This window comes from Cryobacterium sp. Y62 (assembly GCF_002929785.1).
In the GTDB taxonomy this organism is placed as follows: domain Bacteria; phylum Actinomycetota; class Actinomycetes; order Actinomycetales; family Microbacteriaceae; genus Cryobacterium.
In genome coordinates, this window is sequence record NZ_PJJK01000117.1 from 114,694 (window position 1) to 170,659 (window position 55,966).

At 63.9% G+C, this 55,966-nt stretch carries 60 protein-coding genes, 1 tRNA gene and 2 pseudogenes (2 of these 63 running past the window's edge); 18 read left to right on the plus strand and 45 right to left on the minus strand.

The genetic code is table 11. From position 1 onward, the window contains the following. The 8 genes from CXY71_RS16330 to rplJ form a co-directional block, all read right to left on the minus strand. Positions 1-596, minus strand: partial view of an ABC transporter permease subunit gene (locus tag CXY71_RS16330; RefSeq protein WP_104137741.1) — the 5' portion only. It extends 766 nt beyond the left edge of the window; the window shows 596 of its 1,362 coding nt (coding positions 1-596); it begins with the start codon at positions 594-596; its stop codon lies beyond the left edge, outside the window. A 23-nt stretch (positions 597-619) separates the two neighbouring features. Continuing rightward, positions 620-1,630, minus strand: coding sequence for an ABC transporter substrate-binding protein (locus tag CXY71_RS16335; protein ID WP_233204681.1), 1,011 nt, complete (start codon positions 1,628-1,630; stop codon positions 620-622). Beyond that, entirely contained in the window at positions 1,609-1,938 is a 330-nt protein-coding gene (locus CXY71_RS22165) for a hypothetical protein (protein ID WP_233204682.1), read from the minus strand. The genes CXY71_RS16335 and CXY71_RS22165 overlap by 22 nt, the downstream gene beginning before the upstream one ends. A 166-nt stretch (positions 1,939-2,104) precedes the next feature. Then, positions 2,105-2,986: a carbohydrate ABC transporter permease gene (locus tag CXY71_RS16340; RefSeq protein ID WP_233198176.1), complete on the minus strand. Its 882-nt coding sequence runs from the start codon at positions 2,984-2,986 to the stop codon at positions 2,105-2,107. Continuing rightward, on the minus strand, positions 2,983-4,344 hold the full coding sequence (locus CXY71_RS16345) for an ABC transporter permease subunit (protein WP_233204683.1): 1,362 nt from the start codon (positions 4,342-4,344) through the stop codon (positions 2,983-2,985). Before CXY71_RS16345 ends, CXY71_RS16340 begins: the two co-directional genes overlap by 4 nt. Positions 4,345-4,379: 35 nt before the next feature. Continuing rightward, positions 4,380-5,687, minus strand: coding sequence for an ABC transporter substrate-binding protein (locus CXY71_RS16350; protein WP_104137747.1), 1,308 nt, complete (start codon positions 5,685-5,687; stop codon positions 4,380-4,382). Positions 5,688-5,967: 280 nt separating this feature from the next. Further along, positions 5,968-6,351 (minus strand): 50S ribosomal protein L7/L12, encoded by a 384-nt coding sequence (gene rplL, locus CXY71_RS16355; RefSeq protein WP_092340409.1) that lies wholly within the window; start codon positions 6,349-6,351, stop codon positions 5,968-5,970. 54 nt (positions 6,352-6,405) lie between these two features. Then, positions 6,406-6,921: a 50S ribosomal protein L10 gene (rplJ, locus tag CXY71_RS16360; protein WP_104137750.1), complete on the minus strand. Its 516-nt coding sequence runs from the start codon at positions 6,919-6,921 to the stop codon at positions 6,406-6,408. A gap of 381 nt (positions 6,922-7,302) precedes the next feature. Here rplJ and CXY71_RS16365 point away from each other — a divergent pair, with 381 nt between their 5' ends. Both CXY71_RS16365 and CXY71_RS16370 read left to right on the plus strand, forming a co-directional pair. Continuing rightward, the gene (locus CXY71_RS16365; protein ID WP_104137934.1) at positions 7,303-8,940 is read left to right on the plus strand and encodes an MFS transporter; all 1,638 of its coding nucleotides are present in this window, start codon (positions 7,303-7,305) and stop codon (positions 8,938-8,940) included. Next, entirely contained in the window at positions 8,937-9,377 is a 441-nt protein-coding gene (locus CXY71_RS16370) for a MarR family winged helix-turn-helix transcriptional regulator (RefSeq protein WP_104137752.1), read from the plus strand. The genes CXY71_RS16365 and CXY71_RS16370 overlap by 4 nt, the downstream gene beginning before the upstream one ends. A 155-nt stretch (positions 9,378-9,532) precedes the next feature. Here the strand turns inward: CXY71_RS16370 and CXY71_RS16375 are convergent, their stop codons facing one another. Both CXY71_RS16375 and CXY71_RS16380 read right to left on the minus strand, forming a co-directional pair. Then, entirely contained in the window at positions 9,533-11,050 is a 1,518-nt protein-coding gene (locus CXY71_RS16375; protein WP_199184345.1) for a HAMP domain-containing sensor histidine kinase, read from the minus strand. A 23-nt stretch (positions 11,051-11,073) separates the two neighbouring features. After that, a complete protein-coding gene (locus CXY71_RS16380; protein WP_104137758.1) occupies positions 11,074-11,820 on the minus strand; it encodes a response regulator transcription factor in 747 nt (248 codons plus the stop codon). A gap of 198 nt (positions 11,821-12,018) precedes the next feature. Between CXY71_RS16380 and CXY71_RS16385 the strand changes: the two genes are divergently transcribed. Continuing rightward, a complete protein-coding gene (locus CXY71_RS16385) occupies positions 12,019-12,894 on the plus strand; it encodes a hypothetical protein (RefSeq protein WP_104137761.1) in 876 nt (291 codons plus the stop codon). A 13-nt stretch (positions 12,895-12,907) separates the two neighbouring features. Here CXY71_RS16385 and CXY71_RS16390 read toward each other — a convergent pair whose 3' ends face one another. Then, positions 12,908-14,023, minus strand: coding sequence for a hypothetical protein (locus CXY71_RS16390; protein WP_104137764.1), 1,116 nt, complete (start codon positions 14,021-14,023; stop codon positions 12,908-12,910). Positions 14,024-14,239: 216 nt separating this feature from the next. Between CXY71_RS16390 and CXY71_RS16395 the strand changes: the two genes are divergently transcribed. Together CXY71_RS16395 and CXY71_RS16400 are read left to right on the plus strand one after the other, a co-directional pair. Next, entirely contained in the window at positions 14,240-14,830 is a 591-nt protein-coding gene (locus CXY71_RS16395; RefSeq protein WP_104137937.1) for a YqaJ viral recombinase family protein, read from the plus strand. Positions 14,831-15,234: 404 nt separating this feature from the next. Further along, positions 15,235-16,212, plus strand: a complete 978-nt coding sequence (locus CXY71_RS16400; RefSeq protein WP_233198174.1) for an NADP-dependent oxidoreductase — start codon at positions 15,235-15,237, stop codon at positions 16,210-16,212. A 111-nt stretch (positions 16,213-16,323) separates the two neighbouring features. Here the strand turns inward: CXY71_RS16400 and CXY71_RS22170 are convergent. From CXY71_RS22170 to CXY71_RS16425, 5 genes and pseudogenes are all read right to left on the minus strand, one after another. Further along, a pseudogene (locus CXY71_RS22170) lies at positions 16,324-16,815 on the minus strand (signal peptidase I); the annotation flags it as partial. Next, entirely contained in the window at positions 16,812-17,558 is a 747-nt protein-coding gene (locus CXY71_RS16410) for an LPXTG cell wall anchor domain-containing protein (protein ID WP_104137770.1), read from the minus strand. The pseudogene CXY71_RS22170 and the gene CXY71_RS16410, both read right to left, overlap by 4 nt. Beyond that, a complete protein-coding gene (locus CXY71_RS16415) occupies positions 17,555-18,868 on the minus strand; it encodes a fibronectin type III domain-containing protein (RefSeq protein ID WP_146072859.1) in 1,314 nt (437 codons plus the stop codon). The genes CXY71_RS16410 and CXY71_RS16415 overlap by 4 nt, the downstream gene beginning before the upstream one ends. A 3-nt stretch (positions 18,869-18,871) precedes the next feature. After that, positions 18,872-19,405 (minus strand): hypothetical protein, encoded by a 534-nt coding sequence (locus CXY71_RS16420; RefSeq protein ID WP_104137776.1) that lies wholly within the window; start codon positions 19,403-19,405, stop codon positions 18,872-18,874. 91 nt (positions 19,406-19,496) lie between these two features. Further along, positions 19,497-20,114, minus strand: coding sequence for an alternate-type signal peptide domain-containing protein (locus tag CXY71_RS16425; protein WP_146072860.1), 618 nt, complete (start codon positions 20,112-20,114; stop codon positions 19,497-19,499). Between the two features lie 475 nt (positions 20,115-20,589). Between CXY71_RS16425 and CXY71_RS16430 the strand changes: the two genes are divergently transcribed. Next, positions 20,590-22,011 (plus strand): deoxyribodipyrimidine photo-lyase, encoded by a 1,422-nt coding sequence (locus CXY71_RS16430; RefSeq protein WP_104137782.1) that lies wholly within the window; start codon positions 20,590-20,592, stop codon positions 22,009-22,011. Here CXY71_RS16430 and CXY71_RS16435 read toward each other — a convergent pair. The 6 genes from CXY71_RS16435 to aceB form a co-directional block, all read right to left on the minus strand. Then, complete coding sequence (locus CXY71_RS16435) at positions 22,008-22,523, minus strand: signal peptidase I (protein WP_104137786.1); 516 nt, start codon at positions 22,521-22,523, stop codon at positions 22,008-22,010. The genes CXY71_RS16430 and CXY71_RS16435 overlap by 4 nt on opposite strands. An 85-nt stretch (positions 22,524-22,608) precedes the next feature. After that, positions 22,609-23,280 carry a hypothetical protein gene (locus tag CXY71_RS16440; RefSeq protein ID WP_104137789.1) on the minus strand — a complete coding sequence of 224 codons (672 nt, stop codon included), beginning with the start codon at positions 23,278-23,280 and terminating at the stop codon, positions 22,609-22,611. A 190-nt stretch (positions 23,281-23,470) separates the two neighbouring features. Beyond that, positions 23,471-24,124 (minus strand): signal peptidase I, encoded by a 654-nt coding sequence (locus tag CXY71_RS16445; protein WP_104137792.1) that lies wholly within the window; start codon positions 24,122-24,124, stop codon positions 23,471-23,473. 44 nt (positions 24,125-24,168) lie between these two features. Then, the gene (locus CXY71_RS16450; protein ID WP_104137794.1) at positions 24,169-24,729 is read right to left on the minus strand and encodes an alternate-type signal peptide domain-containing protein; all 561 of its coding nucleotides are present in this window, start codon (positions 24,727-24,729) and stop codon (positions 24,169-24,171) included. A gap of 210 nt (positions 24,730-24,939) precedes the next feature. Beyond that, positions 24,940-25,509, minus strand: coding sequence for an alternate-type signal peptide domain-containing protein (locus tag CXY71_RS16455; RefSeq protein ID WP_104137797.1), 570 nt, complete (start codon positions 25,507-25,509; stop codon positions 24,940-24,942). A gap of 251 nt (positions 25,510-25,760) precedes the next feature. After that, a complete protein-coding gene (aceB, locus tag CXY71_RS16460; protein ID WP_104137800.1) occupies positions 25,761-27,449 on the minus strand; it encodes a malate synthase A in 1,689 nt (562 codons plus the stop codon). A gap of 267 nt (positions 27,450-27,716) precedes the next feature. Here aceB and CXY71_RS16465 point away from each other — a divergent pair, with 267 nt between their 5' ends. After that, the gene (locus CXY71_RS16465; protein WP_104137803.1) at positions 27,717-29,198 is read left to right on the plus strand and encodes an XRE family transcriptional regulator; all 1,482 of its coding nucleotides are present in this window, start codon (positions 27,717-27,719) and stop codon (positions 29,196-29,198) included. Between the two features lie 49 nt (positions 29,199-29,247). On the opposite strand, the gene CXY71_RS16470 is transcribed toward CXY71_RS16465, so the two are convergent. After that, positions 29,248-29,829 (minus strand): HAD family hydrolase, encoded by a 582-nt coding sequence (locus CXY71_RS16470; RefSeq protein WP_104137806.1) that lies wholly within the window; start codon positions 29,827-29,829, stop codon positions 29,248-29,250. A gap of 325 nt (positions 29,830-30,154) precedes the next feature. On the opposite strand from CXY71_RS16470, the gene CXY71_RS16475 reads away from it, so the two are divergent. Together CXY71_RS16475 and CXY71_RS16480 are read left to right on the plus strand one after the other, a co-directional pair. After that, the gene (locus CXY71_RS16475; protein WP_104137809.1) at positions 30,155-31,111 is read left to right on the plus strand and encodes an ATP-binding cassette domain-containing protein; all 957 of its coding nucleotides are present in this window, start codon (positions 30,155-30,157) and stop codon (positions 31,109-31,111) included. A gap of 88 nt (positions 31,112-31,199) precedes the next feature. Beyond that, positions 31,200-32,633, plus strand: coding sequence for an aminobutyraldehyde dehydrogenase (locus CXY71_RS16480; RefSeq protein ID WP_104137811.1), 1,434 nt, complete (start codon positions 31,200-31,202; stop codon positions 32,631-32,633). A 190-nt stretch (positions 32,634-32,823) separates the two neighbouring features. Here CXY71_RS16480 and rplA read toward each other — a convergent pair whose 3' ends face one another. The 7 genes from rplA to CXY71_RS16515 all read right to left on the minus strand — a co-directional run bounded on the left by rplA (position 32,824) and on the right by CXY71_RS16515 (position 38,204). Then, positions 32,824-33,513, minus strand: a complete 690-nt coding sequence (rplA, locus tag CXY71_RS16485; protein WP_104137815.1) for a 50S ribosomal protein L1 — start codon at positions 33,511-33,513, stop codon at positions 32,824-32,826. A gap of 122 nt (positions 33,514-33,635) precedes the next feature. Further along, a complete protein-coding gene (gene rplK / locus CXY71_RS16490; RefSeq protein ID WP_104137817.1) occupies positions 33,636-34,067 on the minus strand; it encodes a 50S ribosomal protein L11 in 432 nt (143 codons plus the stop codon). A 119-nt stretch (positions 34,068-34,186) separates the two neighbouring features. After that, entirely contained in the window at positions 34,187-35,140 is a 954-nt protein-coding gene (gene nusG, locus CXY71_RS16495; protein ID WP_104137819.1) for a transcription termination/antitermination protein NusG, read from the minus strand. A gap of 100 nt (positions 35,141-35,240) precedes the next feature. Further along, positions 35,241-35,513: a preprotein translocase subunit SecE gene (gene secE, locus CXY71_RS16500; protein WP_104137822.1), complete on the minus strand. Its 273-nt coding sequence runs from the start codon at positions 35,511-35,513 to the stop codon at positions 35,241-35,243. 42 nt (positions 35,514-35,555) lie between these two features. Beyond that, a tRNA-Trp gene (locus CXY71_RS16505) sits at positions 35,556-35,628 on the minus strand. Positions 35,629-35,910: 282 nt separating this feature from the next. Further along, positions 35,911-37,365, minus strand: a complete 1,455-nt coding sequence (locus tag CXY71_RS16510; RefSeq protein WP_104137824.1) for an NAD(P)/FAD-dependent oxidoreductase — start codon at positions 37,363-37,365, stop codon at positions 35,911-35,913. Continuing rightward, positions 37,362-38,204 (minus strand): UbiA family prenyltransferase, encoded by an 843-nt coding sequence (locus CXY71_RS16515; protein WP_104137827.1) that lies wholly within the window; start codon positions 38,202-38,204, stop codon positions 37,362-37,364. Before CXY71_RS16515 ends, CXY71_RS16510 begins: the two co-directional genes overlap by 4 nt. A 154-nt stretch (positions 38,205-38,358) precedes the next feature. On the opposite strand from CXY71_RS16515, the gene CXY71_RS16520 reads away from it, so the two are divergent. The 3 genes from CXY71_RS16520 to CXY71_RS16530 all read left to right on the plus strand — a co-directional run bounded on the left by CXY71_RS16520 (position 38,359) and on the right by CXY71_RS16530 (position 41,434). Beyond that, complete coding sequence (locus CXY71_RS16520) at positions 38,359-39,561, plus strand: pyridoxal phosphate-dependent aminotransferase (protein ID WP_104137830.1); 1,203 nt, start codon at positions 38,359-38,361, stop codon at positions 39,559-39,561. A gap of 77 nt (positions 39,562-39,638) precedes the next feature. Continuing rightward, positions 39,639-40,583: an ABC transporter ATP-binding protein gene (locus CXY71_RS16525; protein ID WP_104137834.1), complete on the plus strand. Its 945-nt coding sequence runs from the start codon at positions 39,639-39,641 to the stop codon at positions 40,581-40,583. Next, positions 40,580-41,434, plus strand: a complete 855-nt coding sequence (locus CXY71_RS16530) for an ABC transporter permease (RefSeq protein ID WP_104137837.1) — start codon at positions 40,580-40,582, stop codon at positions 41,432-41,434. Before CXY71_RS16525 ends, CXY71_RS16530 begins: the two co-directional genes overlap by 4 nt. A 21-nt stretch (positions 41,435-41,455) precedes the next feature. On the opposite strand, the gene CXY71_RS16535 is transcribed toward CXY71_RS16530, so the two are convergent. Together CXY71_RS16535 and CXY71_RS16540 are read right to left on the minus strand one after the other, a co-directional pair. Continuing rightward, on the minus strand, positions 41,456-42,166 hold the full coding sequence (locus CXY71_RS16535) for a response regulator transcription factor (protein WP_104137840.1): 711 nt from the start codon (positions 42,164-42,166) through the stop codon (positions 41,456-41,458). Next, positions 42,163-43,545 carry an ATP-binding protein gene (locus CXY71_RS16540; RefSeq protein ID WP_233204684.1) on the minus strand — a complete coding sequence of 461 codons (1,383 nt, stop codon included), beginning with the start codon at positions 43,543-43,545 and terminating at the stop codon, positions 42,163-42,165. Before CXY71_RS16540 ends, CXY71_RS16535 begins: the two co-directional genes overlap by 4 nt. Positions 43,546-43,658: 113 nt before the next feature. Here CXY71_RS16540 and CXY71_RS16545 point away from each other — a divergent pair, with 113 nt between their 5' ends. Continuing rightward, on the plus strand, positions 43,659-45,200 hold the full coding sequence (locus CXY71_RS16545; protein WP_104137845.1) for a PspC domain-containing protein: 1,542 nt from the start codon (positions 43,659-43,661) through the stop codon (positions 45,198-45,200). Between the two features lie 9 nt (positions 45,201-45,209). After that, complete coding sequence (locus CXY71_RS16550) at positions 45,210-45,623, plus strand: hypothetical protein (protein ID WP_104137848.1); 414 nt, start codon at positions 45,210-45,212, stop codon at positions 45,621-45,623. A 164-nt stretch (positions 45,624-45,787) separates the two neighbouring features. Here CXY71_RS16550 and CXY71_RS16555 read toward each other — a convergent pair whose 3' ends face one another. Genes CXY71_RS16555 through CXY71_RS16565 form a run of 3 tightly spaced genes read right to left on the minus strand, consistent with a single transcriptional unit; the run spans position 45,788 to position 47,821 of the window. Continuing rightward, positions 45,788-46,951: a UDP-N-acetylmuramate dehydrogenase gene (locus tag CXY71_RS16555; protein WP_104137851.1), complete on the minus strand. Its 1,164-nt coding sequence runs from the start codon at positions 46,949-46,951 to the stop codon at positions 45,788-45,790. A 4-nt stretch (positions 46,952-46,955) separates the two neighbouring features. Further along, a complete protein-coding gene (locus CXY71_RS16560) occupies positions 46,956-47,378 on the minus strand; it encodes a MaoC/PaaZ C-terminal domain-containing protein (RefSeq protein WP_104137853.1) in 423 nt (140 codons plus the stop codon). After that, positions 47,375-47,821 carry a MaoC family dehydratase N-terminal domain-containing protein gene (locus CXY71_RS16565; protein ID WP_104137856.1) on the minus strand — a complete coding sequence of 149 codons (447 nt, stop codon included), beginning with the start codon at positions 47,819-47,821 and terminating at the stop codon, positions 47,375-47,377. Before CXY71_RS16565 ends, CXY71_RS16560 begins: the two co-directional genes overlap by 4 nt. A gap of 207 nt (positions 47,822-48,028) precedes the next feature. Here CXY71_RS16565 and CXY71_RS16570 point away from each other — a divergent pair, with 207 nt between their 5' ends. Further along, positions 48,029-48,478 carry a GNAT family N-acetyltransferase gene (locus CXY71_RS16570; protein ID WP_158253135.1) on the plus strand — a complete coding sequence of 150 codons (450 nt, stop codon included), beginning with the start codon at positions 48,029-48,031 and terminating at the stop codon, positions 48,476-48,478. Positions 48,479-48,495: 17 nt separating this feature from the next. Here the strand turns inward: CXY71_RS16570 and CXY71_RS16575 are convergent. Beyond that, positions 48,496-49,092, minus strand: a pseudogene (locus CXY71_RS16575) (ATP-binding cassette domain-containing protein); the annotation flags it as partial. Between the two features lie 253 nt (positions 49,093-49,345). On the opposite strand from CXY71_RS16575, the gene CXY71_RS16580 reads away from it, so the two are divergent. Beyond that, positions 49,346-49,951, plus strand: a complete 606-nt coding sequence (locus tag CXY71_RS16580; protein WP_104137863.1) for a HEAT repeat domain-containing protein — start codon at positions 49,346-49,348, stop codon at positions 49,949-49,951. Between the two features lie 48 nt (positions 49,952-49,999). Here the strand turns inward: CXY71_RS16580 and CXY71_RS16585 are convergent, their stop codons facing one another. From CXY71_RS16585 to CXY71_RS22180, 8 genes are all read right to left on the minus strand, one after another. Further along, positions 50,000-50,680 carry a carbohydrate kinase family protein gene (locus CXY71_RS16585; protein ID WP_368665901.1) on the minus strand — a complete coding sequence of 227 codons (681 nt, stop codon included), beginning with the start codon at positions 50,678-50,680 and terminating at the stop codon, positions 50,000-50,002. Then, a complete protein-coding gene (locus CXY71_RS22735) occupies positions 50,671-50,871 on the minus strand; it encodes a PfkB family carbohydrate kinase (RefSeq protein ID WP_368665902.1) in 201 nt (66 codons plus the stop codon). The genes CXY71_RS16585 and CXY71_RS22735 overlap by 10 nt, the downstream gene beginning before the upstream one ends. A gap of 244 nt (positions 50,872-51,115) precedes the next feature. Beyond that, positions 51,116-51,979 (minus strand): hypothetical protein, encoded by an 864-nt coding sequence (locus CXY71_RS16590; protein WP_199184335.1) that lies wholly within the window; start codon positions 51,977-51,979, stop codon positions 51,116-51,118. Beyond that, positions 51,894-52,088: a hypothetical protein gene (locus tag CXY71_RS16595; RefSeq protein WP_233198206.1), complete on the minus strand. Its 195-nt coding sequence runs from the start codon at positions 52,086-52,088 to the stop codon at positions 51,894-51,896. Before CXY71_RS16595 ends, CXY71_RS16590 begins: the two co-directional genes overlap by 86 nt. Positions 52,089-52,113: 25 nt before the next feature. Then, on the minus strand, positions 52,114-52,596 hold the full coding sequence (locus tag CXY71_RS16600) for a zeta toxin family protein (RefSeq protein ID WP_104137866.1): 483 nt from the start codon (positions 52,594-52,596) through the stop codon (positions 52,114-52,116). Then, entirely contained in the window at positions 52,562-52,837 is a 276-nt protein-coding gene (locus CXY71_RS22175; protein ID WP_104137869.1) for a hypothetical protein, read from the minus strand. The genes CXY71_RS16600 and CXY71_RS22175 overlap by 35 nt, the downstream gene beginning before the upstream one ends. Positions 52,838-53,010: 173 nt before the next feature. After that, a complete protein-coding gene (locus CXY71_RS22405) occupies positions 53,011-53,133 on the minus strand; it encodes a hypothetical protein (RefSeq protein ID WP_255411370.1) in 123 nt (40 codons plus the stop codon). Positions 53,134-53,184: 51 nt separating this feature from the next. Next, positions 53,185-53,409, minus strand: a complete 225-nt coding sequence (locus CXY71_RS22180; RefSeq protein WP_104137872.1) for a hypothetical protein — start codon at positions 53,407-53,409, stop codon at positions 53,185-53,187. 1,106 nt (positions 53,410-54,515) lie between these two features. Here CXY71_RS22180 and CXY71_RS22185 point away from each other — a divergent pair. Further along, positions 54,516-54,761 carry a hypothetical protein gene (locus tag CXY71_RS22185; protein ID WP_146072861.1) on the plus strand — a complete coding sequence of 82 codons (246 nt, stop codon included), beginning with the start codon at positions 54,516-54,518 and terminating at the stop codon, positions 54,759-54,761. Further along, the gene (locus CXY71_RS16620; RefSeq protein ID WP_104137878.1) at positions 54,751-55,176 is read left to right on the plus strand and encodes a hypothetical protein; all 426 of its coding nucleotides are present in this window, start codon (positions 54,751-54,753) and stop codon (positions 55,174-55,176) included. The genes CXY71_RS22185 and CXY71_RS16620 overlap by 11 nt, the downstream gene beginning before the upstream one ends. A gap of 44 nt (positions 55,177-55,220) precedes the next feature. Here the strand turns inward: CXY71_RS16620 and CXY71_RS16625 are convergent, their stop codons facing one another. Then, on the minus strand, positions 55,221-55,966 hold the 3' portion of the coding sequence (locus CXY71_RS16625; RefSeq protein WP_233204686.1) for a HEPN domain-containing protein. Its footprint extends 427 nt past the window's final position; only the last 746 of its 1,173 coding nucleotides appear in the window; its start codon lies beyond the right edge, outside the window; the stop codon is at positions 55,221-55,223.

Below are 55,966 nucleotides of genomic sequence, written 5' to 3' on the forward strand. Positions count from 1 at the left end.
TCGGAGCCGGATTCGACCGTACTTTCGCTGGCGATGATGCCCCGGTCCTGCACGAGGCCCAGTCCGTCCCGGCCGGCGGCACCGGGGTAGGCGGCGTCCTGACCGAAGGCGCTGTTGACCGTCACCAAGGCCGCGTTGACCACGCCCAGGTTGGGGTTTTCCTGAAACATGCCCCGAAAAATCACCCCGGCGGCCAACATCGAAATTGCCATCGGCATGAAGATGATCAGTTTGAAGGCCGTCGCCCACTTTATTTTCTCCAGCAGAACCGCAAAGATCAGCCCAAGAATGGTGCACGCCGCCGGGGCAACGAGAACCCACAGAACGTTGTTGCGTATGGCCGTGAACGTCGAATCGTTCGTGAACATGGTCACATAGTTGTCCCAGCCGACGAATTCACCACCACCCGCGCTGAAGAACGACCGCACGACGGTGTAGACGATCGGGTAGAGAACGAGCGCTCCCAGAAATACCAGGGCCGGGGCAAGAAAGCCCAGCGCGATCATGAACATCCGGCGGCGCGATGACCCGTGCGAGGGACGACGTTTGTCGCCCCCCGCCGGAGAATTCGCTACCGGAGCAACCAACTGAGTCATCGCTCTACTCCGATCGTGTGGGCTTAGCCGGCGTACGCCGCAGCCGCGGCATCCTCGAGTTTCTGTTGCGTGCCCATAACATCAGACGGGTTCTGCAGGAACTCAATCATGATCTGCCAGAAGCCCTGGCCCGCCGTGCCACCAAACGCGCTTGGCGTGAGGTCGGACATGTCGAAGCGGAACGTCTCGGCACCGGTCAGCGCCTCGGCAATCTGACGGCTGGTGTCGTCCGGGTACAGCGCGGTGTCGACGTTGTTGTTCGGCGACGTGAGTCCACCCTCTGGCACCCAAACCTCGGCCGCCGCTGGCGAGGCAAGGAACTGCATGAGTGCGTCGGTGGCGGCATCGTCGGTGAAGGACACAGCGACGTCGCCACCACCGACCACGGACGGAGCTGAGTCGTTTACGGCGGGGAAGTCGTAGAACAGGGCGTTCTCTCCGACCGTTGACGTGCCGTCATCGGCAATGTTGCCGGCCACGAAGTCACCCTCGTAGACGGTCGCCGCCTTCGGGTCGGCCCCAAACACCTCGGTGACCGACTCGGGGAAGGTGCGCTGCGCCGCACCCGCCTCAACCAGCGCGTCGTCACCCCACAGGGTGGCGAGAACATCGAGGGCCTCGGTGACCGATGGGTCGGTCCACGGAATCTCGTGGTTGGTCAGCTGGTCGTACAGGTCACCGCCGGCCGTGCGCAGATAGACGTTCTCGAACCAGTCGGTGAGCGGCCAGCCCACGTCGGCGCCAATGGAGATTCCGGCATAGCCGGAGTCGGCGACAATCTGCAGCTGCGCGAGGAAATCGTCCCAGCCTTCCGGAACGGCGGCCCCGGCCTGATCGTAGAGATCGGCGTTGTACCACATGGTCGATTTGTTCGAGGCCTTGAACCAGACACCATACTGGGTGCCGTCTGAGCTTCCGAGGTCGACCCAGCTCTGCGAGTAGTTCTCGGCGACGGCCGCGATGACTTCCGCGGAGAGCGGCTGGAGGTTTCCGTTGGCCGCGAGCTGGTTCATCAAGGCCGGCTGGGCGAGCATGGCGACGTTGGGCGGGCTCCCCCCCCCTCGATCTGGGTACCAAGGGTCGTGGCGGCGTTGTCGCCAAAGCTGGAGTAGTTCACGGCCGCACCCGACTCTGCGGTAAAGGCGGCCAGTACGGCTTCAAAGTTGGTCTGCTCGGCGCCCGACCAGGCGGCGGAGACTTCGAGTGTCGTTCCGGCGAATTCGCCGTTGCCGCTGGAGCCGTCTGGAGTCGATTCCCCGGAGGTGCAGCCCGCGAGGGCCAACCCTGCTGCTGCCGCAATGGCGACGGGGACAATCAGTCGTTGATGACGCATGAAACGCATGGTCTTCTCCTCATAGAGCTGTCACGAAAGGGTTTTTCGTGCCCAACCTAGGAGGGACCGCATTGCCCGGCAAGGTCACACGGCGCCGGTGGGTGCCAAATCGTTACTCGGCCGGTGAGTTACGCCCGCGCCCGCCGTTCCTGGCGCTGTTTTTTGTGGAGCAGCATCATTTCTGCGAGCCGGCCAGCAGGGCCTGCACGAAGAAGCGCTGGAAGGCGAAGAACACGATGAGTGGCACGATCATCGACAGGAACGCTCCGGCCGACAGTACATCGATGTTCGACCCGAACTGTCGAAGCTGGCTCTGAATCGCCACGGTCAGTGGCTGCGAGCCCGAGTTGGTGAAGATGAGGGCGACGAGCATGTCGTTCCAGGTCCATAGAAACTGGAATATGGCCAGCGAGGCGATGGCCGGTCCACCGAGCGGCAAGATGACCTGTACAAAGATGCGCCAGTCGCTCGCACCGTCGATGCGGGCCGCTTCGAGCAGTTCGGCGGGAATCTGAGTGAAGAAGTTGCGCAACAGAAAAATTGCGAACGGCAGCCCGAATGCCACGTGGAACAGGATCACTCCAAAGATGGAGCCGAAGATGCCCAGCGTGCCAAACATGCGGGCGAGCGGAATGAGCGCGACCTGCAGCGGAACGGCAAGCAGCACGATGACAACGATGAGCAGCCAGTCCCGGCCCGGAAATTTGAGCCACGCGAACGCGTAGCCGGCCAGCGCGCCGAAGATCACGACAAAGACGGTCGTGGGCACGGCGATCAGGATGGTGTTCCAGAACGAACCGGTGATGGTCGGGTTACTCAGCAGGCTCGCGTAGTTCTCGATGGTGAGCTGCGCCGGCGTCGTGAACACCGTCCACCAGCCGCTTGAAGCGCTATCGCCGACCGTGCGCAGACTCGACAGAAACAAGCCGAGAGTCGGGACGAGCCAGAAGATCGCGACGATCACCAGAACGGCATTGACCAGACCTTTGTCGACGAAACCGAGGATGCTGCGGGCAAGCGTTTTCTTGCCTCGCACGTGCGTCGCGGGGCCGCTCACGATTTTCTCTCCTCGCGGAACTTGCGCACGTTGATGATCATCGAGGGCAGCACGAGGATTAGGAGCAGGATGGCCAGGGCGCTGCCGAGGCCCTGGTTGCTGCCGCCGCCAAAGGACACCGTCCACATTTCGACGGCGATGACGTTGGCCGCCGGTTTCGAGGAGCCAGGCGGGATCACATAGACCAGGTCGAAGATCTTCAGCACGTTGATGATGAGGGTCACGAACACGACGATCAGCACCGGTGAGAGCAGTGGCGCCGTGATGCGGGAGAACACCTTCCACTCGTTGGCGCCGTCCATGCGCGCCGCTTCCTGCAGGGAACGGTCGATGGCGCTGAGCCCGGAGGCGATCATGACCATCGCGAAACCAGCCCAGATCCAGATGTAGGAGAGAATGATCACCGCGGTGATCAGACCGGAGCTCAGCCAGGACACCCCCTGGTAGCCCTCGTCGAAGTTCGAGGCCGGCAGGGCGATACGGTAGGCCTCTTTACCGAGGTCGTCGAGAACGTAGCGGCCGGCAGCATCCGTTTTGGTAGTGGAAGCAATCGTGCCGTCAGCGGCGACCGCGTCAACCTTGATGCCGGGGAGCCCGGATTTTCCGTCGTCGATCTGGCCAACGGTGCCGCCACCGCCGACCACGACGTCGAGCCACACCGTGCCCGTGATCTGGTCGGCACCGGCCGACGCCGCGTCCTCGGCCTGCGCGGCACTGGTGGGCACGTCGTCGGCACGTAGGCCAACGAGCGGAAAGTTCTGTTCGGAACCGGCAGTAACGGCCGTTTCGCCGGCGAGTATGCCGCTGTCGTCGATCAGCCCGGAATCACCCCGCGGGGTCGCTCCGGGGTAAGCGGCGTCGCCGCCGCCGAACGCGCTGTTCACGGCCACGACGGCTGCGTTCACGACGCCGAGGTTCGGGCTCTCCTGGAACATTCCACGAAAGATGACTCCGGCGGCGAGCATGGAAATGGCCATCGGCATGAAGATGATGAGCTTGAACGCCGTCGACCATTTGATCTTCTCGAGCAGCACCGCGAACAGCAGGCCCAGCACGGTGCAGGCAACGGGAGCCACGAGCACCCAGATGACGTTGTTGCGAATGGCCGTGAAGGTCGAGTCGTTGGTGAACATGGTGACGTAGTTGTCCCAGCCGACGAAGGCTCCACCCTCGGCGCTGAAGAACGACCGCACCACCGTGTACAGAATGGGGTACAGAACCAGGCCAGCCAACAGTACAAGCGCGGGCGCCAAAAAGCCGAGGGCGATCAGGAACATGCGTCGACGGCTGGCGCCCATCCGGGGGCGGCGACCCCCGGATGTTGCGTTACGGCGTGCGGTTACTGTCGTAGAGCTCACGGTGCTGGTCCCGGTGCTGATTCGGCGTGCTGGACTTAGTCGACGTACGCGGCGACAGCGGCGTCCTCAAGGGCCTGCTGGGTTCCGGCAACATCGCTCGGGTCCTGTAGGAACTGAATCATGATCTGCCAGAAACCCTGGCCGGGAGTGCCACCGAAGGCGCTCGGGGTGAGGTCGGACATGTCGAAGCGGAAGGTCTCGGCGCCGGTGAGTGCTTCGGCGATCTGACGGCTGGTCTCGTCGGGGTAAAGCGCGGTGTCGACATTGTTGTTCGGCGAGGTGAGGCCACCCTCGGGCACCCAAACCTCGGCCGCTTCGGGCGAGGCGAGAAACTGCATGAGCGCGTCGGTGGCGGCATCATCGGTGAAGGAGACGGCCACGTCACCGCCACCGACGACGGCCGGTGCCGAGCCGTTGACGGACGGGAAGTCGAAGAACAGGGCGTTCTCGCCGACGACGGAGCTGCCGTCATCGGTAATGTTGCCGGCCACGAAGTCACCCTCAAACATGGTGGCGGCCTGTGGGTCGGCGCCGAAGACCTCGGTGACTGATTCCGGGAAGGTGCGCTGGGCTGCGCCGGTCTGCACGAGAGCGTCGTTGCCCCACAGGGTCGCGAGGGCATCGAGTGCAACGGTCACTGAGGGGTCAGTCCACGGAATTTCGTGGTTGGTGAGCTGATCGTACAGATCGCCACCGGCGGTCTGCAGGTAGACGTTCTCGAACCAGTCGGTCAGCGGCCAGCCGACATCTGCCCCGATGGAGATGCCGGCGTAGCCGGAGTCGGCCACGAGCTGCAGCTGCACCAGAAAGTCGTCCCAGTCTTCGGGAACGGATGCCCCGGCCGCGTCGTAGAGATCGGCGTTGTACCACATGGTGGATTTGTTCGAGGCTTTGAACCAGACACCGTATTGGGTGCCGTCGCTCGTGCCGAGGTCGACCCAGCTCTGGGAGTAGTTCTCGGCAACCACAGCGCTGGCCTCGTCGGAGAGCGGCTGCAGGTTGCCGTCGGCGGCGAGCTGGTTCATCAGGGCCGGCTGGGCCAGCATGGCAACGTTGGGCGGGCTGCCGCCCTCGATCTGCGTACCGAGCGTGGTTGCGGCGTTGTCGCCGAAGCTCGTGTAGTTCACCGTGGCACCGGATTGTTCCTCGAACGCAGCGAGCACGGCTTCGAAGTTGGTCTGCTCGGCACCCGACCAGGCTGCGGAGACGTCGAGGGTATCACCGGCGAATTCGCCGGAACCCGCGGCATCCGGTGTGGCTGAGGAGCACCCCGCCAGGGTTAGGGCGAGAATTCCCGCGCCGGCCAGTGGAGTGAGCAGGCTGTGGTGCATGGTGGAGCGCATTGCTGATCCTCTTCATCGAGTTAGGGAAAGCGCTCCCGATTTCGTGTTCGGTCAAGTGGCCGGGGTCAGCACTTCCTCTCTCAATCTAGAGTCGCTTGGCATTCACACCAAATTCGCGACGAAGGCTCAGATTTACCTGGGCCAGCGGATGCCCCTTGGCACGAAAAAAGGGGCGCCGTCTCCTTTTGGAAACGACGCCCTTTGCGCGCTGATCAGCCCGAAGGCCGGTCGGCTGCGCCTCAATCAGAGCCCTGTGGGGCGCTGCGCAGTTGGTGTAAACCTACTTGAGGGTAACGGTTGCGCCGGCCTCTTCGAGGGAAGCCTTGGCCTTCTCGGCAGCGTCCTTGGCAACGCCCTCGAGGACGGCCTTCGGCGCGCCATCGACAACGGCCTTGGCCTCGCCGAGGCCCAGGCTGGTGAGCTCGCGCACAACCTTGATGACCTGGATCTTCTTGTCGCCAACGGCGTCAAGGATGACGTCGAACGCGGTCTGCTCTTCGACCTCTTCAGCAGCAGCGGCGGGGCCAGCGGCTCCGGCAGCGGCGACGGGAGCGGCTGCGGTGACCTCGAAGGTCTCCTCGAACGCCTTGACGAACTCGGAGAGTTCGATGAGGGTCAGGCCCTTGAACTGCTCAAGCAGGTCTTCAGTGGAAAGCTTTGCCATGATGTACTCCTATTAGTTTCTTAAAAATTCGTGAACCGCGGTGTAGGCAGGTGCCTAGTTCGCGGACTCCTGCTTCTCACGCAGCGCGTCGATGGTGCGAACAGCCTTCGACAGCGGTGCCTGGAAGAGATAAGCGGCTCCGAACAGCGATGCCTTGAAGGCGCCGGCCAGCTTGGCCAGCAGCACCTCGCGGGACTCGAGGTCGGCAAGCTTGCCGACCTCCGCTGCGGTGAGCGGGTTACCGTCAAAGTAACCGCCCTTTACCACCAGGAGAGGGTTTGCCTTGGTAAAGGCACGCAGGATCTTCGCGACGGCGACGGGGTCTCCGTGCACGAAGGCGATAGCGGACGGGCCGACAAGTTCCTCGTCGAACGAGGTGATGCCGGCCTTGTTGGCCGCAATCTTGGTGAGCGTGTTCTTTACCACGGCGTACGTGGCGTCCTCACTGATGGACTTGCGCAGGCTCTTGAGCTGCGCAACAGTGAGACCGCGGTACTCGGTGAGCAGAACGGCGGTCGAGCTCTGGAATTTCTCCGTAAGCTCGGCGACCGTTGCTTCCTTGTTCGCCATGGTGCTCCTCATTAATAATCATGTGCCGGGTAGCCCGGGGCGCAGACATGAAAAAAGCTCCAGCGCAGGGCGCCGGAGCTTGGGGAACAATCCAAAAGACTGTAACTGAACTTCGAACACCTGCGCGGGCCGTTCACGTGAATGAACCTTCGTCTGCACTTTTGTCTTTCGACATAGCGCAGCAACCGGCGGTCTGTGGCTAGGGTTCAGCATAGGCGAGCATTCAGTACTGTGCAAATCGCGAGCGGATAATAAATGGTTGACATTGGTCTACTAGTTACGTATAGTTGACTGTTGTTAACTAATCGCAGGAGTTTCATGAGTCGCGCATCTCGCCGCAGCACAGCATCCGTTCGCCACACCCCGAACGCCGACGGGTCAATGAGCCATCGCCAGGTTTTAGAGTCCCTCTCCGGCCTGCTGCTGGGTATGTTCGTGTCGATTCTGGCCGGCACGGTGGTCGCCACCTCGCTGCCCCTGATCATCTCCGACCTTGAGGGCGACCAGTCGGCCTACACCTGGGTGGTCACAGCCACCCTGCTGGCGACCACTGTCTCGACGCCCATCTGGGGTAAGTTTGCCGACCTATTCAATCGCAAGCTGCTCATTCAGCTCGCCCTGGTGGTCTTCGTGCTCGGCTCGGCCCTGGCCGGATTCGCTCAGAACACCGACACGCTCATCGTGTTCCGCATCATGCAGGGGCTCGGCGGCGGAGGTCTTGCCGCCCTCAGCCAGATCATCATGGCCGACATCATCAGCCCCCGCGAGCGCGGCCGCTACGCCGGCCTGTTCGGCGCGGTCATGGCCCTGGGCGCCATTGGCGGGCCGCTGCTCGGCGGCGTCGTAACGGATGCCTTCGGCTGGCGCTGGAACTTCTTCATCGCGCTGCCCGTCGCCGTCATAGCCATCATCCTGCTGCAGGTGACCCTGCACCTGCCCGAACGGGTCAAGCGTGTGGTGAGCATCGACTACCTGGGCATTGTGCTGATCAGTGCCGGCGTGTCACTCCTCTTGATTTGGGTCACCCTGGCCGGCAACTCGTTCGGATGGGCATCGCTGCCGTCATTTGCCATGGTGCTCGGTTCAGCCGTCTTGCTGATCGCAGCCGTGATCGTCGAGTTCAAGGCGAAGGAGCCAATCATCCCGCTCGATCTGTTCAAGAACCGCACTGTCACCCTGGCCGTTATCGCGAGCCTCTCGGTGGGCGTGGCCATGTTCGGCACCTCGGTCTTTCTCAGCCAGTACATGCAACTTGCTCGCGGTGCCACGCCGACCGAGTCTGGCCTGTTGACTATCCCGATGATGGGCGGGCTGCTGATCTCCTCCACCTTCTTCGGCAACCTGATCAGTCGCACCGGCAAGTGGAAGTCCATCATGGTTTCCGGCAGCGTGCTCGTGCTGGCCGGCTCCCTGCTGCTCGGCTCGCTGCGCTACGACACGAGTTTGGTCTTCGTGGGCGTGTTCATGTTCATCCTCGGCGCCGGTGTTGGCATGATCATGCAAAACCTCGTGCTCGTCGTGCAGAACACCGTAGAAATCACCCAACTCGGCGTGGCCACGAGCACTGTCACCTTCTTTCGCAGTCTCGGCGGCACCGTGGGTGTTGCGGTGATGGGTTCCGTGCTCGGCACCGTGGTGGCGCAGTACATCCGTGACGGTACCGGCGCTCTCAGCCCAACTAATCAAGCTGTCGCCGCAGAGACCCTCGGCGATGGCACCATTCCACAGGTGTCGCTGCTGCCGGCGGCCCTGCGCGTTGTCGTCGAGTCGGCCTACGGAATCGGAGTGGGCAACGTGTTCCTGCTCATGGTGCCGCTGGCCGTGATCACCCTCGTGACGATCGCTCTGCTGCCCAACATTCCACTAGGAACCATGACCGGCATTGATCGGGAGCGGAGCGCGGCTGCTGGCCAGGCCACTTCACCGGCGACCGGCCGGATCCTGGTTGACGTGAGTACGGCATCCGTTGCCCTGCCGCCGTCAGAGCCCGAATCGGGTGAAGGTAAAATTCGATCATGACCATCATCACCATGGATGCTGCCGTGGCGGCCGTTGAGGAGCAGATAACGGTGCTGGCGGGGAACATCCGCGCGAGCATGCGCGACACTGCCCTGTTCATCGACCCGACCCTGCAACCGTTCGGGCTCAAGCTCATGCGCACGCTCGAGCGTTGCGGTCCGACCCACGCTGGAGCCTTGGCCGAGAATCTGGTGGTCGACAAGAGCATCATCAGCCGCCAGGCCAGAGCGCTGTTTGACCTCGGCTTGATAGCAACCCAGGCCGATGAAGACGACGGTCGGGTCAAGTATTTTGCGCTTACCCCCTTGGCCGTGCAGAAACTCGCGGAGGTGCGCGCCAACAAGTCGACGCGCCTACTCAACCGGCTGCAAAGTTGGCCCGCCGAGGACCTCACCCGGTTCGCCGAGCTACTCGCCCGCCTGAATACTCCCGACTGACCCGCGTCGAACCTGCCCCCTTGCCTTCTTGCGGGGCTAATTCAGGAGATCTGCCGGCCGCCAGCCTCGACACTCACCAGACTGCGCGGCGAGCGGATGCCCCGCTGCTGGATGTCCTGAATTAGCCCCCCGGCCCACCGCGTCTGACCAACGAGTCAGGCCAGGGGAAGGGCTACGCGGAAGGTTGTGCGGCCGGGGCGGCTGTCGACGGTGACCTCGCCGTGGTGAGCGGCGATGACCGCGGCCACGATGGCCAAACCGAGACCGGTGCTTCCGGTACTCCTCGGTGCGCCTGTGGTGTTGGCGGCGCGAAAGCGCGAGCTGTCGCCGCGGGCAAAACGCTCGAACAGGGTGGCCGTGAGCTCCTCGGGGATGCCTTGACCGTCATCCGTCACCGTTATCACCGCGCGTTCGTCGTGCCCGGCGAGCGCGACCAGAACTGTGGTGCCGGCATCCGTGTGCACCCGGGCGTTGGCGAGCAGATTGGCGATGACCTGGCGCAGGCGCGGTTCGTCGCCGGTCGCCTCGATCGGTTCTTCGGGCAGTTCGAGGTTCCAGACGTGATCGGGGCCGGCAGCGTGGGCGTCGCTGACGGCGTCGACGAGCAGCATTGTGAGATCCACCGGCTGCAGGTCGAGTTCGCGGCCCTCGTCGAGGCGGGCAAGCAGCAGCAGGTCTTCGACCAGCCCGGTCATGCGCACGGACTCCGACTCGATGCGACCGAGCGCGTGCATGGCGTCGGGCGGTAGTTCCTGGCCGCTGCGGCGGGTGAGTTCGGAATAACCGCGAATGGATGCCAGCGGCGTGCGCAGTTCGTGGCTCGCGTCGGCGACGAACTGGCGCACCTTGCGCTCGCTCGCCTGGCGAGCCTCTAGAGCGAGGTCGACGTGGTCGAGCATGCGGTTGAGGGCTGCGCCGACCCGGCCGACCTCGGTGCGTGGATCGGTATCGCCGGACGGAACCCGATCGTCGAGCGAGACTTCACCGCGGTCGAGCGGCAGCTGCGCGACCCGGATGGCTGTCGCCGTGACCCGCTGCAGCGGGCGCAGGGCCAGCCGCACCACCCAGGCGGCGATGATGGCGACGATCACGAGCCCGACGAGCGAAACAAGACCGACTATCAGGGCCAGTTGGGCGGCCGTGGCAGCAACTCCGGAAAGCGGAAGACCGACCAGATAGAGCGTGCCGGTGCGGGACGTTTCAGCTTGCACCCGGTACTCGCCGAGTTCGCCACCAAGGTGCACAGTGACCGGCGTCGACTGATTAACGTGGTCGGCGAGAAGCTGTACCTGCTCCGACGTGAGCGACTCGATTTCACCGCTCGCGTCGTCGGTGTAGCCGGTCGTGATGCTGGTTCCGTCGTAGACGAGGGCGAGCAGTCCAGGCGGCTGGGCCGGGCCGCTGAGAATGCTGTCGGCCGTCGGCGTGCCGAAGTGGGGGTTGCCCGGCAGGTCGCCGAGACTGTCGCCGTCATTGTCACCGATTCCGTCGCCGAGCGCGGTCCTGGAGCGGTCAGCGGCCGAGGCCAGCTGCAGGTCGAGCCGGTCGACCAGGGAGGCGCGCAGAATGACCACGCTGACGATGCCGATTGTAATGCTCACAAGCGCGAGCAGCCCGACGACGGTGAGCACGAGACGTCGCTGCAGGGTCCAAGGCAAGCGGCGGCTGGGCATCCGCTTTGATCGAAGTTTAAGCATCATGCAGTTTTGAGCATGTACCCGGCGCCACGCACCGTGTGGATCATCGGCTCGCGGCCAGCGTCGACCTTCTTGCGCAGATAGGAGATGTAGATCTCGACCACGCTCGACTTGCCGCCGAAGTCGTAACTCCAGACCCGATCGAGAATCTGGGCCTTGCTGAGCACCCGGCGCGGGTTGCGCATGAGAAAGCGCAGCAGTTCGAACTCGGTCGCGGTCAGCTCGATGGCGTCGCCGTTGCGAAACACCTCGTAGCTGTCTTCGTCGAGGGTGAGGTCGCCGACGGTGATGCGGGGATCGGTCGAGTCGGCCACAGCAAGGGTGGAACGTCGAATGAGGCCGCGCAGCCGGGCGACGACCTCCTCGAGGCTGAAGGGTTTGGTGACGTAGTCGTCGCCGCCGGCGGTAAGGCCTGCGATGCGGTCGTCGAGCGAGTCCTTGGCGGTGAGAAAGAGCACCGGTGTCTCGTAGCCATCGGCGCGCACCCGCTGCAGCACCTGCAGGCCGTCGATATCGGGCAGCATGATGTCGAGCACAATGGCGTCGGGGCGGAATTCGCGGGCGATGGTGAGTGCCTGGCGGCCTTCGCCGGCGGTGCGCACCTCCCAGCCCTCGTAGCGCAGCGCCATCGAGAGCAGATCGGTGAGGGTCGGTTCGTCGTCGACGACGAGTACGCGAATGGCACTGCCATCGGCCTTGGTCAGTCGGGGGCCGTGGCCGGTGTGCGTGCTCTCACGTGCGCTCATAGTAGTAAGTATCGCTACTTTTCTATGAGTCGACTATGCGTTACCCCAGCCCGCACTGTGAGCAAACTTGCCCGGGCGTGCGAATTTTCCGCGTGCTGGGGCAATCCTTAGGTTTCGTCCCAAATTCTGCCGTAAATCCTGAGGTGGAACGGGCAACATCGATCAGACACGAAGTACGCCAGAGGGGGGACACCGGCCATGACCTTGCCAGCCCTGCTCCGCCGCCGCGCAATACCGTCCAGCCCTGCTGCACTCGTAGACCGCGCCCCGGCCGATTCCCACAATCTGACCGACGTCGGTGGAAAGACCTACTTGCTGGTCTACGGACGAGATGCACTGTTCTGCTTCGACGGTTCGAGCCTGGCCGCCGTGCCTCAGGCCCCAGTGGGAATCACGCGCATCGTCGCCGTGGGCACCGACCTGTATCTGACGGCCGAGTCCGACCGGTATCCGGGTCTCACGTCGATCCATCGCTATCGCAACGGCCGGTTCACCTTCATCGCCACAACCGAGGCCTCGCAACTGCTCCTGACCAGCTTTTGCGGACGCGCGTACTTTCGCTTACAGTCCGGCCTCTGGTACATCAACGGCCGTGACCTGGTTCCAGTGGTCGGGTCCCCGATCGACATTCTCGCCCTGACGGTATTTGAGCAGGAACTCTATGTCGTTCATCATGATTCCGAGGTGTGCGCCATCTCCAGCTATCGCGGGTCATCGTTTACCCGGCTGGACGGTGTTCCCGCCGACGGGCCGTTCGAGTTCGCCGCCCTCGATGAGGCGCTTTATATTCGTACGCGCCGTCACGTCTACGTCTGGGCACGGTCGACCTTCAGCCTCGCCTCGAGCGGGCGATTCACCGCGCTGGCGGCCTACAACGGGGTGCTCTATGCCAAGGCCTACGGCACGAGCAAGCTCGGGGTACTCGACCGCACCGGCTTCTCTGAGCTCGCAAACACCCCGCCGCTGAGTGGGGAGATCAACATCGCTCGGGGTGGTCCGTACTTTCTCGACCGCACCGGACGACTGCATACGCATCAAACGAATGCCCCGCCACTTCGTGCGTCGATTGGCTGAGCGCGCTCGCGGTTTATTTCAGGATGTTGAGCAGTTCCGGCGCGGGCACGAGCGCGTGGCTGCCGGGCAGGAACAGCCGCTGGCAGCCGTCGAGCTCGACCTGAATCGACGTGTCGAGCCGGGTGCCTGCGCGCTCCGGCCAGAGCACCGCAAACCGGGTCGGGTCGGTGCTGCAATCGGGCGCCTGCGAAGCGGATGCTGCGGCGGCGAGCAGCGCCGCCGCATCCGCTTCAAGGGTGCTCGCGCCAGCAAAGGTGCCGAACTGCAGGTTCATCATTGCGCCGAGAGCGAGGTCATCGATTCCCTCGACGGAGTTGAGCTCGCTGAGGTCGGGGTCTTGCTGCGGATCGACCGTGTAGACGCAGACGCTCGCGCCGTCGACGCCGGCCAAGGACGGGGTCTTGGCCGGCGACGCGGGAATCATCTGCACGTCCTGCCCGATATCTCCGAGATTTAGGTACGTCTGCAGGCCGGTAGTGCCAAAGAGCAGGGACTGTTCGGGTGCGCCGGTGCTCATCGCACAATTGGCGTCGAGCGCCTCTCGCGTGACCTGCAACACGAGCGGAAGCAGGGTCGTGTCGGTCAGCTCGAGCTCGTCGAGAGCGGTATGGGTCGCCGGCTTGGTTTTGCCGCAGGAGGTGCGCGGCCAGGCGGCGCGAAGTGCGTCACCGTCGGTGTTTTCGAGCCAGAGTTCCGGCACCAGCTCCATGTCGGCGGTGCAGGCCTGATTGGGGCCCGCCTGGTCGCTGGGTTCGGCGAGCGCCGACAGCAGCGCGCCGAAGTCGCCCTCGAGGGTCTCGACCTGCACGGCCGACCAGCGGCCCTGCGCGTCGTCGAGGCTGCCAAAGAAGGTGCAGCGATAGGCGGCGACGGGATCGAAGTCGGCCGGAACCCGTCCGGGATCCGGCGCGGCCGGGTGCTCGGCGGTCAGGTCGGTCTGGGTCGGAACACCGTCCTGCTCAACGATTTCGTGATTGAGGTTGGGCGCCTGGCAGTCGACGCCGGCGACGAGTTGCGCAACCGGGGAGTCGGTCGCGGCGGGAAAGCCGGGGAGGCCAGCGCATCCGCTCAGAAAAACGGCGAGCGTGATCGCGACCGCGCCTCGAGCTGTGCGTACGCGATGCGACATGGTGTTCCCCGATTGGTTGCCGTGTACTCACGCTAGCGAACTCAGGTCACTTCGCGATAACGATTCTCAGGGTTTCGACGACGGGGTGAAGCAATCGAGCGGCACCCCGTGGCGGTGGCGCGCCGACCGGGCGCGCGGGCACACAATAGAGGGGTGCCGAATTCAACGCTGTCCCTCTTCGATCTGGACCAGCCGCACCTTGAAGCATCCGTTCTGCTGCCGGCACCGGCACCGCACACACTGCGCATCGTCGCTGACTCGACCGACCGAGTGGCCTGGCTTCGGGCGCGCAACCAGGGAATCACCGCAACGGATGTCGCGAAACTGTCGACTCCGAAATCCATTCTGAACGCGGCGCACGACAAAATGCACGGCACGAGCTTCACCGGCAACAGCTACACCGACCACGGGCGGGCTCGGGAGCCGGTCATCGCTGCCTGGGTGCTGGAGCACTACGGCATCGAGCCGAGCACGAACCTGTTCCGGTCGCTCGGGCACCCGCGGCACCTGGCCACGCCCGACGGCGTCGGCGTGGCGCCCAATGGCGATCTGCACCTGGCCGAGATCAAGACCACCAGCAAGCCGTGGCGCAGCATTCCGCGCAGTTATTTGCGGCAGGTATGGTGGCAGCAATACGTGCTCGGGGCCGACCGCACGCTTCTGGTCTGGGAAGAGCACCGGGGCTTCGTGCCGGTGGCCCCGGTGCCCGAATGTCGCTGGATCGAACGTGACGAAGACCAAATCGCCATACTGGTCGGCCTCGCGAACGCCCTGATCGACAACCTCGACGAGCAGACTCGCCGGTAGCGACCCGGCCGCGCTGGATTTCGCGCTGCACGGGCGTCGGTCCCGCGCAGTTCGTTGTCGACCGACGGATGCTCTTCGCTGAAACTCCCGCACACTGGCGCAGGTCCCGCGCTTTGGCGCATGTCCCGCGGAACGCGACGCAAACCACCGCATCTCCAGCCCGAGCCCGGCTCGACGCCTGGGCTCGGGTACTAACGTGCGCTCCATCGGCGAATATGTGGGCAACGGGGATGAGTGGTCGCAAATCGTCCTTTCGGAGTCGGTTTCGGACGTTTTGCGACCCTTCACCGCCCAAGAGTGAGCGAGCCAGTTCAATGTTTGGAGCGCGCCCGCTCCCGCTCCGTGGGCCCACTTTTCAGGCCCGAAAAGTGATGGGGCGGGCGCGAAGCGGCAGAATGGGGAGCATGGCTACTGAATACGAACTGCCGGAGACCATGCGCGCCCTCATCATCGACGAGACCGGCGCCCCCGAGGTGTTGCACCTGGTCGATCGGCCGCTGCCCCGACAGATTTCCGACGAGGTGCTCATCAAGGTCGTCGCCGCCGGTCTCAACCCGATCGACGCCAAGACCCGTGCGGGCAAGGGCGTCGCGGCCGCGATCGAGAGCTATCCGACCATCCTCGGCAACGACTTCAGCGGAATCGTCGTGCGCGCGGCGTTCGACGCCTCGCCGCTGCAGCCCGGTGATGCCGTCTACGGCATGGGTCGGGTGCCGCGCACCGGCGGCAGCTTCGCCGAGTTTGTCTCGGTCTCGAGCATGAGCGTCACGCACAAACCGGCCCGGCTCAGCCACGCCGAAGCGGCCGCCGTTCCGATCGCGGCGTTGACCGCCTGGGGCATGGTCAAACTCGCCGGGGCAGCTTCCGGGCAGCGGATGCTCGTGCACGCTGGCAGCGGCGGCGTCGGTCACTTCGCGGTACAGTTTGCCCGGGTGTTGGGAGCGCACGTGACCGCGACGGCGTCGACTCGCAACCTCGACTTTCTGCGCGAGCTCGGCGCACACGAGGTCATCGACTACAGCACAACCCGCTTCGAGGAAGTGGCCCACGATCTCGACTCGGTCATCGACCTCATCGGCAACGTGCACGACAACACCGGCACCCGCTCGCTCACGGCCCTGCGCCCCGGCGGCCTGCTCGTGAACGCACCGACCGGCAGCTGGCCGACCATGGCAGCGGATGCCACAGCCGCCGGCCGCCGCGCGACCGGTTTCAAGGTGTCCCCCGACGCGCGCGCGCTGGACGAGATCTCGGCCCTACTCTCCAGCGGAACCGTGCGTGTGCACGTCGATTCCGTGTTCGAACTCGCCGAGGGCGCCGCCGCGCACCGGCTGCTCGAACAGGGTCACACCCGCGGCAAGATCGTGCTGCGCGTCTCGTAACCCGAGGGCCTGGTCGTCGGCATCCGCTGCCCCTTTGCGGGTTTTTCTGCGGTCGAGCATGTCGCCGGCCACCATGAAGCAGGCATAGGCGAACAGGGCCACGGTCACCACGGGGAAGATCCAGGCCCGGTTTGCTTCGGTGATCACATTGTTGACGTAGCCGACGAAGGGTACCGCGTACCAGAGCCGACCATGAATTTGCTCGGCCAGCACGGGGTCGTCGTCGGGCAGACTGTTGTTGTCACCCTGCACGATGAAGGAACGTGATCCTTCTGAGTTCGAAATGATCGAGAGGATGCGATGCGTCACGACCTTGGCGTCGCCGGACTCCATTTGATAGGTAACGACGTCTCCAATCTGCAGCGCGTTGGCGTCGACCGGGCGCACGATCACGACAGTACCGGGCGAAAGTCCCGGCTCCATCGAGCTGGTCAGCACGGTCAGCGGGGTCGCACCGGTCGACTTGGGAATGACAACGAGCGCCAGGCCGAGCCCGACGACGAGCAGGAGCACGGCAGCGCTGAGCGCGGTCCGCAGAAAACGCCAGAGGCTGGGAGCGGGCGAATCGGTCGGCGCGATACTTTCGTCAGCGAGCTGCGTCACGGTTCACGCCGGTCACGGCGCCGCCGGGTGACCAGAAGCACGCCAACACCGAGCAGCAGTCCGCCCCCGATGATGGCTGGAACGGGCAGGTCAACCCCGGTGCGGGGCAGAGCATCCGACGGTTGGGACTCTGACGGCCCGGCGATGGCCGGAATGAGCACGCCATCGTCGTTACAGGCCGATGCCGCGAAGGGTCCGGCCTCGACATCGCGCAGCGCAACGAGAACGCCGAGTTCTGCACGCGCGTTTTGAGCGGTCAGTCCGGTCACATTCATCATCTCGATCGTGAACGCGACCTGCAAGGTGGCACCGGCCGCGAGCGGCTGCTCGGGCGCGAGCACGGCGCAGCCCGCTTTGGCCAGCTGCGGAACGGTCGTCACCGTCTGCGCCGCGGCGTCTTCGACGGTCAGGATGAGGTATTCCCGAAGGTCAGAGACCGTTCGATCAGCGGATGCTCCGCCCGGCTCCCGCAGGCTCACCCGCACGTTCGCGGGCCGGTCGCTCGGGTTCTGAATCCACAGGCTCGATTGCATCGAACCATCCGGAATCAGCAGGCCGTACGATCCGAACAGTCCGACGGGCAGGCTGCTGGCAAAATGTTCGCCATCGCTGCTGACCAAGACGTCGGGAGCGGACTCGGCGCCCGGCGCCGCCAGGGCCAGGGCGGCGGTCCCACTCACGGTCAGCAGGAACACGGCGCCCACGGTCGCTGCGATCCGGGCACGGATCAGGAATCCGGTCATGAAGTCACCTCGTCGAGGGTGAATAGCTGGTTTTCCTGGATGGGTACCGTGGTGTCGCACGTCTTCAAGGTGAGCGCGTTGCCTGACTCAAGGCACTTCGTGTCGTCCTTCACGCTGCGAATCTGAAAGGTGGCACTGCCCAAGCTGATCGGGGCGAGCGTGAAGCGTTGCTTGGCTTTGTCTGCTGGGCCACTCTGCGTGCTGAGCGACAGGGGAGACGTGCCTTCCGCAGTCCACACCAGGTTCTCGTCAGCGGCGACGATTTCATACTCGGAACCGTTTCTGTCCGCAACGAAGCTGAACCGTGAGGTTGAGGCGGTCGAGCACTCCTTCGTCGCCAACACTCGTCCCTTTTGTTGCGGGGCGGCCGCATCGACACAGGTCCCGGCGGCGGTGACGACGTGGTACCACAAGCCAGGGGCCGGTGGCTGCTTGTTCGTAGACACGGCGAGCTCGTTCGAGGCGGCCAAGTGATTGTCGTTCGCATCGACGGCGTAAATCAGGTAGGTGTAGCGCGTGTTCGCCGTCAGGCCGGTGTCGGTGAAGGTTGTGGCGCTTTGTGCGTTTGCAACCCGCGTGCCGTTTCGCCAGACCTCGTAGCGCGTCACGGTTCGGTCTTGGGCAGCGGCCCAGGTCAAGGAGATGGAGCTGTGCGTCTTCCTGACCGCCGCCAGATCGCGTGGCGCGGTGTTGGTGACAGATTGCGCGGCGGTGACGAGCGAGATGGGTGACGTCCAGTTGCCCGTTCGCGCTTGCAATTCCAGTTGCGCCGTTACGGAGGTGCTGGCCATGGTGCCGGCAGTGGTGTTGGCGATCGACGTCTGCACGCAGTAGCGCACCGAAGCCCTCGCCGCCAGGTCGCCGCTCAGGGTGAGTCCCGTCGCCAAGGGGGTGCTCGCTGTTCCGGTCGGGGGCGCCGTGGGGCAGCTGCCGGTTGCGGCGATCGACCAGGCGCGAACGCTGACTTCCTCGGCAAACGCGGTCGCGGAGACCGAACCGAGTTTCAGGTCGTAGGCGGCAGGCACGGTGCCGTTGGTCAGGGTGATCGGCTTCGTGGTCGTGAGCAGGAGGGACGTGTAGTCGGTCGCGAGCGCGGCGAACCCGTCCTGGCTGATGGTCACGGCGCCCGAGACAGCGGATGCTGTGGGGTTGACCGCCGCGGCGGTCCAGACCGCCTGCGCCACTCCGGTACCGGCGAGGGTCAGAAAGAGAACGCTCGCGATCGCCACGGCGGCTCGAGCAGCGGGCCAACGTGCCGGGCAGGCAGACCGGGCGCGCAGCCGCAGAGAACGATGACGGTTCGACGTCATGGCTTAGTCCTGCCGTCCGTCAATCAGGAGTCCAAAGCTCGTCGCGGTCTGGGATTGGCTGCCGCTCGGGGCATCCGCTGACAGCCTCACTGAGACGCACAGAATCGCGCTGGATCCGGGCGCCAGGGTCGTACCGAGCTCGTCAGTCGGCGCGTCAGCGAAGGTGCCGGCAATGGTGGGCGTGAGGTTCGACGTACACTCTTGTACCGTCGAAACGGCGCTCACCCCGACGATCAGGACCTCCGAAAATAGCGTCGAAACGGTCGGTCGGGTCAGGCCGGCGAGACGGAGCGCGAGCGGCACCGTGCCGTCATTGAGCACGGTGACCGTGCCGACCTTGCTCGCTCCGGGATACAGCGGGGTATTCGACATCTCGAGGTCTGACGTGATGCTGAGCTCGGCGGATCCGGCCTGAATCGTGACTGCGGGGCCGGCCGAAGCGCTCGAGTTCAACAGGGCATAGGTTCCGCCCACGGCGGCAGTGGCCAGCAGGGTCGCACCGAGAATCGCCGCACTCGCGAACAGAAACGTTTTCAAGAGATCACCGGCTTTCGCAAATCAAAAGTGGATGCTGCCTGCTGGTCGTTTCCGGGTGCCCACCGTTGGTGGGCACCCGGGCACCGATCGGTTAGATCTGGGTGAGGTTGACCGCCACGTCCTTGAGGGTGACCGAACCGAGCATCATGGTGTTCTCAGCGCCCAGCGCGCCGTTCGGGAAGGTGATCGTGACCTCGACGGTGACGTCTTCCTCGACGATTCCCGCTCCGGGTGTGATCGTGTAATCCGTCGGGCCGGTGGTCACTGAACGCTCAATCTGGGAGAAGTTATCCTTGATGCCGCCATCGGGCATCACTGTCAAAACTGCGGTCCCGATGAGGTAGGCGGCCAGTGCGTCGTCGGCTTTGTAACCCGGCGTGGTGGCGCTGATGGAGCCCGCATCGAGCGTCAGCTCGGCGACGAGGTTGTCACCCTCGGCCAGGACGTGCATTTTCTTGGTATAGACCAGCACATCGCCGGGCGAGGCCGCGAATGTTTCGAGGTTCAGGACTACATCGTTCTGGTCCGTCCAAACACCGGCAACTTCAACGCCGTCGATGGCGCTGGGAGAAACAACCAGGTTGCCGGCTTCGATCGTGCCGCCGGCCACCTCGGCCGAGGAGTTCCACAGCGCAAAAGTCGTGCCGCCGCCGAGCAGGAGGGTGAGACCGGCGGCGCCGGCAATCGCGCCTTTGGTGAGCTTGTTCATGTTGAGGCCCTTCGGGTACTGGTCTGAAAACTTCGGGTGGTCGCAGGCCAGCGAGCGGCAGGCGTGGAGCAACGGCAAGAAGCCCGCTACGTGATCGCCGCGGGGTAAGCGCGACGGTGATGCGGCCGGTCGTCCACAACCCTGGGTATTGGGCCATGAATTTGCTACAGTCCGATGGTGTTTTCTGGGGCTGCAGCTCCATCCGCGATTCACACACTAGATGGGACAGACAAATTTGTCTGTCCTGCTCCAACCCCCAGAATGGGGAATTGAGTTTTTGGGCAAATGGCGACGATTTGGTCTGTACGCACAAAGATTTACGCCGTTTAGCTCTATTTTCCGCAGATATACCGACGTTTCAACGTCTGGCTCCGTTGGTCGAACCTCGGCCGACGCTGGCGCGACGAACCGTTCTACCTCCGAATTGGTCTCATCCGCGGCAGGGTACACACTGGAGTTCTCACGAGGAGAGCCCATGACTTCACTTCCCCTTACCCCGGCAGAATCCAACGAGCACGCCGGTCCCTCGGTCGTCTGGTTTCGCGACGACCTGCGCGTCGGCGACCACCCGGCGCTGCACGCAGCCCTCGCCCGACACCGGCCGATCGTGGCCGTGTATGTGTTCGACGACGAGTCCCCCGGAGTGCGCCCGCTCGGCGGCGCCGCCCGTTGGTGGCTCCACCAGAGTCTCAGATCGCTCGGTGCAACGCTCGAGGCGCTCGGCGGCCGGCTGATTCTGCGCCGCGGCCCGGCCGCACCGATCATCGCTGAAATCGTCCGTGAAACGGATGCCGCGGCCGTCTTCTGGAATCGCCGGTACGGCTCTGCAGAACGCACGATCGATACCGCGATCAAGGCCGAGCTGCGCGCCGACGGCGTTGATGCTCACAGCTTCGCGGGTTCGCTCCTGTTCGAACCGTGGACCATCCAAACCGGTCAAGGCGGCTCCTACTCGGTGTTCACGCCGTTCTGGCGTGCCTGCCAGGCCGGTCCGCCGCCGCGCGCGCCCTACCCCTCCCCCGATACCGTCTCCGGGTGGTCGGGCAACCTCGCCACCGACAGCCTCGACGATTGGGGCCTCGAGCCCAGCGCACCCGATTGGGCCGACGGGCTCCGCGCGGCGTGGCAGCCCGGCGAGGCATCCGCTCAGCAAACGCTTGGGCGCTTTCTGGCCGAATCACTCCCCCGCTATGGGGCCGAACGTGACGAACCGGCCCAAAACGCGACGTCGCGTCTGTCGCCGTTCCTGCGGTGGGGGGAGATCAGCCCGCATCAGATCTGGGCTGCCACCCAGGAGGCGCAACGCTCACTCTCCGGCCCGGCGCTCACGAGTGCGACCCGGTTTCTCACCGAGGTCGGCTGGCGCGAGTTCGCATACCACGTACTGTTTCACGCTCCCGATCTGGCGACGAAGAACCTGCGCCCCGCCTTCGACGCCTTTCCTTGGCCGTCGCTCGACCACGACGCCCTGACTGCGTGGCAACAGGGTCGCACCGGCTTCGCCTTGGTCGATGCCGGCATGCGCGAGCTCTGGCGAACCGGAAGTATGCACAACCGCGTGCGCATGGTTACCGCATCATTCTTGATCAAGAACATGCTGGTCGACTGGCGGGTGGGCGAGCGCTGGTTCTGGGATACCCTCGTCGATGCCGACGCCGCCAGCAACCCATTCGGCTGGCAATGGGTAGCCGGCTCCGGGGCGGATGCTGCGCCCTACTTTCGCATCTTCAATCCTGATCTGCAGGCGGCCAAGTTCGACCCACACCAGCAGTACATCCGCGCCAACGTGCCCGAATACGGCACGGATTCCTACCCCGCGCCCCTGGTAGACCTCGGCGAAACCCGCCGAGCAGCCCTCGCCGCCTACGACAAGGTGAAGGCCCAGTCTGCAAGCTAAGCGGCAAGAACGGACGCGATTCGTCTGGACCCCTTGGACGGTTTCTTCTCGGGCTTCTGTTCCGGTTTCTGTTCGGACGACCCGACGTACCACAGGCTCAGCACACACATAATGAGGGAGCCGAAGGCCAGCGGGTTCTGCAGGTAGACCACGAGATACCCGAAGCGGGGCACGAAGGCGGTAACTCCGCCGATGACATCGGCGGCCGGCACCGTGAAGGGGTCGATCGTGTCGTTCGCATCGCCCTTGGTGGTCAGGGTGCCATCGTCGTTGATGGCCACGAGTCGGTGGGTGGTGCGATCGTCGGCGCGTCGAAAGGTGATGACCTGGCCAACCGCGTACTGGTCGGCCTCAACGATCACGACGCTGGCCGGCAAAATGGTGGGCGACATCGACCCGGTGCGTACGACGTAGGCCCGGTAGGGCAGGGCGCCCGTGGCCACGAGGGCCACCGGTGTGAGCACGGCGGCCAGCACGAGCAGCAGAATCACGGTGCCTTTGAATCGCTTCACGGTGCGCCTTTCAAGCTCGAAATGGAATGGAAAGTGGCCCGGACGTCGCTACCAGACAGGGACATCCGAGCCACTTGCTCAAGCCTTAGAGGCCCGGTTCCTGTCCAACCTGAGTTGCAACGATCTGGTACGGCAGGCCGCTTTCGGTTGCCACTGCATCCGGGTTCGCCGGAGTCGGGAGGGGATAGGAATTCCAGACGCCACCGCCAGCCTCAGACTGGCCCGTCATCAATACTCCGTTGTAATTGAAGCGGAAGGATACGGTACCCATCGCCGAGGGTGCCAGGTTCGACTGAAGCAGGATCTTTTCCGGAACGGGCCAGCACCCGGCCGGGTCGAATATCCCGCTACAACCTGGAGGAGACTGAAGGTCGCCGTCGTCGTTGAGGTTCGCTGAATCGAACACTGCATTGTTATTCGCCGCTACGTGGAATTCACCATAATTACCGAGGTCATTCAACGCATGCAGAGCCTCGGCATCATTGAAGACGACCCAGACATCCTGCGCGTTCAGCCCGGTGTTTTTGTAACGCTCGGACACCGTCTGGGATTCACCGGGGAGCAGATTAGTGAAGTGCAGGTTAAGGCTGTCAACGCCATCGACCTGGATCGAGCCGATGGTGCCGTCGATGCGGCCCTGCTCGGTGTCGCTGAAGTACGCACCGGTCGGGCCCAATGCCGCGAGGGCCATGGTCAGCGCTACGGCGACGCCTCCGGCCCCAATGATGGTTTTCTTGCGGTTTAACAGAAGTTTCACGTCAGTCTCATCTCAAATAGTCAGTTTTGGAGTGGATAATGACGTATTTTCACTATCCCCACCCAGAACGATAGGGTGGAGCAATGCTCACGTATGCCCCCCATTGGGTGTTTCCCTCCCCCCAATCTGGGGGCTGGACCGCTTGCTGACTGCGGCATCGAAACCGACCAGTGCACAAGATAGCGTTTTTTTAGCCTCGTTCGTCGACTTTCACGCCAGGATCAGCCCCAGCCGAATCGAGCGTTGTTCCGCCCAATTGATCCGCTCTGCGGCGCTTGCGCACACTGGCTACAACGCCGACCAGGATCATGTAGCCCGCGTAGGCGAACAGCAATGAAGCGGCCACCGGAATTAGCCAGGCCCGGTTAGAACCATTGACCGCACTATTGACGTAGCCGATCAGCGGAACGGAGTACCAAAGCCGGCCCTGCACCTGCGCTTCAAGCACGGCATCCGCGTCGGCCGCCCCGTTGTTGTCACCCTTTGTGACGAACGTGCGACCACCCGCCGAGGTATTGATGGCGATGATGCGGTGGGTGATGACGCCGCGTTTTCCGGTCTCCATTTGGTAGGTGATGACATCACCCAGCACCAGGGCATCCACTTCAACCGGCCGAACGATGATGAGCGTGCCGGGCGGAAAGCCCGGCTCCATCGAGCTGGTGAGCACGGTCAGTGGGATCGATCCGGTGACCTTTGGGATCACAATCAGCACCACAGCGGTTGCGATCACGAGTAGCAACACGGCCAGGCTTAGTGCAAACCTGATCTGACGCCACAGACCAGCAGCCTTCCTGGCCGACTCGGGCAGCGGATGCCGATCGACCGGGAGAGTCGCGCTCAAAGCTTTACTCCTCACGCGACTCTCCTTTCTGGGCACGGGGGCAATTACAGCGTCTGCGAAAGGATCACCGCAAGGCCGGACAGGTAGACCGACCCGGTCTTCGCATCGTCGTCATCGGCGGCGTTTTCTGGGAATGCGATTGTGACGGTAACGAGAAGCTCATGCTCGCCAGCAACCAGGTCGAACCCGGTGCGACCAACGCCGACACTGGCGCCAACCCCGCCACCGTCAACCACCTCAACAGTGGTCGCCTTAGTGAGGAGCTCTTCCAGCGCCAGGTCCGCTTCCACGTCATCGGAAATGATCGAGCCATGATCGATGACGATTTGCGCCTGGATATTGTCACCCTCGGCGTCTACATTGAGTACCGTCTCGTAGGTGAGGGTGTCACCCGGAACAATGAGGTAATCGTCGATGCTGGCGATCGCGTCGTCGTCCTGATCGGCCCAGGCGCCTTCCTCCGCCTCGACCGTCAGCGTTCCAGCTGTGATGGTCGCACCGGCGATTGCCACGGTGTCGTTCCACAACGCGAACGTTCCGGCCCCGCCGAGGAGAAGTACGATACCGGCCGCGCCTGCTACTGATCCTGTGAGGATCTTGTTCATGAAGTTCTTCCTTTACAAAAGTCGAGGGAAACGAGAAGAGATGGATCCCTTAGCGTCCTGCGCCGACGTTTAGGACAGGATCGGCGACATCCGTTCAACCGCCGAATCGGCCTGCTCCTGGGCAGACCTGGCGACACGGCCAGGGGGAGAGTCGCACGCCCGAATGCAAATTTCACGCGACTCTCCTCTCGCTGGCCTGCCGAGGAGTTATTAAAGGTGCTGCGTCAGCTTGACCCCGAGCTCGGACAGGTCGACCGATCCGGTCTTCGCAGCGTCGTCGTCTTTGTGGTCGGCCGGGAATTTGATCGTGACGATCACCTGGTATTGAACGGAACCTTGCAGGAGTTCGAAATCAATTGACTGGTCGCCGCGAACGGGGGCCGGGCCGGCAGGACCCGCGTGGCGAGACACTTCCACCGCGGACACGTCGGTGTACTCCTTGAGAATCTTCTCGAGCGCCTTGTCTTCGTCAGAGCCGCTGTTCGCAGTGAGCTGGCCCTTGTCGACAGACAGCAGCGCCTTGATGTTGTCACCGAGAGCTTCCACGTCGAGTAGCGTCTGGTAGGTGAGGGTGTCTCCCGGAACGATGCGGTAGTCCGCAATATTAATCGCGGCCTCCGTCTGGTCTGTCCAGACACCTTCCCCCGCTTCGACTGTTAGCGTGCCGGCTGTGATGTCTGCACCAGCGACCGCCGCGGTGTCGTTCCAGAGCGCGAAGGTTCCCGCGCCGCCGAGGAGAAGAGCAACACCAGCAGCGCCCGCGATGGAGCCCTTGATCATTCTGTTCACAATTGTGCCTTTCAATTATCGGTTTTGGTGTGAAATAATGAAATGTTTTCACTATTTCCAACCAGAACCTTAGAGTTGAAAGAACCTCAAGCATGCCCCCCATTGGGTGTTCACACCCCCCCAACTAGGGGATGGAACGACCCGTCGCCCAAAAACAAAAAAGCGGGCAAACGGATGCTTCACCCCGGCATCATCACAGGGGTGAAGTAACTGTTTGCCCGCTTTCGCGAACGCCGAATAAGTTAGAAGAAGCGGGCGTACGCTCCGACCGTCAAAAAGGTCGGAAACTCGGGCTCGAGCGCTGAGGTGCGTAGCACCGTGAGGGCGTCGTCGAAGCGGTCGGAAGGTGTGCGCTCGAGGCCGTCGACGATCTCGTCGAGCACCTCTTCAACCCAGTCGGAGTCGATTCGGCGCCCCTCGGCGGTGATCGAGTTCTCGTGGATCCACTGCCAGAGCTGCGAGCGGGAGATCTCCGCAGTGGCGGCATCTTCCATCAGGTTATCGATTGCCGCAGCCCCAACGCCGCGCAGCCAGGACTCAATGTAGCGCAGCGCTATGAGCACGTTGCCGCGCACGCCGGCCTCGGTTATCTGACCGCCAACCGACGCGACATCGAGCAGCTGGGCGGCCGTCACGCTCACCTCTGGGCGAATGCGCTCGAGCTGGTTGGGCCGGTCGCCGAGCACCGCGTCGAACTCTGCCTGTGCGGTCGGAATCAGGTCGGGGTGCGCTACCCAGGAGCCGTCGAAGCCGTCGGTGGCCTCACGCTTCTTGTCGGCCGCGACCTGGGCGAGCGCCTGCTCAGTCACGGCCGGGTCGCGACGGTTCGGAATGAACGCGCTCATGCCGCCGATGGCGAAGGCTCCGCGACGGTGGCAGGTTGCCACGAGCAGCTCGGTGTAGGCCCGCATAAAGGGCACCGTCATGGTGATCTGCTTGCGGTCGGGAAAGACAAAGCGACTGCCGCGGGCACGGAACGTCTTGATGATGCTGAAGATGTAGTCCCAGCGGCCGGCGTTGAGGCCGGCGCAGTGGTCGCGCAGCTCGTAGAGAATTTCGTCCATCTCGAAGCCGGCCTGAATCGTCTCGATCAGCACGGTGGCGCGCACGGTGCCGTACTTGATTCCCAGACGCTCTTCGGCGTAGGTGAAGATGTCATTCCACAGGCGAGCTTCCTTGTGGCTCTCGAGCTTAGCGAGGTAAAAGTAGGGGCCGGTGCCGTTCTCGATGAGCTTCTGCGCGTTGTGGAAGAAGTACAGGCCGAAGTCGATCAGGCTGCCCGAGGACTTCATACGACGGTTGGCGCGGTCGACGAAGGTCACGTGCTTGTCCACCAGGTGCCAGCCACGCGGACGCACGACGATGGTCGGTGTCGTCTTATTCGTGATCTCGTACTTCTTGCCCTCGGGACTCGTGAAGCTCAGCTGACCGCGCACTTGGTCGAACAAGGTCAACTGGCCCTCGATCACATTGGCCCAGGTAGGGCTGGTGGCGTCTTCCTGGTCGGCGAGCCACACCTTGGCACTCGAGTTGAGCGCGTTGATGGCCATCTTGCGATCGGTCGGACCGGTGATCTCCACGCGGCGGTCCTCCAAACCGGGTCCGGCTCCTGCAACCCTCCAGCTTGAATCCAGACGGATGCTTTCGGTTTCGCTCAGAAACTTGGGGTCGCGACCATTCGCGGCATCCACTCGAGTCTGCAGTCGGGCGGCGAGCAGGTCGTGCCGAGTGCCGGCAAAACGCTCGTGCAGCTCGGCGAGAAATTCGAGGGCACCGGGCGTGAGGATCTCGTCATAGCGGTCACCGAGCGGGCCGGTCACCTCGAGGTGCGGGCGAATGGTAGCGAAGCTGCCGGTCGTGGTCTTCACCTTGTCGGTCTTGGTAGGCGCGGAGGCGACCGTCTGATCAATGGTCGGGTTTGGGGTGTTCATGGTCTGGCTCCTTGCGAAAGTAGGTGAAACCGACAGGGGACGAACCCGAATTGCTGTTCGCCCGATCTCAGGCTGAATGGTGGTGGAACGGTTCTGCTTCGGTCGAATCGATGGGCGCGAGGGTGGATGCGTTCAGTGTTCAAATCGACGTTACGGGCCTGTGGTCATACTCTGCCGGGTCTGCGCGGTGCAAAACCAAAATATACAGGCAGAAGAAACCCTGTTCTTCTGATTGTGGAAACTTTTGAATCGTGTGACACTGTGTGAATGGTTCCCGCTGAAGCCCTCGCCGCCCTGTCATCCCTCGCCGTCGATGAACCCGAGCTCGACGCGCTCACCCTCGGGCGGCGCATCCGCGAGCTGCGCACAGCCCGTCACCTGACGCTCGACACCCTCGCCGCCGCGATCGACCGCGCGCCGTCGCAGGTGTCGATGATGGAGAACGGTAAGCGCGAACCACGCCTCTCCATGCTGCGCACAATTGCCCTCGCCCTCGGCACGACCGTCGATGAATTGATGCGAACCGATGCCCCCTCCGAACGGGCCGCACTGGAAATCTCGGTTGAGCGCGCCCAGCGCGGCCCGGTGTTTCAAGCGTTGGGTCTGCCCCGCATTCGTGTGAGTAAGGGGCAGAGCGACGAAACCTTGCACACCATTCTGAGCCTGCACAACGAGATCGACCGACTCAACCGGGAACGAGCCGCGACCCCGGAGGAAGCCCGGCGGGCCAACTCGGCCCTGCGCCAGATCATGCGGCAGCAGGACAATTATTTTCCGGAGCTCGAGGCCCAGGCCCTCGAAATTCTCACCGCGGTGGGGCATTCCGGCGGGCCGGTATCGCAGCAGCTCGTTGCCGACATGGCCACCCATCTGGGCTTCTCGCTGCACTACGTCAACGATCTGCCGCACTCCACCCGGTCGGTTACCGACAAACGCAACGGGCGCATATACCTGCCGACAAACCGCTCGGCCTCGAGGGATTCCCGCTCCCCGATCGTACAAGCCTTCGCCAGCGAACTGTGCGCGCACGAGGAACCGAAGAATTATGCAGAATTTCTGCGTCAGCGGGTGGAGACGAACTATCTCACCGCAGCCATCCTGCTGCCGGAGCGTGACGCCGTGCGTATGCTCACCGAGGCGAAAACCCTGCGGCGCATCTCGATGGAAGATCTGCGCGACGCCTTTGCCGTCTCCTACGAAATGGCCGCGCACCGCTTCACCAACCTCGCCACCGCCAGGCTCGAAATTCCGGTGCACTTCATGAAGGTGCACGAGTCAGGCACCATCATCAAGGCCTACGAAAACGACAACGTGCGCTTTCCCAGCGACGCGCTCGGCGCGGTCGAGGGCACCACCGTTTGCCGCAGCTGGACGGCCCGTACAGTATTCGACGTTGCTGATCGCTTTAGCGCGTGGTATCAGTACACCGATATGCCGGCCGGAAGCTTCTGGTGCACTTCACGCGTCGAGAAGGCCAAGGAGGGCGAATATTCGGTGAGTGTTGGTGTTCCATTCGCCCACGTGAAGTGGTTTCGCGGGCGTGAAACGTCAAACCGCGCCGTGTCGCTCTGCCCGGACGAGTCGTGCTGTCGCCGGGCGCCCCACAACCTGGCCGACCGCTGGGCCGGGCAGTCCTGGCCGGCCGCGCGCACGCCGACGAGCCTGCTCGCCGCACTGCCCACCGGCACCTTTCCCGGCGTCGACCAGACCGAGGTCTACCAATTTCTTGAGGCCCACTCTCCGCGCTAATCCTCGATCGATTTGCGGAGGGCCAGAAGTTAGACGTTGGGCGTGAGATTTAGGCTGCATTAAACCGGTGAGCGTCGTTCACTCCGTCACCCACCATCGCCACGACGTAGCTCTCAGCCTGAAGACCGAACACAAGGTCGAGTTTGTCTTCGGGCAGGAACGAAGCGTGAATCTCATAAACGCCGGTGATAGACCCGACGACGTTCGCGGCCAGCGATGAGTCGCCGGTCAGCCTGACGACTCGTTTCGCACCGCCAGCGTGCAGGTTCGTGCCCATCTGGGCGGCGCCAGGTCGCACTTCATCGGCAACGCCGATAACACGAGCAGCGGTTTCGTCGATGGTGACAATCGTCGGCGTGCGGCCTGCCTCGGCCGGTTCGTTGGCGGCGCGCGCTGCGGCGCCCATATCCACGCTCCCGCACTGCGCGGGTGGCGCCGGATTTCCAATCACAACGCGGTGGACGTTGGTGGCGACCGCGATGCCCTGGTCGGGGACCGGTTCAGTTGACTCCGGCAAACCGGTGAGGTCTGGCCCTTCGTGTCGTACGGCATCCAGTATCGTGCGGGCCAGCGGATGCTCAGGGCCGGCTTCGGCGCGCCCCGCCCAACCCAGTACCTGCTCACGGGTCATGCTCGCTACAGCACGATCACGTCGGTTACCCACGAATCAACCGGGAAATGCTCAACGAAACAGCGTTGAGGCCAAGGCCCACGACGACCCGGCGCCGGGGGAATCACTGGGTTTACTGCTGGGGACTACTGGGGTCTGGGCATCCGCTTAAAAAGAAGAACAAACCGGTACGTTGTTGGCGTCAGTCCTAGCTAATATTGGTACACGTGAGGGTGGTGTCGGTCGAGGCACACGCTTACCGTTCCACGCACCAGAGAGTTTCGGTTGTGAACGTCAGTCCCACGTTTCAGTCGATGCTCTCGCCCTACTGAAATGCGAGCTGACCATGTGTGATGCTCGCGCTGTGCTGCGTCGGATCAATCTTGCCGTGCGGGCAGGAATCCCCTCGGCCGAGGCGGCACTCACTCCGCCGGACGAATGGCTCGACCCCGCCCCACCGGCTGCACCGACCGCGGAGACCACGGCTCCGCTGCCGTCCCACTGGTTTCGCTCGGCGGCTGTGCTGGACGTGCGCGGACTGCGCATTGCTGCGGGAGCCCGACCCGACGCACCGTTGCTGGTCAACGGCATCTCACTTTCCATTACCCGAGGTGAAGCGGTCGGGCTGGTCGGTGACGCCAGTTCCGGAGCCCTCGAGGTCGCACAGTGCATCGCCGGGCTGCTGCCGGCACCGGCGGTGATCCGTTCCGGGTCGATTCTGTTCAACGGCGGGGAGCTGGTTGGGCTGCCCCCACGACCGCGGGACCGGCCGCGGTACGCGAAGATCGCCTACCTGCCACGCGATCCACTCGGCAGTCTCGACCACGGAGTGACCGTCGGAACACAACTGACCGCACCGTTGCGCTTCCTCGGCCTGGCCAAGACGGCCGCCTATGATCGATCGTTAGCGCTGCTGGATCAGGCGGGTGTCGAGCGCCCCGAGCACACGTTCACGTCCTACCCGCATCAGCTGTCGCACCTGGTCGCGCAGCGCGTGCACATTGCCGCTTCACTTGCGGGCAAACCCGACCTCGTCGTGGCCGATAACCCCACAGACACCCTGGACGCGTCAGACAGCTCAGACATTTTGGACCTGCTGCGGGTGCTGCAGCGCGACAATGGGCTGACGATGATTATGGTGACGCGTTCGATCAGCGTGGCGGCGCTGACGTGCCAGCGGGTCGCCGTTGTTCAGGCCGGCGCAATCGTGGAATATGCCTCGGTCGCCGAACTCTTCGGCTCACCGAAGCATCCGTATTCCCGAGAGCTGCTGTCTGCGGGGCAGGCGCACCCCACCGTTTAGCTTGGGGGTCTAATCATTGCATTCCGAATGATTTGCGGTATCGTCACGGTAGGGCGTCGCTGCCCACCCCGGCTTTCGAAAGGACCACATGTCTATCCGTGAACTCCGAAATTTTGTCAATGGGGATTACGCCGCGTCTACGGCCAGTGAGCAGCTGGACATCATCAACCCTGCCACGGAAGAGGTCTTCGCACGCACGCCGATCTCGACCGAAGCCGACGTGGCCGGGGCCTATGGGGCCGCCGCGACCGCGTTCGAGACCTGGGGCGAGACCACTCCGAGTGAACGTCAGCTCGCGCTGCTCAAGTTCGCGGACGCCCTGGAGTCGCGGGCCGAAGAACTCGCCGACGCCGAGTGTGAGAACACCGGTAAGCCCCGCGCCGGCATCGTGGGCGACGAGGTCGAGGTCATGATCGACCAGGTGCGCTTCTTCGCCGGAGCCGCCCGCCTGCTCGAAGGCAAGGCCGCCAGCGAGTATCTGAAAGACCACACCTCGTTCGTACGGCGGGAGCCGATCGGTGTTGTCGGCCAGGTTACGCCGTGGAACTACCCTATGATGATGGCGATCTGGAAGATCGCCCCAGCTCTGGCTGCCGGCAACACCGTCGTGCTCAAACCGAGCGACTCGACCCCGGTCTCGACCCTGCTGCTGGCCGAGATCGCCTCCGAGTTTCTGCCGGCCGGAACCTTCAACGTCGTGACCGGAAACCGCGACACCGGTCGAGCCCTGGTGACCAACCGAACCCCGCAGCTAGTGTCGATCACCGGTTCCGTGCGGGCGGGTATGGAGGTGGCCAGCGCCGCCGCGCTTGACCTCAAGCGCGTTCACCTGGAACTTGGCGGCAAGGCGCCGGTAATTGTGTTCAATGACGCCGACATCCAGCAAGCCGTCGAGGGCATCGCCGCCGCCGCGTTCTACAACGGCGGCCAGGACTGCACTGCGGCCACCCGGGTGCTCGTGCAGGAGGGCGTCCACGACGAGTTCGTCGCTGCCCTCGCTGCCTATGCCAAGGACAACGCCCGCACCGGCGCACCGCTCGACGAGGGCATTCTGTTTGGCGCACTGTCGAGCGCCGATCAGCTTGCGCGGGTGCAGGGCGTCATCGAACGCCTGCCCGCCCACGCCACACTCGCGGTCGGTGGCCACCGCCAGGGCAGCACCGGCTATTTTCACGAGGCGACCATCGTGTCGAACCTGCTGCAGACCGACGAGGCCGTGCAGAACGAAATCTTCGGCCCGGTCATCACGGCACAGAAGTTCACCGATGAGGCGCAGGCCCTGGCCTGGGCTAACGATGTTCAGTATGGGCTCGCTTCGTCGGTCTGGACCTCGAATCACGGTGTCGCGATGCGGATGGCGAAGAACCTCGACTTTGGCTGTGTTTGGATCAACACGCACATTCCATTGGTGGCCGAGATGCCGCATGGCGGGTTCAAGCACTCCGGCTACGGCAAGGACCTTTCCATGTACGGGCTCGAGGACTATACCCGCATCAAGCACGTCATGAGCTACATCGGCTAATTCGCCGGCAGTCGACCGATGTTCGCCTTTCCCGGCTCTTGCGAGACGGAAGTTGCGCGACCGGCACGGCGTTGGGTCATTTGCACGCAGCGCAAGCCGCTATCGTCACCACCGTTTACCGCCAGCAGTATCCACTTAAATAAGGTCGGGCCCGTCCGAAGACGGGCCCGACCTTATTTCTAACGGTTACTTAGATGCTGTTCACATCGAGCGGGATACCAGGACCGAAGGTGGTCGAGACGACGCCCTTCGTGATGTAACGGCCCTTGGACGAGCTCGGCTTGAGACGAACAACTTCTTCGAGCGCTGCGGAGATGTTCTCGTTAAGCTGCTCGACGGAGAAGGATGCCTTGCCAACGACGAAGTGCACGTTGGAGTGCTTGTCGACGCGGAATTCGATCTTTCCACCCTTGATGTCGGATACGGCCTTGGCGACGTCGGGCGTCACGGTTCCGGTCTTCGGGTTCGGCATGAGGCCGCGCGGGCCGAGGACCTTTCCGAGACGACCTACCTTACCCATGAGCTCGGGGGTCGAGACGGCAGAGTCGAACGAGGTGTAACCAGCGGCTACCTTCTCGATGAGCTCGTCGCCACCGACCTCGTCGGCGCCGGCTGCGATAGCGGCTTCGGCGGCGGGGCCGGTTGCGAAGACGATGACGCGGGCGGTGCGGCCGGTACCGTGCGGGAGAATGACGGTTCCACGGACCATCTGGTCGGCTTTGCGCGGGTCGACTCCGAGGCGGAGGGCGACCTCAACCGTGGAGTTGAACTTTGCGGAGCCGGTCTCCTTGGCGAGGGCTACGGCCTCGGCGGGGGTGAAGACGTTGTCTTCGCCGATTTTCGCGGCGGAGGCGCGGTACGCCTTTGACTTGGTTGCCATGTGAAATCTCCTGTATGTACTTCAGAGTGTGGTGCGAGCCTGGCTGGCTCTTCCACTAATTGCTTAGGGTGCTCAGGCGCCGAATGGCGCCGAAACGGAGTTAGTGCTTGAGCGCTGCGTGCCTAGGCGCTGACCGTGATGCCCATGGAGCGGGCGGTTCCGGCGATGATCTTCGCGGCGGCGTCGATGTCGTTGGCGTTGAGGTCAACCATCTTCGTCTCGGCGATCTCGCGGACCTGGGCCTGGGTGAGGGTGGCAACCTTGACGGTGTGCGGGGTTCCGCTGCCCTTGGCGACTCCGGCGGCCTTCTTGATGAGCTCCGCTGCGGGCGGGGTCTTCAGGATGAAGGTGAACGAACGGTCGTCGTACACGGTGATCTCAACCGGGATGACGTTGCCGCGCTGAGCTTCGGTCGCCGCGTTGTAGGCCTTGCAGAATTCCATGATGTTAACGCCGTGCTGACCCAGTGCCGGCCCGATGGGCGGTGCGGGGTTGGCTGCGCCGGCCTTGATCTGAAGTTTGATCAGACCGGTAACCTTCTTCTTCGGTGCCATTGTGTTGTCCTTCGTATTGATGTGCGAGCAGCCCGAAGGCGGCTCTCCCGGCGGCCCGGATGGGCCCCGGTGGTTTTGGGAAACCAGCGTGGATGACCCTTATCGGGGCATCCGTTTGGTTAGAGCTTGGTGACCTGGTCGAAGCTGAGCTCGACCGGCGTCTCGCGTTCGAACAGGGAAACGAGCACGATGAGCTTGCCGCTCTCCGGCTTGATCTCGCTGATCGAACCGGGCAGGCCCGCGAACGAGCCTTCCTTGATCGTGATGGTCTCGCCGATTTCGTAGTCGACCTCTGCAGCGATGACGCGCTGCGCCGACTTTCCGGGGGCACCGCCAGCCTTGGTCGGGGCTTCGACGATTTCGACGAGTCCCTTGAGCATGCCAAAGGCCTCTTCGAAGCGCAGCGGCGTGGGGTTGTGGGCGTTGCCGACGAAGCCGGTCACACCGGGGGTGTGGCGAACGACCGACCAGCTGTCTTCGTCGAGGTCCATGCGCACGAGCACGTAGCCAGGGATACGCACGCGAGTGACCATCTTGCGCTGGCCATTCTTGATCTCGACGACATCTTCCATGGGAACTTCGCACTGGTAGATGAAATCTTCCATCGCCATCGACTGCTTGCGGTTCTCAATGTTCGACTTCACGCGACGCTCGAAACCCGCGTAGGAGTGAATGACATACCACTTACCCGGCAGAAAGCGTAATTCCTTGCGGAAGGCTTCGTAGGGGTCGACCTCGGCATCGTCTTCTGCATCTTCTGCGTTGACGAGCTTGTCCTCGTCTTCAACGGCTTCGACGGAGGCATCGGCCTCTTCGGCGGAATCAATGTCGAGAGCGTCGTCGACAATGGCGTCAGCTTCGGGATCTGCGGACCCTGCCAGGGCATCGAGAGCGGCGTCGAGGTTGACCTCAACGTCGTCGTTCTCACCCATGACGTGCAGGGCGACCTGCTCGGCGGCCTCTACGGAGTCTTCCTCGGCCGCGAGGGTACTGCCCTCTTGCGCTTCGTCGTCCTCGGAGGACTGCTCGGCGGCAGTGGCCCAGTCGACATCGTCGTGCTTCGTCTCAGTCACTAAATCTCAATCCTTATTTGTTCTACGTGTTCAAGTTGTGCGGGCACGGGTGCCGTTGATGCTTGGCGGTCCGATTCAAAGCGGATGCCGATGGCGCGAGTTACCCCGGCGTTCCGAAGACGTAGAGAACGGCGAGTCCGAACACCCAGTCCAGGAGCGACACGATGCCCATCATGATGACAACGAAGACGAGCACGACGCCGGTATAGCTCAGCAGCTCTTTACGAGTCGGAGTGACTACCTTGCGCAGTTCTGCGAAGACCTGCTTGATAAACAGGGACAGCCGAGCGAAAGGACCGCGATGTGACTCGCGTGCCATTCGTGCGTTCGCGACGACTTCCTCACCGGGTTCGTCGACAACTTTTCGGGCCACCTGTTTACACCTCTCATGGTCGGCGGACTAACCACCGATGTGCAGGGCGGACAGGACTCGAACCTGCAACCTGCGGTTTTGGAGACCGCTGCTCTACCAATTGAGCCACCACCCTATAGGAGTAAACTTACCCTGCTTGCTGCACCTCAATTGCTTAGAAAAAGGCGCAGAAGAGCATGGCAGAATTCAACTACCTTCAACCAGTCTAGGTCACGGACCGGCCACTGTAAAGCTGAGGCGAACTTACTCGAGGAGCGAGCCATCGCTTCCTTGTCAGCTTGGCACACGAACCCTCGAGGGCGCACCCCCGGAGGAGTAAGCTCTCATCGATTGATCTAGTGTCACGCACCCGAGCAGCGCTAACTTTCTCATGGGAACGCTCGGCCGGAACCCGGAATCAGGAATTATCGAGGCGACCGATCAGCTTGTGCATCGAGGTCATGGCGCCGCCGAGCACGGCCGGGATACCGCCGCCGGGGTGCACCGATGCGCCCACCCGCCACAGCCACGGGCGTGCGCGGCTTGAGTAGCCGGGGCGGTGGAACGGCCCGCTTTGCCAGAGCGGATGGGTGGCGCCGTACAGTGCTCCGCCGGCGGAACCCCAGCCGCCGAAGTAGTGCGGGTCGAACACGACGTGGTCCCGAAACAGCTCGCTGATCGGCCGGTCCAGGCCCACGGCGGCGCTCACCCGAGCAACCTCACGCGCCACCCACGGGCTGTCGAGGTCGTAGTGGCGGCCATCGGCGGGCGCGGTGAGGAGTACCGCCACGGTGGCGCGGTCGTTGGGATAGACCTCGTGCGGCCGGTAGTAGTTCAGGAATGCCATCGTCTGCTCTGGCACGAGTCCGGCATCGAGGCTGCGGTGCAGGGCGCCCGGGTCGTCGGGTAGCACGACGGAGTGCGTGGCCGTGCCCTCTGGCAGCAGCGTCTCGAGCGCTGCATAGATGGCCACCCCCGAGCACGAGCACGAGCGCGCCCGCGTCGGTGGCGCGCCGAGCAGGCCGTCGAGCACCGCGCTGTCGAGCCCGCTCACGATCACGTCGGACGGGTACGTCGCCAACGCCGTGGTCACGAGACCTTTCGACACGGATGTGACGGGCTCGCCGGTGTGCACGTTCGCACCGGCGTGCAGGGCCAGCCGGTGCAATGCGAGCGGGAGCTCGTTCACTCCGCCCTCGGGAACCCAGACGCCGTCCCTGGCCATAATGGCTGGCATACTCGCGTACAGGGCGAGAGTCTGCCGGGGAGAGACGCCCGCGTTGAGGGTGTGGATGGCGATGACCTCGCGCAGTCCGTCGGGCATCCAGCTCAGGCCATCAAGAAAGCTGCGCGTGGTCAGGCGGGTGCCGTACAGGCGAAATACGCTGCGCACGGCCGGCAGCGACGCCGGATCCAACGGGTTGGCGGTGAGCATGCTCGTGAGTTGGGGCCCGAGGCCGCCGTGTTCCCTTTCGAAGCGGGTCCAGGCCGCGTACCAGGGGTGCCCGGCCGGCACCGGCAGGGTGGTTGCTTCTCCCCGGTAGAAGTACCGGCCCACTTCGGGCAGTCTTTGCAGCGTGACCCCGGCCACCGCGGTGGCCTCCGCGGGGGCAGAGCAGCGAGCTCCGAGCGCGTCGTAGCGAGCGAGCAGTTCCTCCCAGACCGGGGGGAAAGTCACCAGCGCCGGTCCGGTGTCCACGCGCTGCCCGTCGATCTCGAGGCGCCTGCTCTTGCCACCGATCCAGTCGGATCCCTCTAGTACGGTCACCGAATGGCCTGCACGGGCCAATAGGGCGGCGGCCGTGAGCCCGCCGATGCCCGCGCCGAGCACGGTGATGCGCTGCGGGGACGTATTCACGCGTGATCGGGTCATGGATAAACTCCCAGCAACATGGCTGCCACAATTTGGGCCCCGGCGACGGAACCGGCAACGTAGGGAAACACGATCGAGTATCGATACAGGCGGCGGGCCGTTGCCGGTGTGGGGCTGCGCCCCAGCGATACCACCAGCCAGCCGGCGATGAGTGCATTCACCGCGGCGACCGGCCAACTGATCAGCGCGAATCCCACGGTGGACAGAGCCCACCACACGCCGCTCCATACCGTGGCGCCGCGCGCACCGAGGCAGACGGCAGTGGTGTGAATTCCAGCGGCGCGGTCCTCGTCGATATCCTGCACCGCGTCGTAGGTGTGCTTGGCCACGCTCCACGCCATCAGCCCGATAGCCGCTGCCCAGACCGGCGACTTGCCGAAGGCCAGGGGTACGAAGATCAGCGGCAAGGCGTAGGCGGCGTTGCTGAGCGAGTCGAGGTAGCGCCGGGCCTTGAAACGCAGCGGGGGTGCCGAGTAGAAGATGAAGATGATCGTGTACACGGCAATCCAGGCGAGCGCCGCCGGCGGCAACGTGACGAGAAAATACGCCACAAACGGCACGTTGATCAGCACGACCGCGAGCACGATACTGCGAGTTTCCGAGCTGAGGATGCGAGCCCCTTCGAGGCCGCCCTTGCGGGCGTTCTGGGCATCCGTTTCCTGGTCGAAGATATCGTTCACGCCGTAGATCAGGAGGTTAAACGGCAGGGTCGCCCAGAGCAGCAGCGCAATGATGTCCCAGCGCCACAAATCCCCGATCAACCACATGCCGATGACGGTCGTTCCGACGGTGTTGACCCACAGCACCGGTCGGGAGATCTGAACCAGGCGGGTGATCATTTGATCACTCTATTCCTGCGGGAGACCCAATTTTTGCGGGCATCGCATCGCTCAGCCAACGCGCGACAGATCTGCGTCACCGGGGCCGACACGAGCGCTGGCACAGCCGGGGTTTCGCTAGCTTGCGCGCGGGTCGGGTAGCTAAACTCAACACGTGGATCACGAACTCAAGCGAATTTCAAGTCGGATCGGCTCTATTGCCGAGTCAGCGACCCTCAAGGTTGACGGCAAGGCCAAGGCGCTGCAGGCGGCGGGAAGGCCGGTGATCAGCTTCGCGGCGGGGGAACCCGATTTTCAGACCCCTGAACACATCGTGGAGGCGGCGCTGACCGCCGTGCGCGATCCGAAGAACTATCGATATACCCCCGCGGCTGGACTGCCCGAGCTGCGCGAGGCCATCGCGGCCAAGACACTGCGTGACAGCAGCCTCGCGGTCTCGCCGGGCCAGGTCGTTGTCACCAACGGTGGCAAGCAGGCCGTCTACCAGGCCTTCGCGACCCTGCTCGATCCCGGTGACGAGGTCATCGTACCGACCCCGTATTGGACCACGTACCCCGAAGCGATCCGCCTCGCCGGCGGCGTGCAGGTCGACGTCTTCGCCGGCAGCGACCAGGGCTACCTCGTGACCGTCGAGCAGCTCGAAGCCGCACGCACTCCGCGAACCAAGGTGCTGTTGTTCGTCTCACCGTCGAACCCCACCGGCGCCGTTTACTCGCCGGAGCAGACCCGTGCCATCGGCCAATGGGCTGAAGACAACGGTCTCTGGGTCATCTCCGATGAGATCTACCAGAACCTCACGTACGACGGCGTGCGCGCCGTTTCTATCGTCGAAGCCGTTCCGGCGCTCGCCGACCGCACGATCCTGGTCAACGGCGTCGCCAAAACGTATGCCATGACCGGCTGGCGCCTCGGCTGGATGGTCGGCCCCGCCGACGCCATGAGGGCGGCAGCAAACCTGCAGTCGCACCTCTCCTCGAACGTGTCGAACATCTCTCAGCGCGCCGGAATCGCTGCGTTGAACGGCCCGCAAGGCGCCGCCGAGGCCATGCGGGTGGCCTTTGACCGCCGCCGCAAGCTGATCGTGGCTGAGTTGAACAATATCCCCGGCGTCGTGACACCCACCCCGCAGGGTGCCTTCTATGTCTACCCCGATGTGACCGGCCTGCTCGGCCGCCAGTGGGGCGATGTGACGCCAACGACGTCACTCGAACTGGCCGACCTCATTCTCGATCGGGCCGAGGTGGCCGCAGTTCCTGGCGAAGCTTTCGGGCCGAGTGGATTCCTGCGCTTGTCATACGCCCTCGGCGATGACGCCCTGCTCGAGGGCGTGCAACGTCTGCAGCGCCTGTTCGCCTAGTACGGCATCCGGCGACTTGTGAACGGGGGACACGACCAACGGCGGCTTCGGGGGCGCGGGAGTAAGATTCTGAGTCCATGACAACCACAGCCCCGGTCGTGCAGGTGCGCGACCTGCAGAAATCATATGGCGGCGTCGAGGCGGTGCGCGGCGTGAGTTTCTCAATCGCGGCCGGTGAGACTTTCGCCCTGCTCGGCCCTAATGGCGCCGGCAAGAGCACGACGATCGAGATTCTCGAAGGTTACCGTGACCGTTCCGGCGGCGAGGTGAGCGTGCTCGGCATTGATCCGCATCGCGGAGGCCTGGACTGGAAGGCCCGCCTGGGCATTGTGCTGCAGACCAGCGGCGAGAGCGGCAATGCCACAGTGACAGAGCTGCTGCGCCACTTCGCCGGGTTCTATCCCCATCCCCGCGACGTCGACGAGGTCATCGACGCGGCGGGCCTGCGCGAGAAGGCCAAAACCCGCGTCGGCAAACTTTCCGGCGGGCAGCGTCGCCGAGTTGATGTCGCCCTCGGCATTATCGGACGCCCCGAGTTGTTGTTTCTCGACGAACCGACCACCGGCTTCGACCCCGAGGCCCGGCATCAGTTCTGGAGTCTGATTCGCGGGCTCAAGGCGGAGGGCACCACCATTCTGCTGACGACCCACTACCTCGACGAGGCCGCGCAACTCGGCGACCGAGCCGGAATCATCGCCGGTGGCCAGCTCATCGACATCGGTTCGCTCGACAAAATCGGCGGAGCGGATGCCCGCGTTCCGGTCGTGCGCTGGCGTGACGGCAACGGATTGGTACGCGAAGAGCGTACGAGCCGCCCGGCGCAGGTCGTGGCCGAACTCGTCCGCAGCTTGAACGGTGCCGAGCCCGCGGATCTCGAGGTAATCCGGCCAAGTCTCGAAGACGTGTACCTGTCGCTCGTGCGTGGTCACGAGGCAATGCCGGCTGGGAGCGGGGCGGCAGCATCCACCAATGAGGGTCGGTCGGATCCGAGCCGACGCATCTATAAGGACGTACGAGCATGAGCGCCACGGTTTTGGTCGCCCGCCCGCAGAACAAGGCTCCGAGCACACTCGTGCTCGGCCTGTCCCGCATCGGCTATGAAACGCGCCTGTACTTTCGCTCCCCCGATACCCTGTTGTTCACGTTCTTTTTTCCGTTCATCATGCTTGGCATATTCACCGCTGCGTTCAGCTCCTCCGGCAATATCGGTGCGAACCCCGACGGAACCGGCGGCGTCAGCGTGGGCGCCTACTATCTGCCCGGCATGCTCGCCGCCGGCATGCTTCTCTCTGGTGTGCAGAACCTCGCTGTCGATATCGCCGGCGAGAAGAGCGATGGCACCCTCAAACGCCTGGGTGGCACCCCACTGTCCCCGCTGAGCTATTTTCTCGGCAAGATCGGGCAGGTCTTCGTCACCGCGATTCTCCAGGCTGGCCTTCTGCTTCTCGTGGCGCGGCTTGTGCTCGATATCGCGCTGCCGACTGAGCCCGAGAAATGGGCGACTTTCGCCTGGGTGTTCGTGTTCGGCGTGATCACGAGCGCGTTTCTCGGCATAGCGCTGTCGGCGGCACCTCGGTCGGGGCGCAGCGCCACGGCCGTGGTGGCTCCCGTGGTGCTCGTGCTGCAATTCATCTCGGGCGTCTATCTGCAGTTCACGACGCTGCCCGAGTGGATGCAAAATTTGGCGAGCATCTTTCCGCTCAAATGGATGGCTCAGGGCATGCGTTCGGTCTTTCTTCCGGAAAGCTTCGCGGCTGCCGAGCAGAGCGCTTCCTGGGATTTACCCTGGGTGGCCGGCGCCCTCGGCATCTGGCTGGTGCTGGGTCTCGTGCTGAGCCGGGTGACGTTTCGCTGGATTCGACGCGACGCGTGAGCCTGGCCTAAAGCCCGGGCGCTAAAGCAGTTTGCGCTCGAGTGCCCAGGCGGTCAGTTCGTGCCGACTCGACAGCTGCAGCTTGCGCAGCACGGACGAGACGTGCGTTTCGACGGTCTTGGCCGCGATGAACAGGGTGCTGGCGACCTCCTTGTAGCTGTAGCCGCGGGCGATGAGGCGCATCACCTCGGTTTCCCGAGCGGAGAGCCGGTCGAGTTCCTCGGTCGTTTCGGCGGTCTCGCCCGCAACAGCGCCGAAGGCGTCGAGTACGAATCCGGCCAGGCGCGGCGAGAACACGGCGTCACCGTCGGCGACGCGGCGAGCCGCTTCGGAGACCTCGGCTCCGGAAGCGCTCTTGGTGATGTAGCCACGAGCGCCAGCTCGGATGACGCTCACTACGTCGTCGGCGGCGTCCGAGACGCTCAGCGCCAGGAACAGGGTGTGCGGAGCGCGCGGTGCCGCCTCACGAATAACCTCCGCGCCGCCCCCGCCGCGCCCGCCGGGCAGGTGCACGTCGAGCAGTACGACTCGCGGCTGCAGTTCGATCACGCTCGCGATCGCGGCGTCGACCGTCGCCGCCTCACCGAGCACGACGATGTTCGGGTCGAGCTCGGCACGTAGCCCTGAACGGAAGATGGAGTGATCGTCAACGATGAGGATAGGCAGACCAGCGGATGCCGCGGCCGGCCCTGTTGGCGCAGGGCTGCTTTGTATCGGGTCGTGGTTGGTCATCGCACGCTCGTTTCGGTGTGGTGCTCACCAATCGCCGGAGTGGCCGCCAGCGCCGGTAAAGTCAGCAGAATCTCGGTGCCGGTGCCGCCCGGACCTGGGCGCACGGCGGCGTTTCCACCAGCCCGGCGCATCCGTCCGAGAATGGATTCGCGCACGCCGAGCCGGTCTTTGGAAATCTGGTCGAGCCGAAAACCCGGCCCGCGGTCGGTCACGCTCAGTTCAACACCCCGGGCGCCGGTCTCGAGGTACACCGACACCGCTCCGCCGGCATGCCGGGCCGCATTGAGCATGGCCTCGCGGGCGGCTGCGGCGAGTGCTTCTCGAGCGGCGGCAGCGGGCGAGTCGGAGCCGTCGGCCGATCCCGCGCTCACACCCGCCCCGACCGTCACCACCTCGAAGTGCACCGCGAAGTCCTCTTCGATCTCGCCCGCGATGCGGCGCAGCGCGGTGGCAAGGTCTGACGCCGATTCGACGCTGCCGCCGCGGGTTCCGGTAAACAGCCACTCGCGCAGTTCGCGTTCCTGCGCCCGGGCGAGCCGCGCGACGTCACTATGCGGGCCAGCCTTCTGCTGAATGAGCGCGAGAGTCTGCAGCACCGAGTCGTGCAGGTGCGCGGCGATATCGGCCCGCTCGGCCTCGCGCGCCCGCGCGGCGCGCTCGTCGGCGAGGTCGCTCCACAGGCGCAGCAGCCAAGGTGCGGTCACCACGGCTACTCCCAGCAGAACGGATGCCGCCGCCAAAATAACCGTCCACGCGTTCGGATTGGTACCGGTCACGAAAAACAGCAAAATGCCGACGGCAACCAGCACGAGCGCCCCGAGAATGCGCACGAGCAACGCCGAGGATTGCTGCGCCGCACCACTGCGAATGTCGGCGAACTGGCGCCAGGCGAGCGCGGTTCCGGCGAGTACGACGATGGCGGGCACCACCACGGCGAGTGGGATGTCGGCGCCGAGTCGGCTCGCCACAAGGGCACCGCCGGCGGCCAGCAAAGCGAGCCCGAGCAGGATCTCGGTGACGGGCGCAGCGCGCGCTGAGTCGGCATCCGTTTTGACGGCGGGCGTTGCAGGGCTGGCGAACCGAGAGACGCCGGGTGACACGGCGAGACGGGCCAGAGGTGCCAAGCCACCGGGCGCCGCAGAGGAAACGCGACTTGCGCGGGCCAGGCTCGACTTGGGCAACGGGTCGGCCGTCGCCGCGCCCGAAGGAACCGTACCCCAGAGCCAGGCGTAAAGCAGCGCGCCGAAGCCGCCGCAGAGACTCAGCAGTACGGTAAGCAAACGCACGGTAGCCACCGGAACGCCGGTGTGCTCGGCGAACCCCGCGCACACACCGCCCACGAGGCGCAGCCGGGGCCGGGTCATCCGCTCTGTTCTCACGTGTTTATCCAAGCACGCCCCACCGACACGACGGAACCTGTTCAAAATCAATCAGGGTTCAATCAGGGTCATCCCCCATGGCAGCGGTCTCGGCGCGCTGACAGACTCAAACCATGACCGACGCACCGAGGGCCGACAGACCCCACCAACCGCCCAAACCCGACCAAATCACCCGCTTCTTCGACTGGATTCGTGGCAGCGGCCTGAACCGTGATGGCGAACGCTGGATCGCCGGCGTCTGTGGTGGTATCGCCGCCCGCACCGGGCTCGACCCTCTCATAGTGCGCGGCATCGCCGTCGTGATTGCCATCCTCGGCGGACCCGTCGTCTTCGCCTACGCCATAGGCTGGGCGCTCATGCCGCGCGGCGCCGGCCGCATCTACGCTGAGGAGGCCATCCGCGGCCGGTTCCAACCCGCCATGGTCGCCATCGGCGCTCTGCTTCTGGCCACCGTCGTGCCGATGCTCCGTGGACTCTCGTGGAACGGCCCGACCGGATTCTGGGCACTCCCCGATTGGCTCTCCACCATGCTCTCGGTCGGTTGGGGCCTGGCCGTGGCCGCCGGCAGCGTCTGGCTGATCGTCTATCTGATTCGCCGCGCCAGGAAACCCGGCAGCACTGGTCCCGGGTCTGGCCGGTTCCCTCCCCCGGCCACCCCGTTCGGCCCGGGCAATGTCTACGATCCAAAACCGTCCACGGGTACCGACTCCAGCCCGCAAACGGATGCCCCGGATACGACCACGTCCACCGTTAGCGCCTCGCACACCACCGGAGCCCCCGTCAGCTCCGACACCGAACCGGCAACCGCCCCAACGCTTGCTTTTGCGGCCACAACGACGTCGGCCCAGAACCCGTTCGTCGCCGGCGCTCTTGGTGAGACCTATCCGCCGGCCAACCCGTACGCGCCCGAATCGGCCCGGAACATCCGCTCCGAACAGAATCGCCACTGGCAGGAACAGAACCGCGCCCGCCAGGCCGCCCACCGTGCCCGGGTGCGCGCCCGCCGTCCCGGCGCCGGGTACAGCGCAATCGTGCTCGGCCTTGCCCTGGCCACGGGAGCGGTTGCCGCCGGAGTGAACTCGACCGGGGTCTGGTCGCAGGACGCGATCCTGCTCGGCGTCGCCTTCGCCCTCGGAGTGCTCGCGCTCGGCATCGTGATCGCCGGAATTCGCGGTCGCACCGACGGCGCCATGGGCGGGTTCGCCTTTCTGGCCGCGGCTACGCTCGTCGTGCTCGGCGTGTTTCCGCAGGGCAGCCAGTTCACCGCCCTCGGCGACACCGTCTGGCCGCTCATCGCAAATGACGCCGCCGTTGACCCGTCGACGAGCTACGTCATGATCGCCGGGCAAACCACCCTCGACCTCAGTGATTTCGACAACGCAGGGCTCGACGCGGATCGCATCTTCGACGTCTGGCTCGTGGCTGGCGTCACCAATATTCAACTCCCCGCAGATGCCCCGGTGCGCGTCGAAACGCACGCGCTGGTCGGCGGCGTGGAGTATTCGGGTCGGGCGGCGGACGCGGAGAACGGCGAGCGCACGGGAGTTTTTACCTCGGATCAGCGCACCTTCAACGCGAGCAGCCGCAGCGACGGCCCCTTGCTGCGCATCTGGACCATCGCCGGCGTCGTCACGCTCGACTCCTCCAACAATTAGGACCTCACAATGACCACTCCACTTTCTCCCGCGAACTCCGGAGCCGACCACTCCGACACCCCCACCGAGGTCTTCGCTGCAAATCCGCCGGCTGGCGACGCGACCGTCACCGAAGCAAACCCGACCGCGCCGAACGCCGCCGCGGCCAGCCCCGCACAGGAGACCGATACGACGCCGAGCTTCTTCAGCCCGAACCAAGCCGTGCCGGCTGGCGAGGCGACAACGTCCGTTCCCCGCTTGCGTCCACGCTTCGGCACGATTTTCTGGGGCATTCTGCTGCTGGCGTTCGCCACCTACATGGTCGTGTTCACCCTGCTTCCGGTGCCGCCGGATCCCACGCTATGGCTCCTCGGCGGCGTGATCGCGGTCGGGCTGGGCCTCGTCGTGGCCGGCATCGCGGCCGCTGCACGTCGCGCCGACTGACCGGCCGCGTTCTGCTCGCGGGCACTGCGTCGGGCATCTCGCGGGCACGATGCCGAGGTGTGAGTTCGCGCCTGCGTCTCACCAAAAATGGGCTGAAACTCACACCTCGACATCGCCGGCATCGCCGGAATGCGTCACCTGGCCGCAACCAGCCCGCCCAGCTGCTACAGCGCCAGGCCGACCAGAACTGGTTCGGGCTGCAGGTTTACGCCGAATTCGGCCTGCACCCGGCCGAGCACGTAGCGGGCAAGTTCGGCCACCTCCTCGGCGGTCGCACCGCCCGTGTTAGTCAAGGCCAGGGTGTGTTTGCTCGACACCGCCGCCTTCGACCCGGCCAGCCTGAACCCGCGGGAGACGCCGGACTGCTCGATTAGCCAGGCGGCGCTGAGCTTGACCAGGCGCACCGGTTCCTCGCCGGGAATGGGCCCAACACCCATGTATTCCTCAATTGGAATAACTCGATCCGGCAGCTCCGTCGTCATCGGCCACTGGGGCGCCGATGCCGGAAGCGAGCGCGCAAACGCCTCGGTCACGATCGGGTTGGTGAAGAAGGATCCCGCGCTGAACGTGTCGGGGTCGCTCGGGTCGAGCACCATGCCCTTACCGGCGCGCAGGCCCAGGACTGTGTCGCGCACGGTCTGCAGCGGCACGCGGTCGCCGAGCTGCACGCCGAGCGCACCGGCGAGTTGGGCATATTTCAACGGCTGACCTAGCGTACTTCCCAAAACGGATGCCTCGGCGGCGGTATCGTGCAACTCCAGCTCGATCGCCAGCACGACACCGCGCAAGCCCTGTTTGAGCACCGAGGTGCGGTAGCCGAGGCCGAGCTCGGCGCGTTCGAGTCGTTCGACTTCGCCGGTTTCATAGGAGAGAAAATCGATCGCGACGAGGCAGTCCGAGATTTCCTGGCCGTAGGCACCGATGTTCTGCACCGGCGCGGCGCCACACGATCCGGGGATGCCGGAGAGCGCCTCAATGCCGGCCCAGCCGTGCTGGACGGCATAGGAGACCAGTTCGTCCCAGGGCTCGCCGGCCTGCACGCGCAGCCGAACCCGGTCTGCGGGACCGACGCCAGCGGCATCCTTTGCGCTGGAATCATCCAGGACCTGGATGCCGCGGGTCACCACGTGAATGACGACGCCGTCGAAGCCTTCGTCTGCGACAACGGTGTTGGAGCCGCCACCGAGCAGCAGCCAGTTTTCGTCCATGCCCCAGACCGAAAGGGTTTCGTTGATGAGGTCCTGCTCGGTGACCGGGGCCACCCGGGCTGCGGGCGGGCCGCCAACGCGAAAGGTGGTGAGCGTGCTTAGGGCAACGGGTTCAATCATGCGTTCAGGCCAGGTTGACGCGCGCCTGCGCCTTGCCAAGAACGGTCGTACCGTTGAAGGTCACGGTCAGGTCGATACGGGCCACACTCACCTCGACATCGAGGGCGCCGACCTTGGCGACCACGGTGACGGTCGCGCCTACCGCCCCGTCGACGAAGACCGGGCGGGTGAACCGCACCTGGTAGTCCACGACGCGGGCCGGGTCGCCGGCCCAGTCAACGACGGGCTGCACGGCAAGGCCCATTGTGAGCATGCCGTGGGCGAGCACGCCCGACAGGCCCACCGACTGCGCCACATCATCGCGGTAATGAATGGGGTTGAAATCGCCGGATGCCCCGGCGTAATGCACGAGAGAATCGCGCGTCAACGAGAAACTCGCCTCGGCGACGACGCTGCCGACCTCGAGGTCGGCCAGAACAGGAATCATTCGTCTCCCCTGACGACGAGAGTGGAGATGGCGGTCACGACGTGGCCACCGGTCGCGTCGACGATGGTGGACTCGGCGGTCACCATCGAATGGCCGCCCAGGGTCTTGATGCTCGTCACCGCGAGGGTCGCCGTGAGCTCATCGCCAGCCACGATCGGCCGGGTGTAGGTGAAACGCTGATCGCCGTGCACGACGCGGGTGAAGTCGATGCCGCCATCCGGTTCGGCCAACAGCTGGGCCAGAGTGGCCTCCTGCACGACCACGGCGAATGTGGGCGGAGCGACGACGTCGGCGTGGCCGGCCGCGCGGGCCGCTTCGGGATCGTAGTTGATCGGGTTGGTCGCGAACACGGCGCGGGAAAATTCGCGCACCTTTTCGCGGCCGACAAGATACGGTGCGACCGACGGAAAGACCCGCCCCTGCAACTCTGGGTTCACTGACACGTCTCGAGTCTACTAAGCATCGATCTACCGGCCAGCGTGAGTGCGCGGCGGCACCGGTTCTGCGCGGATTCTTGATTGCGAAACTCCACTCCGACAAAAAATGGAAGGGTAGACAACGCATAAGCGGGAGAGTGAGGCCGCGTGGACTCGTCTGTCGACCGTGCCACCGGTCACGATCACATCTCGCCAGGGCGCACACTGGTAACCGTGAAATGTGTATCCGTGCGCCTCGGTGATTCCGAGGTAGCCCCTCTTCTGCTTGATCTGCACCGCGAATATGAAACTCGATATGGCACGGGCGATTCCGTGCACGACGTTGACGGCTCCGAGTTCGATCCTCCCTTCGGCGGCTTTCTCGTGCTCCTCGACGGCGACACGACGGTCGCCGGCGGCGGCCTGCACCAGTTCAACGCCACGACCGCCGAGGTCAAGCGCATGTGGACCAACCCCGAATACCGCCGCCAGGGCCACGCAAAAACGATTCTGCGCGAACTCGCGTCCCTCGCGCGCGATCTCGGGTATGAGCGGATGCGCCTCGAAACCGGCTACGCCCAGCCCGAAGCGCTGGCTCTCTATCGCAGCCTCGGTTTCACCGAGATCGGCAACTACGGCATCTACGACCACGCCTCCGGCTTCGAGCTGAACCTCACGCGTTAGAACCTCAGCCTCACTCCTTAACCACCGAATGCCGCATCCCCGACGATCTCCACGAGCAGTCCCTGCCCGCGCAGGTCGGCGATCGGGGCGGCGTTGGCGAGCGGAGAGCCGGGCATTGAAATGAGCGACACCACCTTGCCCTGCTCGAGAATACGGCCATTTTCGAGCAGGGCGGCCGAGTCGGAAACCCGTTTGACAACATCCATTTCATGCGTGATCAGCAGAACGGTCAGGCCGAGCTGCACGTTGATGGTTTTCACGAGCTCGAGGATGGACCGAGTCGTCTCGGGGTCGAGGGCGCTCGTGGCCTCGTCGGAGAGCAAATTCTTGGGGTTGCCGGCGAGCGCCCTGGCGATACCAACGCGCTGCTTCTGGCCGCCGGACCGCTCGGACGGGTAAGCGTCTGCCTTTTCGGTCAGCCCGACCAGGTCGAGAATCTCGAGCGAGCATCGGCGACGTTCGATGCCGGTGATGCCGGTGATTTCCAAGCCCAACTCGACGTTGCCCTGGGCGGTCCGCCCGGCGAACAGGTTGATCGCCCGAATGAGCGTGCTCTTGCCGGCGCCGCTCTGCCCGATCACGCCGTAGATTTCGCCGCGAGCGACTTCGACGCTGACGTCGTCGAGAGCGGTCGTTGCGGCGGCACCCGACCCGAGGGTCTTGGAGACTTTTTAGACGCAGATCACTGGGCACCGTAGCCTGTTGACGCGCGGCACCCATTGACCGCAACGGTTTCAATCTTTCGAACCGGGCCCGGCTCACCAAATGGACCGTCCCATCCATTGCGTCGTATTACGCCTGCCGGATCGCTGCCTGGGAAGGGATTAGATGGCCCAGGGTGCGCCAGGGAGGTAGCGTTAGAGCGCTATGCAAAACAAACTGACTCCGCACCCCGACCTTCCGATCGACCTGCCGACCGAGGAGCGCATCCGCGCCGCCGTCGCGCACTACGGCGAGAGCGTCGTCATCGACAATTCCGTGGCCCTGTTGCGTGCCAAGAACGCCGGAAAAGACTTTCTACTTTACGCCGGCGGGCGCCACGCCCTCGGCATTCTCGAGGGCGCACCGGCCCTGTACTGGCCCGAGCTGTGGGGCGCTCGCGCGCTCCTGCACGTCTGGGGCGAGTCGGCGGCGCCGTACATCGTCGTTGGGCTGAACAACCAGGCCTGGCGGGTGCGCGAAATGTGCGCCAAGGTCGTACTGCTCCGCGGCCTTCAAGTTGTCCCCAAGCTCGTGCGTCTCACGACCGACGAGCACCCCCGCGTGCGCGCCGCCGCCCTGCACGCCCTCGCCGATCAGGGAACCACCGCCAACATCGCCACGATCGAGGTGCGCCTGCGCGACCCCGACAAGGAGGTGCGCCGCGCGGCCCAGCAGGCCCGTGACGCGATTCGCACCCGGCTGAAGTTCACCGATCCGGTTCCTGAGACGAGGACCGAAACGGACGTGCCTGAAACGAGCACCGAGGCATAAGCGCGGCTCCCGACGAGCAGCCGGCCGCGGCATCCGCTCCGCCGGTGGTCAGGGGCGTCGCAGCAGAGCACCCTCGTGCCGGCAGGTCGCCGCGGCGGTGAGCATCGCGTCAGCCAGCAGTGCCTGCCAGCCAGCGGCATCCTGCGGCACGCCGCTCGCCACGATGATACAAACGGATGCCGCGAGCGTCGCGTCCCCGGCACCCATGGTGTCAATGACCGAACCATCGAGCTCAGCGATCGGCACGCTGACCGGCTCATTCAGGCCCACGACCACCGATGCACCGAGGCGCCCGGCAGTCGCGAGCACGGTGCCGACTCCGGCGTCGACGAGACGCTCCCGCAGCTCCTCAAGCGTGCTGTCGTAAAGAAGGTCGGCGTCTTCATCGCCGACCGTCACGAACAGGCTGCGTGCCGCGCGCACCTCAAAGTTGCGCACAAAGCGCGGCCCGTCATGCAGCATGCCGGCGCGGGGATTGGGGTCGATCACGAGGCGCTGTTCCGGGTCATGCACACAAGCCGCGAAGACCTCGGTCTGCACGGTGTCATCGAACGGAAAGCAGCTCACGACGACGAGTTCGGCGTCGTTGAGCGCAGCTCGCTCGACCGCACCGAATTCGATGCGGCGTGCTTTGGCGGCGTCGTTGAAAAAGTAGCGCGGTTCGCCGTCGGTGCGGTCGGAGACGGCCCGCGATGAGCCCAACGGGCCCGCTGTCGCGATCAGCTGCACCCCGTACTCATCGAGGAACGCCCGAATAACGGTGCCATCAGCGTCGTCGGCACGCCGAGCACAGCCAGGCCGACTGCCACGTTGAGGGCGGCGCCGCCGGGAAACTCACGGCTCGCCTCCGAATCACGGAGCACGTCGATCAGAGCGTCGCCGACGACGGCGACACGGGCGGGGGCGTTCAATGCAGGCACGAGGTCCAATCTTGGCGCACGCCGCTGGCGCACGGGGCCGTGAACTCGCCGATTAACACCGGGCGCTCCGCCTTGATTTCAGTGCCTTTGCTCGATAGCAAACGCTCTGGCAGCGTTTCTCGCGCGGCAGCGGTCTGTTTCGCCGGGCGACACAGAAACAGCCGGAACAAAGAGTGCGTTCTCCTTCCACCGGCTGTCGTCAGTCCTGCTGGTCAGGCGCCCTTGCGCCCGGACATCGACCGCATCAGGAACGACAGGTCAAGCCAGGCCGGAATAGCGGGCTTGATGCCAACGGTGACCTGGCCGAAGCCGCTCTCGACCTGCACGGACCCGTTCGAAACCTCGCGCAGCTCGATGCTGCGTACGCGGTCTTGGCCGAAACGGAGGCGAGCGCTCTGGCGATCTCGAGGTCGCCGTAGGACAGCTTCATGTCGAGGTCGTCGCCACTCTCCCCCACTGCGATGCTGCCGTGCGAGGCCTTGAGAAGCGCGTCGCCGATGACCGTGCCGACCCGAATCTGACCGTGGTCGACCGTGATCTCGATCCCGCCGCCGGCGGTGCCCACGGTAGCGTTGCCGCGTCCGTCGCTCAACCACAGATCGCCGGTCGTGTCGATATCGACCAGGCCCATCGAGTTCCTGATGCGGGTGGCGCCGAGGGCGCCGATGGTGCGCAATCCGCCGACCGAAATCTCGGCGGTGAGCCGCGATCCCGTCCGTAGCTTAATTTTCAGGTCGACCGACTCGGTCGGGCCGATCCAGCTCATGCGGGGCTTCGGGCCGGTGATGGTGAGTCGTTCGCCGTCGAAGTCGACCTTGGTCTCCTCCGCACCTCTGCAGTCGACGGCCTTGGCCGGGTTGGTGGCCGATACGGTCACGACCGTGTCGGCGCGGTCGCCGGCGACGACTTCGATGGCGCTGACCGGCAGGTTGATGGCGAGGTCGATCGGGGTGGGGTGCTGAATGTGGGCATGCTGACGCTGCGTTTCTGAGGCGTGGGGTATGCGTGGTGGTTTGAGCGGGTTAGCGGGCCCAGCCCACGAAGTTGTCGCCGGTGCGCAGCGCGCGCTGAGCAGATCGGCGCTGCCTGGGTTGCAGGGCGGCCGCAATCGCGCGTACCAGCCAAGTGTTGACGGACACGCCGTCGATCGTCGCCGCCTCATCTACTCGGGTCTTGAGGGCGTCCGGCAGGTGCAATGTCGGGCGTGACGTGCTCACATCGTCCATCTCAACGGACGACGATCTAGTTGATAAGTACCGCCGGCACCCAGACCGGCCAGGAATGTTCGCCGATGAGCAAGCCATGTTCATACTCCGAGACGCGGCGGAACGGGTTTCTGGCGGTGCTGTTGTCGAAAATTTCCGTTCGATGAGCAGTCGTGCGGGCCTTCGCGATGAGGTCCCACAGTCGTTCGCAGCGCTCGCGGATCTTCTGCTCGGGCACGTTATGACCGCCGTACTTCACGCGTTCAGCTACGCGGCTCACCGCCACGTCGACGGGAAGCAGGATCACGTGTATGTGCACGAGGTAGCCGCGTGCGATTGCGCCCTCAGCAAGGTTGAGCTTGCTCTGGTGGCTGAACACGGTCTCGGTAATGAAGGACTCCCCCGCTGCCATCAGTTGCGCGCGCTGTTCGGCCACGGCGCGAGACGCTGCGTAGGAATGCTCTGGCTGAGTATCCGGCCAGCGCTTATTCCGCGATGCATTCCTGGCGAACGGCTCCACGTGGCAATCGCCAGGTACCCGAAGTCCTGATCCGAGTCACGCTATCGGTGCCTACAGTTTCCCTGGCCCAGTCAATGATCAGGCAGATACCGTCGGTAAAACTCGGTTCGAGCGGGTGGTTGAGGAAAGCGTGGAATGTTCCGAGCAGCACGTGGCAGTCCACCTCGGCTCCAGCCTCTGCAAGTTCCTCGGCGAACTGACCACCGGAGGAACGCATTGAGTCGAGATCAGCGTCGATCATGAGCGTCAATCATGAGCGTCGACGGGAAGCCATGGTGGGCGTGGCCGCCGGCAAATGCGTGACGTTCCGCCAGCGTGGTTCGCGTGCGGCGACGCCATAGCCAGGAACCACCGTGTCTACGAATCGTTGCCACTGGTCGAGCAGGTCCAAACCGTCTTGTGTGATCGAACCTTTTACTGGACATCGACGCTTGTGCGTGCCAGCGCCTTGTCGAATTCCATCACGAAGAACGGCGTTACGTCGATGGAGTAGGTCGGCGGCAGCTCGATGCTGGCTGGATCGACCTCGGCACTCATGGTTGTAGCGTCTCGCTTCTGACCTGTCGAGTTCCGGTCATGATGTCGGCCTTAGCCGGACAGGCCCGTGTCGCCGTAGAGTTTGCCGCCAGCCGGTGTTTCGTTCGCAACGGCAGCAGTGTTTGAGGTCCACTCGACGCTCGTTCCCACAGGGAGGGATGATTCTTTGGTGGGGTCCACGAATACGGCGCGTTCTCCGATTACTTGGCCCGTCTCGGGGTCGATGGTGATGTCATGGCGGAAGCCGTCACTGGGTTCAGTGTGTTTAGTGAACACCCCGGTGCGGTCGTTCAGGGTAGCTGCGCTGTCCGTACTCTTCCGGACTGCCGACCGAACGCTCGATCACTCTGTTATCTGTGCTCACACTAGTTATTGCTCATTCACGAAGAAAAGGTTCGTGATTCGACCTTAGAAGCACCACACCGCTTCGACAGGCGACGGCAGACGCTTAGCCGGCGGCATTCGCGTGCTTGTACGGGTGGCGGTATCCGCTTCTTTCAACCGCTGAGCCGTGAGTTTCAGGCCATTTTACTGCGGAAAAGTTCAGCACTCACGGCTCGGCGACCGGATGCTCCGGCGCGCGGCGCGCAGTCCGTTGAAGCCTTGAAACCGAAGAAACCCGCGATCTCAATCTGAGAGGTTGACAGCGCGGCAAGACACAAAGATACCCCGGCCTTCCGCAGAAGTCCGGGGTATCTAATGAATCTTTGTAGCGGGAGCGGGAATTGAACCCGCGACACCACGATTATCGTGAACCAGACTCAGCGGGGTCACGAAGGCCTAGTTCGGTCATTGATCCCTGTAAATCACTCGGTCGGTGATCACACTGCCCAGGTACTGCGAATTTCAATCTGCGGGGTAAATGCGGGGTTTCTGCGGGGTTTCAGAAGTGAACACGGTGACGGCGATCTGGATCGCGTCTCGCCGCAACCGCTCGCGGGTGATCGCATATCTGACTCCGGCCGGGCTGCGCAGCGAATGACGCCGATTTCAGGCACCAGTTATGAGCCAGGCCACCGGACAGAAACCGCTCAAATCTCGACTCCTTGCGGGCCCCGCAAGAGACTCCCTGGCCGTTTCCATAAAGATCAGGGCCTCGGCGTTCACTCAAAGCTCAGGTCGGTGGACTGACGTGGGGATTCGATCGGTCGATCGCGCGCTGTGACGCCGCTAGGCTGAAGCGCATTGTGGCTAGAAACTTCGGAAGAGACGCACATCGTGCCTCAAAGAAAGCTGCCGCTAGTGCATTCGACGAAGTCGTTGAGCAACGCTGGGCACACCCCCCTCTCGACGAGTGCGAAGAGGAGACAATCCGCTACCTGGATACAGCCTTCAGCCGAGTTACTCAAAGAGTCTGGCGGAGTCGGTCAGATTCCAGAATTGTGGACTACGCTGTGTTCCATGAGATAGCTCATGAAGAAGAGTGGCATGAAGTGGCGAAGATCGATTGTAGCCACCAGGAAGTGCATCGTCATGAAGCAACCAAAGACAAGACCGATACCCGTCTTAGAACCGTAATCCGCGTTATCTACTCGCAAGCCGACGTAGAAGATACGTACCAAAATTCTGTGGACGAAATTTTTGACAATCTTGTTGAAAACGAAGGGAAGTGGCGAAATGGCGGCTGAAGACAGCAACGCAGTGCTGCGCCGCAACTACGCGCGCAAACTGATGACGGCCATCACCCGCAACAAGCTTCACAGCATGCTTAAAGTCCGCGCAGACGATGGAAGTCAGCCAATAATCGTCGCTCTCGGTAGCGACTGCCTGAGCGATGTGGGGCCTCGCATTCGCGCGGCAGGGGGGTCTGCCAATCTAATCATTGTGGACAGCAAGTTGAGTATCCACATCATCGACATCGAAAATATGCGTCCTGCCGAGGATTCCACCGCTCAGGACGTTGCCGACATTCACAAAGACATCACGATGGAATTTCTGATTGATTACATGCGCAAGCAGCCGGGTGGCTCGGGTCTGCTTCGGTTTGCCTTCTCAGGTGTAGATATCTCTGCATCATCCAGCCGCGAGCTCCAGCTGACGTAAGACTCACCCTCGAACCTGTAATAATCATTTCGCTCGCCTTAGAACTATTCAACCTTCACAAAATGGCGGGGCTGCCTGTCGACGGCGAGTCGCGACTTCACCACGTCCATCGTGATACCGAGTTCTAGCGCGACCCACGCTCGAACGACCATGACGCTTTCGGCCCACGAAGTCAGCACATCGACATCGTCAGGCAGGGTCCGGTTTGCGTGTTTTAACGCGTTGTATGTCGCCACAGTTTGTTCGGCCCATGTGGGGCCATCGAATGGGAGACAATCGCCTACGTCAGCGAGAATCCGATCGAACCGCGCCTTCAGCGTGGCCCCCGTCGCCTTACTCGACCCCATGCCGTCGCGAAGCATCAACAGGTACCCCAGCGCCTCCACGCCTGGTCCTGTGTGGGCGAGGCGCGTCTGTGGAGTCGCGTTGCGAAGATTGCTGCTGGTGATTACGGGGTCGAGAGCTCGAGCGAAGTGATCCCGAAGAGCAATCCATCGACCGATTCCTTCCACGCCGAAGTCTTGGTACTGCACAAGGTGCGGAAGATGGCCCTTCGGCGCCGGCTTGCGCTCGTCATCCGAAACGACTACCTCGCGCCACTGGTCCCCGTGGGAAAGGCCGTCCAGAGTCGTGATTGGATCGTCTTCGCGCAGCGCACGAACTGCGATACAGGATTCGTCGCGCCATCTCGATAAGACCAGCAGGTCGCGGATGGCCCGGTGGAGTTGCAAGTGAACATCCCAGTCGAGCGGCTCAGCGCTGCGGGTGGTACATCTCAGGAGGTCGAGAA

Coding starts and splice junctions, on each gene's coding strand:
- CXY71_RS16335 (WP_233204681.1), bottom strand. CDS start 1,630: ATGCTCGCCCAGCCGGCCTTGATGAACCAGCTCGCGGCCAACGGAAAC.
- CXY71_RS22165 (WP_233204682.1), bottom strand. CDS start 1,938: ATGCGTTTCATGCGTCATCAACGACTGATTGTCCCCGTCGCCATTGCG.
- CXY71_RS16350 (WP_104137747.1), bottom strand. CDS start 5,687: ATGCGCTCCACCATGCACCACAGCCTGCTCACTCCACTGGCCGGCGCG.
- rplL (WP_092340409.1), bottom strand. CDS start 6,351: ATGGCAAAGCTTTCCACTGAAGACCTGCTTGAGCAGTTCAAGGGCCTG.
- rplJ (WP_104137750.1), bottom strand. CDS start 6,921: ATGGCGAACAAGGAAGCAACGGTCGCCGAGCTTACGGAGAAATTCCAG.
- CXY71_RS16365 (WP_104137934.1), top strand. CDS start 7,303: ATGAGCCATCGCCAGGTTTTAGAGTCCCTCTCCGGCCTGCTGCTGGGT.
- CXY71_RS16370 (WP_104137752.1), top strand. CDS start 8,937: ATGACCATCATCACCATGGATGCTGCCGTGGCGGCCGTTGAGGAGCAG.
- CXY71_RS16375 (WP_199184345.1), bottom strand. CDS start 11,050: ATGCCCAGCCGCCGCTTGCCTTGGACCCTGCAGCGACGTCTCGTGCTC.
- CXY71_RS16380 (WP_104137758.1), bottom strand. CDS start 11,820: ATGAGCGCACGTGAGAGCACGCACACCGGCCACGGCCCCCGACTGACC.
- CXY71_RS16385 (WP_104137761.1), top strand. CDS start 12,019: ATGACCTTGCCAGCCCTGCTCCGCCGCCGCGCAATACCGTCCAGCCCT.
- CXY71_RS16390 (WP_104137764.1), bottom strand. CDS start 14,023: ATGTCGCATCGCGTACGCACAGCTCGAGGCGCGGTCGCGATCACGCTC.
- CXY71_RS16400 (WP_233198174.1), top strand. CDS start 15,235: ATGGCTACTGAATACGAACTGCCGGAGACCATGCGCGCCCTCATCATC.
- CXY71_RS16410 (WP_104137770.1), bottom strand. CDS start 17,558: ATGACCGGATTCCTGATCCGTGCCCGGATCGCAGCGACCGTGGGCGCC.
- CXY71_RS16415 (WP_146072859.1), bottom strand. CDS start 18,868: ATGACGTCGAACCGTCATCGTTCTCTGCGGCTGCGCGCCCGGTCTGCC.
- CXY71_RS16425 (WP_146072860.1), bottom strand. CDS start 20,114: ATGAACAAGCTCACCAAAGGCGCGATTGCCGGCGCCGCCGGTCTCACC.
- CXY71_RS16430 (WP_104137782.1), top strand. CDS start 20,590: ATGACTTCACTTCCCCTTACCCCGGCAGAATCCAACGAGCACGCCGGT.
- CXY71_RS16450 (WP_104137794.1), bottom strand. CDS start 24,729: ATGAACAAGATCCTCACAGGATCAGTAGCAGGCGCGGCCGGTATCGTA.
- CXY71_RS16455 (WP_104137797.1), bottom strand. CDS start 25,509: ATGATCAAGGGCTCCATCGCGGGCGCTGCTGGTGTTGCTCTTCTCCTC.
- aceB (WP_104137800.1), bottom strand. CDS start 27,449: ATGAACACCCCAAACCCGACCATTGATCAGACGGTCGCCTCCGCGCCT.
- CXY71_RS16465 (WP_104137803.1), top strand. CDS start 27,717: ATGGTTCCCGCTGAAGCCCTCGCCGCCCTGTCATCCCTCGCCGTCGAT.
- CXY71_RS16470 (WP_104137806.1), bottom strand. CDS start 29,829: ATGACCCGTGAGCAGGTACTGGGTTGGGCGGGGCGCGCCGAAGCCGGC.
- CXY71_RS16475 (WP_104137809.1), top strand. CDS start 30,155: ATGTGTGATGCTCGCGCTGTGCTGCGTCGGATCAATCTTGCCGTGCGG.
- CXY71_RS16480 (WP_104137811.1), top strand. CDS start 31,200: ATGTCTATCCGTGAACTCCGAAATTTTGTCAATGGGGATTACGCCGCG.
- rplA (WP_104137815.1), bottom strand. CDS start 33,513: ATGGCAACCAAGTCAAAGGCGTACCGCGCCTCCGCCGCGAAAATCGGC.
- rplK (WP_104137817.1), bottom strand. CDS start 34,067: ATGGCACCGAAGAAGAAGGTTACCGGTCTGATCAAACTTCAGATCAAG.
- CXY71_RS16510 (WP_104137824.1), bottom strand. CDS start 37,365: ATGACCCGATCACGCGTGAATACGTCCCCGCAGCGCATCACCGTGCTC.
- CXY71_RS16515 (WP_104137827.1), bottom strand. CDS start 38,204: ATGATCACCCGCCTGGTTCAGATCTCCCGACCGGTGCTGTGGGTCAAC.
- CXY71_RS16525 (WP_104137834.1), top strand. CDS start 39,639: ATGACAACCACAGCCCCGGTCGTGCAGGTGCGCGACCTGCAGAAATCA.
- CXY71_RS16530 (WP_104137837.1), top strand. CDS start 40,580: ATGAGCGCCACGGTTTTGGTCGCCCGCCCGCAGAACAAGGCTCCGAGC.
- CXY71_RS16535 (WP_104137840.1), bottom strand. CDS start 42,166: ATGACCAACCACGACCCGATACAAAGCAGCCCTGCGCCAACAGGGCCG.
- CXY71_RS16545 (WP_104137845.1), top strand. CDS start 43,659: ATGACCGACGCACCGAGGGCCGACAGACCCCACCAACCGCCCAAACCC.
- CXY71_RS16550 (WP_104137848.1), top strand. CDS start 45,210: ATGACCACTCCACTTTCTCCCGCGAACTCCGGAGCCGACCACTCCGAC.
- CXY71_RS16555 (WP_104137851.1), bottom strand. CDS start 46,951: ATGATTGAACCCGTTGCCCTAAGCACGCTCACCACCTTTCGCGTTGGC.
- CXY71_RS16560 (WP_104137853.1), bottom strand. CDS start 47,378: ATGATTCCTGTTCTGGCCGACCTCGAGGTCGGCAGCGTCGTCGCCGAG.
- CXY71_RS16580 (WP_104137863.1), top strand. CDS start 49,346: ATGCAAAACAAACTGACTCCGCACCCCGACCTTCCGATCGACCTGCCG.
- CXY71_RS22175 (WP_104137869.1), bottom strand. CDS start 52,837: ATGATCGACGCTGATCTCGACTCAATGCGTTCCTCCGGTGGTCAGTTC.
- CXY71_RS22405 (WP_255411370.1), bottom strand. CDS start 53,133: ATGAGTGCCGAGGTCGATCCAGCCAGCATCGAGCTGCCGCCGACCTAC.
- CXY71_RS16620 (WP_104137878.1), top strand. CDS start 54,751: ATGGCGGCTGAAGACAGCAACGCAGTGCTGCGCCGCAACTACGCGCGC.